The 57,671-nt window shown below is 50.0% G+C and carries 44 protein-coding genes, 1 tRNA gene and 1 riboswitch (2 of these 46 cut by a window edge); of the genes, 18 read left to right on the forward strand and 27 right to left on the reverse strand.

The window, feature by feature from the left end; all coding sequences use genetic code 11:
- The 3 genes from gcvP to dnaA all read left to right on the forward strand — a co-directional run.
- Nucleotides 1-834, forward strand: the 3' portion of a protein-coding gene (gene gcvP, locus VNQ80_RS00715; RefSeq protein ID WP_325635346.1) for an aminomethyl-transferring glycine dehydrogenase. It extends 2,046 nt beyond the left edge of the window; only the last 834 of its 2,880 coding nucleotides appear in the window; its start codon lies beyond the left edge, outside the window; its stop codon occupies nt 832-834.
- Nucleotides 835-907: 73 nt separating this feature from the next.
- A riboswitch (TPP riboswitch) is annotated at nt 908-1,004 on the reverse strand.
- A 200-nt stretch (nt 1,005-1,204) separates the two neighbouring features.
- Nucleotides 1,205-1,591: a transmembrane 220 family protein gene (locus VNQ80_RS00720; protein WP_325635348.1), complete on the forward strand. Its 387-nt coding sequence runs from the start codon at nt 1,205-1,207 to the stop codon at nt 1,589-1,591.
- A gap of 285 nt (nt 1,592-1,876) precedes the next feature.
- Nucleotides 1,877-3,304, forward strand: coding sequence for a chromosomal replication initiator protein DnaA (gene dnaA / locus VNQ80_RS00725; protein ID WP_325635350.1), 1,428 nt, complete (start codon nt 1,877-1,879; stop codon nt 3,302-3,304).
- A 65-nt stretch (nt 3,305-3,369) separates the two neighbouring features.
- Here the strand turns inward: dnaA and VNQ80_RS00730 are convergent, their stop codons facing one another.
- Nucleotides 3,370-3,759 carry a hypothetical protein gene (locus VNQ80_RS00730; protein WP_325635354.1) on the reverse strand — a complete coding sequence of 130 codons (390 nt, stop codon included), beginning with the start codon at nt 3,757-3,759 and terminating at the stop codon, nt 3,370-3,372.
- A gap of 246 nt (nt 3,760-4,005) precedes the next feature.
- On the opposite strand from VNQ80_RS00730, the gene dusB reads away from it, so the two are divergent.
- Complete coding sequence (dusB, locus tag VNQ80_RS00735; RefSeq protein WP_325635356.1) at nt 4,006-4,998, forward strand: tRNA dihydrouridine synthase DusB; 993 nt, start codon at nt 4,006-4,008, stop codon at nt 4,996-4,998.
- Nucleotide 4,999: 1 nt separating this feature from the next.
- Here the strand turns inward: dusB and VNQ80_RS00740 are convergent, their stop codons facing one another.
- The 4 genes from VNQ80_RS00740 to VNQ80_RS00755 form a co-directional block, all read right to left on the reverse strand.
- Nucleotides 5,000-6,493, reverse strand: a complete 1,494-nt coding sequence (locus VNQ80_RS00740) for a lipopolysaccharide biosynthesis protein (RefSeq protein WP_325635358.1) — start codon at nt 6,491-6,493, stop codon at nt 5,000-5,002.
- A 17-nt stretch (nt 6,494-6,510) separates the two neighbouring features.
- Nucleotides 6,511-6,813 (reverse strand): acylphosphatase, encoded by a 303-nt coding sequence (locus VNQ80_RS00745; protein ID WP_325635360.1) that lies wholly within the window; start codon nt 6,811-6,813, stop codon nt 6,511-6,513.
- Between the two features lie 84 nt (nt 6,814-6,897).
- Nucleotides 6,898-7,791, reverse strand: coding sequence for a PorP/SprF family type IX secretion system membrane protein (locus VNQ80_RS00750; RefSeq protein ID WP_325635362.1), 894 nt, complete (start codon nt 7,789-7,791; stop codon nt 6,898-6,900).
- 76 nt (nt 7,792-7,867) lie between these two features.
- Nucleotides 7,868-15,844, reverse strand: coding sequence for a gliding motility-associated C-terminal domain-containing protein (locus tag VNQ80_RS00755; protein ID WP_325635364.1), 7,977 nt, complete (start codon nt 15,842-15,844; stop codon nt 7,868-7,870).
- Between the two features lie 515 nt (nt 15,845-16,359).
- Between VNQ80_RS00755 and VNQ80_RS00760 the strand changes: the two genes are divergently transcribed.
- Nucleotides 16,360-17,721, forward strand: a complete 1,362-nt coding sequence (locus VNQ80_RS00760; RefSeq protein ID WP_325635366.1) for a methyltransferase RsmF C-terminal domain-like protein — start codon at nt 16,360-16,362, stop codon at nt 17,719-17,721.
- Nucleotides 17,722-17,766: 45 nt separating this feature from the next.
- Here the strand turns inward: VNQ80_RS00760 and VNQ80_RS00765 are convergent, their stop codons facing one another.
- Nucleotides 17,767-19,095: a PhoH family protein gene (locus VNQ80_RS00765; protein WP_325635368.1), complete on the reverse strand. Its 1,329-nt coding sequence runs from the start codon at nt 19,093-19,095 to the stop codon at nt 17,767-17,769.
- Between the two features lie 769 nt (nt 19,096-19,864).
- Here VNQ80_RS00765 and VNQ80_RS00770 point away from each other — a divergent pair.
- Nucleotides 19,865-21,628, forward strand: a complete 1,764-nt coding sequence (locus tag VNQ80_RS00770; RefSeq protein WP_325635370.1) for a hypothetical protein — start codon at nt 19,865-19,867, stop codon at nt 21,626-21,628.
- A 59-nt stretch (nt 21,629-21,687) separates the two neighbouring features.
- Here VNQ80_RS00770 and VNQ80_RS00775 read toward each other — a convergent pair whose 3' ends face one another.
- The 5 genes from VNQ80_RS00775 to VNQ80_RS00795 all read right to left on the reverse strand — a co-directional run bounded on the left by VNQ80_RS00775 (nt 21,688) and on the right by VNQ80_RS00795 (nt 26,377).
- Nucleotides 21,688-22,434 (reverse strand): peptidylprolyl isomerase, encoded by a 747-nt coding sequence (locus VNQ80_RS00775; RefSeq protein ID WP_325635372.1) that lies wholly within the window; start codon nt 22,432-22,434, stop codon nt 21,688-21,690.
- A gap of 51 nt (nt 22,435-22,485) precedes the next feature.
- Entirely contained in the window at nt 22,486-22,830 is a 345-nt protein-coding gene (locus VNQ80_RS00780) for a hypothetical protein (protein WP_325635374.1), read from the reverse strand.
- Between the two features lie 421 nt (nt 22,831-23,251).
- On the reverse strand, nt 23,252-23,698 hold the full coding sequence (locus tag VNQ80_RS00785; protein ID WP_325635376.1) for a low molecular weight protein-tyrosine-phosphatase: 447 nt from the start codon (nt 23,696-23,698) through the stop codon (nt 23,252-23,254).
- Nucleotides 23,699-23,706: 8 nt separating this feature from the next.
- Nucleotides 23,707-25,026, reverse strand: a complete 1,320-nt coding sequence (locus tag VNQ80_RS00790) for a sensor histidine kinase (RefSeq protein WP_325635378.1) — start codon at nt 25,024-25,026, stop codon at nt 23,707-23,709.
- A 1-nt stretch (nt 25,027) separates the two neighbouring features.
- On the reverse strand, nt 25,028-26,377 hold the full coding sequence (locus tag VNQ80_RS00795; RefSeq protein ID WP_325635380.1) for a sigma-54 dependent transcriptional regulator: 1,350 nt from the start codon (nt 26,375-26,377) through the stop codon (nt 25,028-25,030).
- A 115-nt stretch (nt 26,378-26,492) separates the two neighbouring features.
- Between VNQ80_RS00795 and VNQ80_RS00800 the strand changes: the two genes are divergently transcribed.
- The 4 genes from VNQ80_RS00800 (at nt 26,493) to VNQ80_RS00815 (ending at nt 32,212) form a co-directional block, all read left to right on the forward strand.
- Nucleotides 26,493-26,567 (forward strand) — tRNA-Val (locus VNQ80_RS00800).
- Between the two features lie 289 nt (nt 26,568-26,856).
- On the forward strand, nt 26,857-28,800 hold the full coding sequence (locus VNQ80_RS00805; RefSeq protein ID WP_325635382.1) for a tetratricopeptide repeat-containing sensor histidine kinase: 1,944 nt from the start codon (nt 26,857-26,859) through the stop codon (nt 28,798-28,800).
- A 98-nt stretch (nt 28,801-28,898) separates the two neighbouring features.
- The gene (locus VNQ80_RS00810; RefSeq protein ID WP_325635384.1) at nt 28,899-31,079 is read left to right on the forward strand and encodes a DUF4954 family protein; all 2,181 of its coding nucleotides are present in this window, start codon (nt 28,899-28,901) and stop codon (nt 31,077-31,079) included.
- A 164-nt stretch (nt 31,080-31,243) separates the two neighbouring features.
- Nucleotides 31,244-32,212 carry a hypothetical protein gene (locus VNQ80_RS00815; protein WP_325635386.1) on the forward strand — a complete coding sequence of 323 codons (969 nt, stop codon included), beginning with the start codon at nt 31,244-31,246 and terminating at the stop codon, nt 32,210-32,212.
- On the opposite strand, the gene VNQ80_RS00820 is transcribed toward VNQ80_RS00815, so the two are convergent.
- From VNQ80_RS00820 to VNQ80_RS00845, 6 genes are all read right to left on the reverse strand, one after another.
- Nucleotides 32,206-33,081, reverse strand: coding sequence for an N-acetylmuramoyl-L-alanine amidase (locus VNQ80_RS00820; protein WP_325635391.1), 876 nt, complete (start codon nt 33,079-33,081; stop codon nt 32,206-32,208). The genes VNQ80_RS00815 and VNQ80_RS00820 overlap by 7 nt on opposite strands.
- Nucleotides 33,082-33,093: 12 nt before the next feature.
- A complete protein-coding gene (locus VNQ80_RS00825) occupies nt 33,094-34,068 on the reverse strand; it encodes a DUF3078 domain-containing protein (RefSeq protein ID WP_325635393.1) in 975 nt (324 codons plus the stop codon).
- 48 nt (nt 34,069-34,116) lie between these two features.
- Nucleotides 34,117-34,863 carry a hypothetical protein gene (locus VNQ80_RS00830; RefSeq protein WP_325635395.1) on the reverse strand — a complete coding sequence of 249 codons (747 nt, stop codon included), beginning with the start codon at nt 34,861-34,863 and terminating at the stop codon, nt 34,117-34,119.
- Between the two features lie 67 nt (nt 34,864-34,930).
- Entirely contained in the window at nt 34,931-35,782 is an 852-nt protein-coding gene (locus VNQ80_RS00835; RefSeq protein ID WP_325635397.1) for a glucosaminidase domain-containing protein, read from the reverse strand.
- Nucleotides 35,782-36,468 carry a glucosaminidase domain and LysM peptidoglycan-binding domain-containing protein gene (locus tag VNQ80_RS00840; RefSeq protein WP_325635399.1) on the reverse strand — a complete coding sequence of 229 codons (687 nt, stop codon included), beginning with the start codon at nt 36,466-36,468 and terminating at the stop codon, nt 35,782-35,784. Before VNQ80_RS00840 ends, VNQ80_RS00835 begins: the two co-directional genes overlap by 1 nt.
- A gap of 19 nt (nt 36,469-36,487) precedes the next feature.
- A complete protein-coding gene (locus VNQ80_RS00845; protein ID WP_414692972.1) occupies nt 36,488-37,159 on the reverse strand; it encodes an O-methyltransferase in 672 nt (223 codons plus the stop codon).
- Nucleotides 37,160-37,311: 152 nt separating this feature from the next.
- Between VNQ80_RS00845 and VNQ80_RS00850 the strand changes: the two genes are divergently transcribed.
- The 4 genes from VNQ80_RS00850 (at nt 37,312) to VNQ80_RS00865 (ending at nt 42,153) form a co-directional block, all read left to right on the forward strand.
- Nucleotides 37,312-38,397 (forward strand): DUF4407 domain-containing protein, encoded by a 1,086-nt coding sequence (locus VNQ80_RS00850; RefSeq protein WP_325635401.1) that lies wholly within the window; start codon nt 37,312-37,314, stop codon nt 38,395-38,397.
- 99 nt (nt 38,398-38,496) lie between these two features.
- Nucleotides 38,497-39,915 carry a sensor histidine kinase gene (locus VNQ80_RS00855; RefSeq protein ID WP_325635403.1) on the forward strand — a complete coding sequence of 473 codons (1,419 nt, stop codon included), beginning with the start codon at nt 38,497-38,499 and terminating at the stop codon, nt 39,913-39,915.
- 58 nt (nt 39,916-39,973) lie between these two features.
- Nucleotides 39,974-40,657, forward strand: coding sequence for a LytTR family DNA-binding domain-containing protein (locus VNQ80_RS00860; RefSeq protein WP_325635405.1), 684 nt, complete (start codon nt 39,974-39,976; stop codon nt 40,655-40,657).
- A gap of 146 nt (nt 40,658-40,803) precedes the next feature.
- On the forward strand, nt 40,804-42,153 hold the full coding sequence (locus VNQ80_RS00865) for a TolC family protein (protein WP_325635407.1): 1,350 nt from the start codon (nt 40,804-40,806) through the stop codon (nt 42,151-42,153).
- Here the strand turns inward: VNQ80_RS00865 and VNQ80_RS00870 are convergent.
- The 10 genes from VNQ80_RS00870 to VNQ80_RS00915 all read right to left on the reverse strand — a co-directional run bounded on the left by VNQ80_RS00870 (nt 42,141) and on the right by VNQ80_RS00915 (nt 52,942).
- A complete protein-coding gene (locus tag VNQ80_RS00870; protein ID WP_325635409.1) occupies nt 42,141-43,205 on the reverse strand; it encodes an ABC transporter ATP-binding protein in 1,065 nt (354 codons plus the stop codon). The two genes, VNQ80_RS00865 and VNQ80_RS00870, sit on opposite strands and share 13 nt — an antisense overlap.
- Nucleotides 43,206-43,263: 58 nt before the next feature.
- Nucleotides 43,264-44,178, reverse strand: a complete 915-nt coding sequence (locus VNQ80_RS00875; protein WP_325635411.1) for an outer membrane beta-barrel protein — start codon at nt 44,176-44,178, stop codon at nt 43,264-43,266.
- Between the two features lie 23 nt (nt 44,179-44,201).
- Nucleotides 44,202-45,002, reverse strand: coding sequence for a hypothetical protein (locus tag VNQ80_RS00880; protein ID WP_325635413.1), 801 nt, complete (start codon nt 45,000-45,002; stop codon nt 44,202-44,204).
- Complete coding sequence (locus tag VNQ80_RS00885) at nt 44,989-45,639, reverse strand: RNA polymerase sigma factor (RefSeq protein ID WP_325635415.1); 651 nt, start codon at nt 45,637-45,639, stop codon at nt 44,989-44,991. Before VNQ80_RS00885 ends, VNQ80_RS00880 begins: the two co-directional genes overlap by 14 nt.
- The gene (locus VNQ80_RS00890; RefSeq protein ID WP_325635417.1) at nt 45,632-45,991 is read right to left on the reverse strand and encodes a nuclear transport factor 2 family protein; all 360 of its coding nucleotides are present in this window, start codon (nt 45,989-45,991) and stop codon (nt 45,632-45,634) included. Before VNQ80_RS00890 ends, VNQ80_RS00885 begins: the two co-directional genes overlap by 8 nt.
- Nucleotides 45,992-46,152: 161 nt before the next feature.
- Nucleotides 46,153-46,590, reverse strand: coding sequence for a DUF1801 domain-containing protein (locus tag VNQ80_RS00895; RefSeq protein ID WP_325635419.1), 438 nt, complete (start codon nt 46,588-46,590; stop codon nt 46,153-46,155).
- A gap of 174 nt (nt 46,591-46,764) precedes the next feature.
- A complete protein-coding gene (locus VNQ80_RS00900) occupies nt 46,765-48,408 on the reverse strand; it encodes a pyruvate dehydrogenase complex dihydrolipoamide acetyltransferase (protein ID WP_325635421.1) in 1,644 nt (547 codons plus the stop codon).
- A gap of 52 nt (nt 48,409-48,460) precedes the next feature.
- Nucleotides 48,461-49,456: a pyruvate dehydrogenase (acetyl-transferring) E1 component subunit alpha gene (gene pdhA / locus VNQ80_RS00905; protein WP_325635423.1), complete on the reverse strand. Its 996-nt coding sequence runs from the start codon at nt 49,454-49,456 to the stop codon at nt 48,461-48,463.
- Between the two features lie 77 nt (nt 49,457-49,533).
- Nucleotides 49,534-51,474, reverse strand: a complete 1,941-nt coding sequence (locus tag VNQ80_RS00910) for a KUP/HAK/KT family potassium transporter (protein ID WP_325635425.1) — start codon at nt 51,472-51,474, stop codon at nt 49,534-49,536.
- Nucleotides 51,475-51,562: 88 nt separating this feature from the next.
- Nucleotides 51,563-52,942, reverse strand: coding sequence for a nucleotide sugar dehydrogenase (locus VNQ80_RS00915; protein ID WP_325635427.1), 1,380 nt, complete (start codon nt 52,940-52,942; stop codon nt 51,563-51,565).
- A 212-nt stretch (nt 52,943-53,154) separates the two neighbouring features.
- On the opposite strand from VNQ80_RS00915, the gene dnaG reads away from it, so the two are divergent.
- The 4 genes in view from dnaG to VNQ80_RS00935 are tightly spaced (at most 45 nt apart) and all read left to right on the forward strand, a layout consistent with a single transcriptional unit that may run on beyond the window.
- The gene (dnaG, locus tag VNQ80_RS00920) at nt 53,155-55,092 is read left to right on the forward strand and encodes a DNA primase (RefSeq protein ID WP_325635429.1); all 1,938 of its coding nucleotides are present in this window, start codon (nt 53,155-53,157) and stop codon (nt 55,090-55,092) included.
- The gene (locus tag VNQ80_RS00925) at nt 55,093-55,455 is read left to right on the forward strand and encodes a YraN family protein (protein ID WP_325635431.1); all 363 of its coding nucleotides are present in this window, start codon (nt 55,093-55,095) and stop codon (nt 55,453-55,455) included.
- Nucleotides 55,456-55,500: 45 nt separating this feature from the next.
- Nucleotides 55,501-56,544, forward strand: coding sequence for a glutaminyl-peptide cyclotransferase (locus tag VNQ80_RS00930; protein ID WP_325635433.1), 1,044 nt, complete (start codon nt 55,501-55,503; stop codon nt 56,542-56,544).
- 9 nt (nt 56,545-56,553) lie between these two features.
- A protein-coding gene (locus VNQ80_RS00935; protein WP_325635435.1) for a TrkH family potassium uptake protein crosses the window boundary here: on the forward strand, nt 56,554-57,671 show its 5' portion. Its footprint extends 661 nt past the window's final position; only the first 1,118 of its 1,779 coding nucleotides appear in the window; it begins with the start codon at nt 56,554-56,556; its stop codon lies off the right edge, out of view.

Below are 57,671 nucleotides of genomic sequence, written 5' to 3' on the forward strand. Positions count from 1 at the left end.
AACGCACAGGTGGGTTTCACTAACCCCGGGCGCATCGGTGCCGATGTATGCCACCTTAACCTGCATAAAACATTCTGTATACCGCATGGCGGCGGTGGCCCGGGCATGGGCCCTATTGGCGTTGCTAAGCACCTGGTGCCATTCCTGCCCAACCATGAGGTGGTGTCGGTAAGCGGTGCCGATGGCATCAGCGCTGTATCTGCGGCACCGTGGGGGTCGGCGTCCATCCTGCTGATTTCGCATGCGTACATTGCAATGATGGGTGCCGAAGGGCTTGCCAACGCTACGCAGTACGCTATCCTCAATGCCAATTACATCAAAACCCGATTGGAGGGACACTACCCAGTGCTCTACGCGGGAGCTAATGGCCGGTGTGCGCACGAGCTGATATTGGATTGCCGGGGGTTCAAAGCGGTGGGAATCGAAGTGGGTGATATCGCCAAGCGGCTCATGGACTACGGTTTCCATGCACCCACGGTGTCCTTCCCCGTTGCAGGGACCTTGATGGTAGAACCTACTGAATCGGAGTCTCAGGCAGAGCTTGACCGCTTTTGCGACGCGATGATTGCCATCCGCGAAGAGATTGCTGCGGTCGAGCAAGGTTATGCCGATCGGGCGAACAACCTGTTGAAAGGCGCACCACATACCATCGCGATGGTATCTACCGATGCGTGGGATAAACCCTATGCCCGCTCACAGGCAGCCTTTCCGCTGCCGTTTGTACGCCGTCACAAATTCTGGCCGGCGGTGGGTCGCGTCAACGACTCACAGGGTGACCGCATGCTGATTTGTGCCTGCCCCCCGCTAAGTGCTTACGAAACCGCCGAGGTATAGTCCACGCCGGTGGGGCACCCACACACGAAAAACCCCATTCCAGCCATAGCCGGAATGGGGACTGTACGACTTTCGTCATACTGGTGTGCTTTTCCTTCGCTGGAATTATCCAGATCAGGTTCGGGGATGTAATCTCAGCCTGATAGACTCAAGCACTCCCGGCACATCGTTTACCAAGAAGACACATCAGTGTAAAAAAGGTTTTAAAAAAGATTATTTTTTTCCGCTATAAGGCGGTCTTTCAATGACAGCCGAGTAGGCTGGTAACCGTACAAGCGTTCATGAGCGCCGGTGAGAGCAGACGGGGGCGAATTAAGTTGCTTTTTTAAGCAGCTTTATCTAAGTTTGGTTCATTCAAACATGTATTTCCATGAAAGCTTTTAATATTATTTTTTGCATCCTGTTTTTAGTCAGTGCAGCATTGCAGTATAACGATGTGGACCCTCTCTTGTGGATAGCTTTGTACGGCTATGGTGCGTGGGCATGTTTTATGGCGGCACGCGGCCGTTACCTGGTGTGGAGCTATGCGTTAGGTATTGCAGTGTATCTCGCATTCGTGGCATACTTCCTCATATTCAAACACGGTGTGCTTGATTGGGTGCAGCACCATGAAGCAAAAGACCTGGTGCAGTCCATGAAAGCCGATAAACCGTGGATAGAGGAAACACGCGAAGTGTTGGGCCTTCTCATACTGATAACGGTATTGGGAGTTGACTGGATTGTGGCCGCCAAGCGCAAGCGGATTGGTACGGCCTGAATGGCTGCTTTTAATTGCTTTTTTACGATAAGTTTGCCTAAAGTTTACGTAACTTTAACACGTAACCCCAACGGTAATAGCTAATGTTGAGAAATTTTGAACACTTGGGCTTAACCAATATAATTTACGTAAAAAATACACCTAAGTTGTTGATGTTAAAATGATTAATTGATATTTCATTTTTTAATTTTTTAGGTGGTTTTTTTTTGCCACCTTCGTTTCACGGAGAAGTTATCAACATTTTTTCGATCATTTATTGGATATCAACTTTTTAAGATTTAACGAATGGAAAAAACGAGCACGAGTGTATGGGATAGTTGTCTGCAAATCATCAAAGATAATATTCCGGCACAAAGTTATAAGACCTGGTTTGAGCCCGTTAAGGCTGTACGGTTGGAAGGTAACGTTTTGACTATTCAAGTACCGAGTTTATTTTTTTACGAATGGCTGGAAGAGCACTATGTCGGCTTGCTGCGCAAAACGATAAAGAAGCATCTGGGTGAAAATGGACGATTGGAGTACAACATCGTTGTCGAAAAATCATCCACGAGCAACCCATATACCACCAATATCCCCTCAAGTGGTAATGGCGCCGAAGCTAAGAAACAATCGATCCCCATACCGGTAGCGCTTAATAAGGACATCAAGAACCCGTTCGTCATTCCGGGTCTTAAGAAACTACAGGTTGATCCACAGTTGAACCAACATTATACATTCGATAATTTCATCGAGGGCGAGTGCAATCGGTTAGCCCGTTCAGCGGGCTTCGCCGTCGCGAGCAAGCCGGGAGGCACTTCGTTCAACCCATTGATGATATACGGCGGGGTGGGGTTGGGTAAAACGCACCTGGCCCAGGCGATCGGCAATGAAATCAAACACACCCTACCCGACAAGCTGGTCATTTACGTATCGTGCGAAAAATTCTGCCAGCAGTTCGTCGATTCCCTGAAAAACAACACCATTAACGATTTTGTCAATTTCTATCAGGCGATGGACGTCATCATCATGGATGATGTACATAATTTTGCCGGTAAAGAACGTACGCAGGATATCTTTTTCCACATATTCAACCACCTCCATCAGTCGAGCAAGCAAATTATCCTCACGTCAGATAAGCCGCCAAAGGACCTTGCCGGTCTGGAAGAGCGTTTGTTGAGTCGGTTTAAATGGGGGCTTTCAGCCGATATGCAGGTGCCCGATTTGGAAACCCGCATGGCTATCCTCAAGAAGAAGATGTATTCGGACGGCATCGAGTTACCGGATAACGTCATCGAATACGTAGCAAACCAGATAGACAATAGCGTACGCGAGTTGGAGGGGGCAATGGTATCGTTGTTGGCACAGGCTACCCTCAACAAAAAGGAAATAGACCTCAACCTTGCCAAATCCATGCTGAAGAATTTTATCAAGAATTCGCATAAGGAGATATCAATGGATTATATCCAGAAATTGGTGTGTGATTATTTTGAGGTGCCTGTGGAGATGGTCAAGTCGAAATTGCGGAAGCGCGAAATCGTACAGGCTAGGCAGATTTCAATGTATTTGGCCAAGAACCACACAAAAACGTCATTGAAGTCTATTGGTGCATTCTTCGGTGGCAGGGACCATTCCACGGTAATCTATGCCTGCCAAACTGTTGAAGACCTGATTGAAACCGACAAGAAGTTCAAAGCTTACGTACAGGATATTCAGAAGAAGTTGAAGACCAGTTAATACCGGAAAAGGCGGGATGCTTGTAGACACCCCGCCTTTTCCGGCTGCTTTATTTATACCAACCGTTATCTGCCGCCACCACTCCGGCGACCGCCACCCTGCCTCATCCGATTGGCCCGTTCCTCAATCAGTTTGGTGTAGGCCTTTTTCTGGTCGTTGTCGAGTATGGAAAGGATTTTGGTATCGGTCTGCGTTCGTAGCTCCCGCATTTTTTCACCCATTTTTTGCCGATCTCCGTCCCGATTGTTTTGAAACGCTTGTTGCATCGCTTTGCTTTGCGCAAGCGAATAGGCGTAAACAGAGTCCTTTTGGGCGGCGGAGAGCTTAAGTTCTTTCTCCAATCGCTCACTCGCCCGTTTGGCATTTTCTTCGGGAGTACTACGGCCGCGCTGCTGTGCGAAAGACAACCCTACCATCATCAGTAACGCCGTCATCATTAAAATACGCTTTTTCATCTGTTTAAATTTTTCTTTAGTGGTGATGAAGCTGTCATGGCTTGATTATTTCCCTGTGTAGTTTTTGAAAACCATGACGGTTTCACGATTCTTAAATTAATTGATATGTTGGGTAAGACTCGGTGAAGGCAACAATGGTTTAGCTGCTTGTAGCGTAACAATTTAGCTACTTTCTCCCGGTGGCGTATCCAAGAGCCATTCTCCCGATTTTCCTTATCTTTGCATCCGGTTTATCGGGTAGAATGCATGGCTATTACCATTGGAAATATCAATTTAGGGGCATTCCCGTTGCTTTTGGCACCCATGGAAGACGTGAGTGACCCGCCGTTCCGTTTTGTTTGCAAGCAAAACGGTGTGGATATGATGTATACCGAGTTTATTTCCTCCGAGGGGCTTATCCGCGATGCGGCTAAAAGCCGCCAGAAGTTGGATATCTTCGAATATGAACGTCCCATCGGCATCCAGATTTTCGGTAGCGACATCGATACGATGCGCGAAGCCACCGAAATCGCATCGCAGGCGGGCCCCGACCTGATCGACATCAATTACGGCTGTCCTGTAAAAAATGTAGCTTGCCGTGGTGCGGGAGCTAGTCTGCTGCAAGATATCGATAAGATGACGGCGATGACCAAAGCCGTGGTGGAGGCTACCCACCTACCTGTTACGGTAAAAACGCGCCTTGGGTGGGATGACAATACCAAGAATGTTTATGAAGTCGCCGAGCGCCTACAGGATGTGGGCATCCAGGCGTTGAGCATCCATGGCCGCACCCGTTCGCAAATGTACAAGGGCCAGGCCGATTGGCACCTCATCCGTGAAATCAAACGCAATCCACGCATCCGTATTCCCATTTTTGGGAATGGCGATGTAGACAGTGTGGAAAAGGCCGCTGCTTGGCGTATGGAGTACGAAGTGGACGGCATTATGATTGGCCGTGCCTCTATCGGTTATCCGTGGATATTCCGCGAGATCAAGCATTTCTTCCAAACCGGCGAGCACCTGCCTGGCCCAACCCTCGCCGAACGGGTTGCTGTATGCCGCACCCACCTCCGGAAATCGCTCGAATGGAAAGGCGAAAAGACGGGTATTTTCGAGATGCGCCGGCATTATGCGAACTACTTTAAAGGCATCCCCCATTTCAAGGAATATCGCATGAAGCTGGTGTCGTTGATGGAGATTGACGATATCGAGGCGGTGCTCGACGAAATCAATGAGCAATTTGAGCCGGAAGTTGTTTAGGCTATTTTTTCAGTAGTGCAAATAGCGTCTTGCGCTCCAAGAGGAATGTTATTCCAACAAATACCACGAAAAACAGGTTCCCGATGATCATATGGCGATCAAATACATTAAATGTGAGCCAGCAAACCCCCAGGCCCACTAAGATGTAAGCGATGTTTTTGCTCACGCGGTAAGGGATGGGGTATCGTTGCTGCCCCCAAAAGTACGAGAGCATCACCATGATGCCATAAGCAAGGGTTGTCACCCAAACGGCTGCGAAATAGCTGTAGTGGGGAATCAGGATCACATTGAGTACAATGGTTACGATGGCGCCTATACCAGAGATATATAGCCCAAACCGTGTCTGGTCGGTTAATTTGTACCATATCGACAGATTCATGTAAATACCCAGCAGGACGTAGTTGAGTAATAGAATAGGTACAATGGGCAAACCCGACCAGTACAGTTCCTGTTGTTCGGTGTCCTTACCTTCGATGAAATATTTAAGCCATTCGATGTTGGCTGAGATACCGACCATCACCAATACCATAGCAATAATGAAGTAATCCATGATGAGTGCATAAACACGCCGGGCATTTTCGTTTTTAGCGTAACTGAAGAAAAACGGCTCAGCACCCAGCCGGAAGGCTTGGATAGCAATGCTCAAAAACACGGCAATCTTTGATACAGCCCCGTAGATACCGTTGTCGGAGATACCCTTTTCGCCCGGAATCAGCTTGGGGATCATGAGTTTGTCGAGGTACTCGTTGATAATGAATGAGATGTTAGCAATGAGTATGGGGAAGCTGTATGCAAACATCTCACGCAGCAATGCACGGTCGGGCCGTAGTCGGATTTTTATCAGCTCCGGCAGGAGGAGCAGCAGCACCAGCAGGCTGGCACTAAGGTTGGCGATAAATACGTAGCCCAGCCAGCCCGGCCGATACCACCCCTCGATACAGGGTATGGTCTGCGGAACGTGGACCAAAAGCCAGGGAATGCAAAAGATGAAAAACAGGTTGAGTACAATGAATGTGACCACGTTGGTCAGTTTGAGCCAGGCAAACCGCATGGCCCGCCCCTGTGCGCGTAGTTGAGCAAAAGGGATGACGGCCAATGCATCGGCAACCAGAAAAAGTGTAAATAACTGAACATAAGTCACATAATCGCTGTCGTGTTGACCATTGTTCAACCACGTGGCAATACCTTTGGCACCGGAGAAGATCGCACCCATGAATAAGGTGGAGATGACAAGTACAACAAAAAAGCTGTTGTTCAATACCCGGGCTTTATCTTCGTGCTTTTGAAGGAAGCGGAAAAAGGTGGTTTCCATGCCGAAGGCAAGAATGGCCTGTATCATGGCTGCCCAGCTGTATAACAGGGTGAAAATACCGTATACAGCCGTTGAAAACTGCTTCACAAAAAGGGGTGTGAGCAGGAAGTTAATCAGCCGGGGCACGATGGTACCCAGCCCATAGATAGCGGTTTGCCCGGCGAATTTTCTAAGTACAGACAACGTTCAACGCATTAAGGTCAGCCACGTGATTTCCTGATGACCTCAAAGTTACGATAGTTTTTCATTTCGCCTTCAATGGCCACTACTTTTTCCACCACGGCCCTTTCCGGTCCTTCGTGGCACCATTCCAGAAAAGCGTCAAGGGCAATAGCATCGCCTTCCGCCTCGATAGCTACCGTGCCATCAGGCTTGTTCTGTGCGGTGCCCTTCACCCCTAACTGGTCGGCAACGGCTTTCGTGGTGAACCGGAAATAGACGCCCTGTACTTTGCCGGATACGACGATGTCGAGGTGTTTGTAGTTGTCCGTGTTGGTGTCCATGTTCTTTTCTGATGGTGCAAAAATACACGCAAATTGGCACACCGTCAAATCTGCAATCAATACATCGTCAGGTTAGCACGTCTTTTAAAGCAGCTCCAGGGCCCTATCGAACCGGTAGCTGAGGCCGATTTCGTGGGTGGTGTTGCTAATGCGGCGATTGAGCGGCTCGCTGCCCGGATTGAACTGGTAGCTGTAGCCCAGCCCGATGCCCGCGAAGTTGAACTGCGCCATGCCTGCCAGCTCGCCGTAGCTGCGGACGTTGAGCCCAATCCCGAATACCCTTTTCACAAAGAACAGCGCGGAGGCTTCCGCCTGCGGTCGTAGGCTCTCGGAATAAGTTACCAGCACCGACGGGCGGAACTGGAAGTCGGCCCCTAGGTTGAACAGTGCCCCGGCCGTGAGGTGATACAAGTTACGGAAGTTGTATCGGCTCTCTCCGCCCACACCGAGGTTGCCTAGCATCAGCCGTGGCAGCGACAGTCCCACATAGTACCGCTCCGGGCGGTACAGCATCACCCCAAAGCCGACCAATGCATCGGTTTCTTGCACGTCCTCCCGGAAAGCAGGGTCCATCGGGTCCAGTTGCGAGAAGCGGCCGTCCATGTAGCTGAAGCCCGCGTTGAGCGAAAGCCCCAAATATTCGGTTTCCGATATGCGCACACTTTTGGCAAAGAATGCCGATGCCTCAGTGAGTTTCTCCACGGCCATGCTTTCGTGGCGGATGCTGATGCCGGTGGTGGCGCTGAAGTTTTCGAAACCTATATGCCCGCTGCCCCAGAACACCGTTGGGGCACCGTCCATGCCCACCCACTGCCGTCGGCCGATTACCGATACCTCCCCGTCTATGCGCATCAGGCTGGCTGCCGGGTTGATCACTGTGCGCAGCTGCCCATGCTGGGTGTGCGTGAGTGGCTGTTGGGCATGCAGCGACGTAACCGCCGCGAGCATCCCTATGAATATAAGTTGTATCCGTTTCATCTTCGTCTATTGTCTTTTCTCTGATCGTTATTATCTGATGTCTCTTGTCTCAAATCTCATGTCTGACATCTCCAATCTAATACCTGAGCACGAACCATCCCTTCTCGTATTTCCATTCGCTGCCTACCTTGATCTCGGCGATATAGAAGTAAGTCCCCGCCGGCACCCTATTCTGCCCGGTGCCGATACCGCGGAAGGCCACCGTGCCATTGTTGTAGCCCGAAGCCTCCCACACCACCGTGCCATTGCGGTTGACGATGCGTACCCTGTTTTCGGGGTAGTCCTTGATGGCCTCGATGATCAAGTACTCGTTGATCCCGTCGCCGTTGGGCGATACGGCCTTGTGTACTCGGATGGGCAGGTCCAGCGTCGGATCGGCGACCCGCACGGCCACTTTGACCGGTTCGGCCGGTTCGTGGTTGGCATCGCCGGCCTGCGTGGCCGTGATGTGCACGGTACCCAACCGCAAGATGTTGAGCGCCGTACCACTGAGGGTAGCCACCTCTTCATCGTCGATGCTGAGCGTTACAGGGAGTCCACTGCTCGCCGATACGTGCAGTTGGATGGTGCCCGCACCGCGGTCCACCTCCGCCGGGGCAGTGAAGGTGATGGTCTGGCTGGCCTTGCGCACAACCAGCGTTTGGCTCGCTTGCGGGCGGTTGCTGTAATTGCTGTTTTCCGGAACGGTGGCCGTAATGGTGGCCTCACCGACACCGGTGATGTGGAGTTGCCCATCTGTGGTTATTTCAACCACCGATGCATCGCTGCTTGTGTAGGTGGTGGCTTCGCCGCTGCTGGCTGTGGCCCCGGCAGCGAAATCTGCATCGCCGTATGCTTTCTCCGGCAATGCTGGGAAACTGATGGTTCGCGCGGCCGGGGTAACAGTGAGGTTGGCTGTCAGCACGAGGTCGTCGTAGTTATCACCGCTGACGGTGGCCGTCACCTCCTGTGTGCCCGCGTCGGTACGGCTATTATCAGCGTAACTCACCGATGTGCCTTCGGGCAGGGTGCCATCGATGGTGAGTGACCTAGCTGTACCGTCATACACAAAACTGCTATCTTTCAATGTGATGCCGGTGATGGTAGCCGGTGTGATGGTGAGGTCAGCTGTCAGTACAAGTGTTTCATAATTATCACCGCTGATAGTTGCCGTCACTTCCTGCGTGCCCACATCGGTACGGCTGTTATCAGTGTAACTCACCGTGGTTCCTTCAGGCAGGGTGCCATCGATGGTGAGTGACCTGGCCGTACCGTCATAGACAAAGCTGCTATCTTTCAATGTGATGCCGGTAACGTTGGCCGGTGTGACGGTCAGGTCAGCTGTCAGTACAAGTGTTTCATAATTATCACCGCTGATAGTTGCCGTCACTTCCTGCGTGCCCACATCGGTACGGCTGTTATCAGTGTAACTCACTGTGGTTCCTTCAGACAGGGTGCCATCGATGGTGAGCGACCTGGCCGTACCGTCATAGACAAAGCTGCTATCTTTCAATGTGATGCCAGTGATGGTAGCTGGTGTGATGGTCAGGTCAGCTGTCAGTACAAGTGTTTCATAATTATCACCGCTGACAGTGGCCGTCACTTCCTGCGTGCCCACATCGGTGCGGCTGTTATCAGTGTAACTCACCGTGGTTCCTTCAGGCAGGGTGCCATCGATGGTGAGTGACTTGGCTGTACCGTCATACACAAAACTGCTATCTTTCAATGTGATGCCGGTAACGTTGGCCGGTGTGATGGTGAGGTCGGCTGTCAGCACGAGTGTTTCATAGTTATCACCGCTGACGGTGGCCGTGAATTCCTGCGTACCCACATCGGTGCGGCTGTTATCGGCGTAACTCACCGTGGCTCCTCCGGGCAGGGTACCATCGATGGTGAGTGACTTGGCTGTACCGTCATACACAAAACTGCTATCTTTCAATGTGATGCCGGTAACGTTGGCCGGTGTGATGGTGAGGTCGGCTGTCAGCACGAGTGTTTCATAATTATCACCGCTGACAGTGGCCGTCACTTCCTGCGTGCCCACATCGGTGCGGCTGTTATCAGTGTAACTCACCGTGGTTCCTTCAGGCAGGGCGCCTTCCACTTCCAGCGCCTTGGCTGTACCATCATACACAAAACTGCTATCTTTCAGCACGATTCCGGTGATAATTTCATTGAACTGAATGCTCAATGTATTCGATGCATCGTTTCCGTTATCTGCAATATTAACCACCACATCGGCCGCTATAAAAAGCTCCACGTTTCCACCTTCGGCGGGCGTGACCTGAAACGTATAAACAATATTGTCGCTTGTCTCCAGATCACTTAATGTACCATTGGAAGCCGTAATGTCTGCAAGTGTAAACCCAGCCACTGCTTCACTGAATGTTGCCATAACGGTAAATGGTGCATTCACGGGCGTTGCGGCTTCAGTAGACAAGGCAACAGACGGTCTCCTTGAATATACAAAGACATGATCCGTCGGTGCCACCCCATTCAATATAAGCATCGCCTCATTGCCAGCATTGTCATGGAGCGTGCCACCACTCAGGACAATATCGCTGCCAAGGGCAATGCCATCTAAGTCCTCATCTTCAGCCTGAACAGTATAGCCAAAGGTGAGCATTGCTGTTCCCGAACCACCGGTATAGTTTGCCTCGACGTCGGTTGTTCCGACAGTCACTTCCAGATAAGGCGCTCCACCGACGCCGTTCACGATCACCTCATCGTCCATGTGCACTGTAAACGTCAGCACATCCCCGTCCCGGTAATAGTCGTTGGCCGGTACATCCACCGAGGTTACGGCAGGTGCCACACCATCGATAACGAGGTCGTGTTGTCCGGCAATCGAGTTGACTCCTAAGATAGGCAGGTCGAGCACGGCATCGTTGCCCGAAGTGTTTTGTATGGTAGCACCGTTGAGCACTAGCGCGGCTGTCGACGTATAATCCAAATCTGCGCTCACATCGCTTGCTTGCACCGTGTAGTTAAACGTAAGCGTATTGCTGCCTGACCCTAATGTATAAGCGGCTTCGCGGTCAGTATCTCCTGTCTCCATCAGTAGACCGGGCGAGCCGCCCGCTTCGTCTACCATTACCGACTGATCGAAGGTCACTGTCAGGGAAATCACATCGCCTATTTTGTATAGACCATCCGGTGTAGCCGAACCTACCGCAGTCACGACCGGTTCAATTGGATTTACGGTGATGTTAATCAAATCAGTATCGGTTTTCGGCCCATCAGACCCGGTTAATCCCAGGTCATCCGTGGTAATCTGTAAGCTAGCTGGGCCATTGTACCCACTTGTTGGGACGAATAGCAAACCATTTAATGCCTGATTGATATCGGCAAGCGTACCATCGAAGGTCACCGTGCCGTCGTCTGTTCCGTCGCCGGCGAGAAAATTCAGCCCTGTAATGCCCGACAGCGTAAGCAGTCCGTTCGTAGCCGCCAAAGAGACCCGTATCGTACCGCCGCCGGCATCCACATCGGAGACCGATATCGCATTCCCATTGCTTGGACTGAATACCAATGATCCGTTCTGGTCAACCGTCTGGCTAACGGGGACGGTATTCACCGGCGCGTCGTTCAGCGCGGTTACTACCAACGTAATGGTGGCCGTAGCCGCCTCCGAATCGTCCGTACCCGAACTACCCGGGTCGGACCCCGTATTGCCGTCGTCGTCGATGGTTACGGTAAGGGTTACATCGCTCGTTGCATGAAGTGCGGTGGTGAAATGAAGTGCATCCGCAGCAATGAAAGCGTTGAGATCCGTAATTGACCCGACCAATGTCAACGTTTCTGTTTCCGACCCGCTGACAATCACCCCACCGCCTGATGTGGCGGAAAGCGTGCCACTCGCTACCTCAACCGTTACCATTACATCCGCACCGCCCGCATCTACGTCGGCAAAGCTAATTCCGGTGAGCGGGGTCCGTATATCTTCATCTGCCGCTAGGGTCGCCGGAGCAGTGATTGTGGGGGCATCATTTACCGCCTCCACATTAAAGTATACCCATGCCGTATCACACCGGGTTGGCATTCCATTGTCGCATGCCTGATATTGCAAGCTATCCAAACCGTTGTAGTTGCTGTTGGGGGTATAGGTAAGGCTGCCATCAGCATTCAATACCACCGTGCCGTTAACCGGTGCGATGGTGAGGGAAGCCGTCAATGCATTTCCTTCCACATCCGAATCATTGGTCAATGCATTGCCGGTTGCGGGTATGTCCTCGGTGACGGGTATTTCATCGTCCATCGCCACCGGGGCCGTGTTTACCGCTACGATATTGATATCCCTGGTCGCCGGACTGCTGTCAGTGGTACCGTCATTTGCGACAAAGCTAATCGTCCGAACTGCGGTACTTGGGTCATGTGAACTGTTGCTATAGGTGACCGCACGCAGCGCCGCCTCCCATTCCGCCCGCGTTGCCGTGGCACCCGCAGAAGTGAGTGTGAGTATACCCGTGCCAGCATCATAGCTGCCGGAAATATTGTCCATGCTACCATCGTTCACGAAGGCAAGCAGATCTTCGCCGGATTCGAAACTACCGGTAATATGCACGGTCGCCGAAGCCAGTGTCGCATTATCCGGATCGGTCACCGTTAGCCCCGGATCGATCGTTACCGGCTCGGGATCACCATCCTCCGGTTCAGTAAACGTAACCGTTCCGCCACTGGTGGTGAGGACCGGTGCATCGTTCACCAGGGTGATATTTACCGTAACTTCCTGGAATGCACTTGTAGCACCATCACCATCATACAGGGTCACATGGATCGTGCGTGGATCCGGCGAGGGATTTGCGGTGTTAAAATTGCCATAGGTCAGGTTTCTGATCAGCGCCTGCGCGACAGCGGGCGTTGAAGACGGGAGGAACGTCACCACAAGATCGATCCCGCCCGTACCCCCGGTCAGCAAACCGATAGGGGTTCCGCCGTAATACACGTCACCCCCTGACACACCGATTTCGCCAGCGGCAAACCCCTCGTCCCGGATGCCCAACCCATCTTCTCCGGCAGCGCCATTCGCTGCGATGGACACCGTCAGGTTACCCCCATTGAAATCAGGGCTATCCGAATCACTGACCGTGGCATTTCCGCCGGCGTCCAGTAAGATTGCGGGGCCTTTTTCGGTAAATGTAATCTCGTCCCCGTCTAAGTTGTCAATGACGGGTGCATTGTTTACCGCTTGTACAACCACGACCTTCGTCGTGGCGGCACCATCATCCGTTCCGTCGTTTGCGACGAAGCTTATGGTCCGATTAGCCGTATTGGGCGTCGTCGATGTGTTGCTGTACGTTACACTACGCAGTGCGGTCTGCCATTCCGCCAGTGTAGCCGTGGCGCTTGGTGAGGTGAGTGTCAGTACGCCTGAAGCATAGTTGCCATCGATATCGCCCGTGTTACCGCCATCGTTTACGAAGTCCAGTACATCCTCGCCGCTTTGGAAATTACCCGTGATAGTCACCGTAGCTGAAACCAGCGTACCGTTGTCTACATCACTAACCGTCAGCGCTGGATCAATGATCTCCGGCTCGGGATCGCCGGTAACCGACTCCGTAAAGGTGGTTACGCCGCCGCTGGTAGTGATGACCGGCGGATGATTGACTGCTTTGGTCACATTGTCCGTTGCAGGAATTCCCGCATTGCCTATGTTGTCTGTGAGGGTAGCATTCAGCGTGAGTGTACCGTTGGGCAAACCGGACACATCGATGCCGGAAACCTGTTGATTAGCGGTGCTAACCGATCCGCTGCCCGTCACCGGTGTACCACCGCCGCTGCTGGTAATTGTATAACCAAAAGTGGCTCCCACTTCCGCCCCACTAAAGGTAAAACTTAGGGCCGTCTGGTTGGCCAGTGTGATTTCCGCTTGATCAATGGACACCGTATAACCCGATGGGGCTGTTACGTCGGTTACAGTAAATGCCCACGTGGTATTGTCATTGATGCCCAAATAGGCATTGCCAACCAGGTCATGGATCGCGTCATTCCCGATATGCACGTAATAATCGGTCAGTTCCAGTAGGTCAGCAGTCGGATTGATGGTCAACACCTCATCCGCAATGCTGAGCTGCCCACCATGGTTTTGCACGTTGATAGTAGCTATGGGTGTAGCTGCGTCATCGTATATAACGATATTGCCCGTGCCAAAGGCAATGCGCTCGCTGAACGTGACCAGCAGGTTGGCATCGGGTTCCATATCCGCGGATCCATTTGCTGGGCTAAATGTCGACACAGTTGGCGCCACACCGTCTACGCGTACATCGTTTGTGGCACCAATCGCATTCAACGTCAGCGCAGCGGCATTGCCGGCTACGTCCTGGATAGCCCCCCCATTAAGTTCTATGTGCGTTCCTACGGAGATACCATCGGTATCATTGTCGCCGGCGACTACCGTATAAGTAAACAGCAGTGCGTCGGACACTGGGTTATTTACATAGGTTGCATAACGCGTGTTGGTGCCGATGGTCAACGGGATACGGGGATTGCCTCCGGTAGTATTTACAACCATATTTTCGTTAAAATTAACGGTAAAACTAAGGGGTTCGCCAAGGGCATACGCGTCGTCCCCGGGTACATCTACCCCGGTCACCGAGGGAGCTACCCCGTCTACCAGTACGCCAGTAGTACTCCCTACACTGTTTAGTGTAAGCGTAAGTGGCAAATCAGCACCATCGGTAATCGTTCCGCCGTTCAAGTCGATGGAAGCACCGACGGTGATGCCATCCGTGTCGGTTGCACCCGATTGGACCATGTAACGAAATACCAATCCCGTTGCGGTGGATCCCCCTGCATGGTAGATGGCGTTAACCGACGTACTTCCGATGGTCAATGCTATCCGGGGTGTGCCGGTGACTGCTACGGCTTCCGACACGTTTACCGTAAAATCCAGATTTTGCCCGGTAGGATAGGTACCGTTTGCCGGTACGGCTACGTTGTTGACTGTCGGGGCAATATCATCCACTACCGTAATGCCAAAGGCTTCTTGATATGTGCCCCCGTTGTTATCATCGGTTTGGATACGAACGCTGTAGATTCCAGCCACGAGCGCAGCAGCATTATTGGCCCTTAGTGTCCAAACCCCGCTATTAACGTCGAGATTAAAACTTCCATTATGATCATCACCCGCTCCGGTCGCCAAGGTATAGCTATGTGTATCGCTTGCGTCCGGATCGGTAGAAGTGAGTGTACCCACTACTGCGTTAACGCCCGTGCTTTGGTCTACGGAAGTATTGCTGAGGGCGATGTCTGTAGGCGGATTGTTTGGTGGCGCAATGTCCACGATTGGTTCAGGAGCATTGGTAATTGGATTCTCGAGATCTTCTTCGTCGTCATCCGTTCCATCCCAATTGGCAATATCGGTGATACGGGCTAACCACGTATTCCTGTCGGTGGTCGTTGTTGGTCCGGTGTATTGCACATTGTCTTCCTGGTTAGCAGCCGTGCGCAGGCCGATGGCATTGACGCCATTGGTAAGGGCATTTTGGCTACCGGTGCCATTGGGCAAATTTGAGTCTCTAAGGGCAAAAAGCGGGTCATTATTATTCCAGTTATTTGCATCTACCGGACCACTAGAATTATTCATCCCAAATATGAAAAAGGGATTGCCATCTGCCCCTTGGTAAATGAAAATCTGGTCTCCTGTACCGAGCATCGCATCGTTTACGAAAAAGCCCGAAACCACTATATCTAGAGTCAAATTGGTCGATGTCGTCAAGTCGGTTAATGTTGTGCCCCCATCAGCTCCCCCTAAAAACAACTCCAACACGGTGCCCGCAGGCATCGCACCGGATAACGTCCAAGTAACAACGCCATCACTAGAGGTTGGTGGGTTTGGAGGAACAGTGAATGCATTGATACTCTGATCCCAACCCTTATCCGTGATCTTAATCTCCGTACCAGCCGGAATATCCACTAAGGTGACGATGTGCACTTCATCCGTAAGCGCATTCCAACCAATGACTGCCAAATCACCCTCATTGAGGGTCTGCGCCTTTATATCAGTAAAACTTAGCAATAAAGAAACTGAAAAAAGAACGGTAACTTTTTTCAGGAATGGTAGCTGTCTGTTCATAACAATAGGTGTAAATCGAGTGATTTGGCAGGATGGTAAAAAGCGGCAAAACACATTCATGGAGAGTCTATTCATAAAGGGTTTATCTATTTCCTTCGTATGCATCGTGATAATCCACGGTCTCTAATGGCAACCGATGAACAACAAAAACTACGGCAACGATCCAATCATCAGTAACATTGGCTTCAGTTCCATCGGATAATTATACACAACGATTATAGTAGACAGTAGACGTTATCGTTAGTCAAAGGTAGGATTTCATCTTCATAAAAGTCCTATACTTTAGCAGAAGGTTTAAAAAAATAGTTGTTTTTATTTCGGACTAATTAATGGTGTGCCTATTGGTTTCTGGTTGACTAATTTCATAATTTAATAATTCAACTAAGGGGATGACTTTTTTAGGATCTATTTACCTTCGTACGCTCACCGGCGGCGTATACGAACATTATATGCGCATTATAATTTCCAAGCCCATCTGTCCGCATTTTTTTTTCGAATCCGTAACTTTACTGCCCATGAGCAACATCCTCCCACCCGCCCTGGTACGCCGATTGGGCAATTCAGCAGGGTTTGACACGGCGGCTTTTGAAGCCGTGCATGAGCAGGAAGGTGGCTTTACGGCCATCCGGGCTAATACGGCCAAGTGGAAAGCCCCTACCGGGATAACCGCCGATCCGGTGCCGTGGTGTGATACCGGCTATTACCTTACAAACAGACCTATATTTACGCTCGATCCGTTGTTTCATGCAGGATGTTATTATGTGCAGGAGGCTTCATCCATGTTTGTGGCCCACGCCATCAGGGCCTTGGGGCTGGATAAGCAACCATTGATTGCGCTGGATCTCTGTGCCGCGCCGGGGGGAAAGAGCACGCTATTGAACAGTTATCTCCATGTCGACAGCCTGCTTATTGCCAATGAACTTATCAAGACCCGGGCAACCGCATTGACAGACAATCTTGTGCGCTGGGGACAGTCAAATACCATCGTGTCCAACAATGACCCTTCGGCCTTCGGCAACCTGCCGGGATATGTGGACCTCCTGCTGGTCGATGCGCCATGTTCAGGTTCGGGCATGTTCCATAAAGACCACGAAGCGGTAAACGCATGGTCGGAAGCAGCTGTTCAGCTTTGTCGTGAGCGCCAGCAACGCATTCTGGCAACCAGTTTGCCCGCCCTTAAGGAGGGAGGCGTGTTGCTGTACTCGACCTGTTCTTACTCCACTGAAGAAAATGAACAGATAGCGGACTGGCTATGCGACACGCAGGGACTGGAGCCGATATATGTGCCCGTTGCTGCCGAGTGGGGAATTGAGCAGACACAGTCTGATAAACACGCTTGCCCTGGCTATCGATTTTACCCGCATAAATTGCGTGGGGAGGGGTTTTTTCTGGCGGCTTTCCGGAAGGTGATCAAACAGCCAACGTTTGACCGCCGAAAACCGAAATCGGAACGTGCAGCCGTTCCAGCATTGGGCAAATGGGTTGCAAATGCCGATGATTACTTCACATTTACCATTGGCGAAGACATTCATATACTCCCCAAGAAGTGGGAGGCCGACCTGTATACCCTCCGCAATATGCTGTATCTCCGCAATGCGGGCACCTACGTAGGATGGATAGCCAACGGTGACCTAATCCCTGCGCATGACCTCGCACTGAGCCTTGCACGCCGAATGGATCTTCCTATGCTAACGCTGACCAAGGACGACGCATTGGAATACTTGCGCAAGGGTAACCTGGCACCTGTTATCAACGCACAAGGATTACGGGGATGGGTACTTGCCGGATATGAGGATGTGGCGCTGGGCTGGATGAAAGTACTCTCCAACCGTATCAATAACTACTATCCAAAAGCGTGGCGGATTGCAACGATGTAGTAGTGATCACTTGTCTCGGCTCAGGCAAAATTCGTGTTCACAAAATTACAACAGATCATTGGCAAGGTTGGCCAATTCACTGCGCTCACCCTTTTGCAGGGTGATATGTGCATACAGTGGATGATCCTTAACATGTTCGATGAGGTAGGAAAGGCCGTTGCTCTCCGCATCGAGGTATGGGGTATCTATCTGGTAGATGTCGCCGGTGAAAACGATCTTGGTATGCTCGCCAGCACGTGAAATGATGGTTTTTATTTCGTGTGGCGTAAGGTTTTGTGCTTCATCCACGATAAAGAAAATCTTGGTCAACGTGCGGCCCCGGATGAACGCGAGCGGGGCGATAGCAATTTTTTCGTTGGCAATGAGTTCATCGATTTTGTCACTCATCTTAGGGTCATCGGCAAATTGCTCTTTGATAAATCGGATATTGTCCCAGATAGGGGCTAAAAAAGGATCGGTTTTCGACTTCGCATCGCCCGGGAGGAAGCCGATTTCCCTGTTGCTAAGGGGTATGACGGGCCGCGTGATGTAAATCTGCCGATAATGTTTCCGTTGCTCCAATGCGCTGGCGAGGGCGAGTAGTGTTTTTCCCGTACCGGCATTGCCTTGGATACTAACTAAGCGGATGGTAGGGTCTAAAAGCGCATGGAGTGCGAAAGCTTGCTCCTGATTCCGGGGCTTGATACGAAATACCGCGGAACCCGACACGGGAACGAATGTATTGGTGATCTTGTGGTAAAATGCAGGGACGGTTTTGCGCTGGTGCTTGAGTACATAGAATTGATTGGCGCCTATATGGCCAACCGTAAGACCTTCGACCGCGGTGGGCGTTTTTTGCCGCAGGGCGTCCATCAGGGCCGTAGGTGCGCCACGAAGTATGGTCTTGCCGGTAAAGAGGGCCTCCACATTTTTAATCTTACCGGTTTCGTAATCTTCTGCGTGTAGGTTTAATGCCTTCGCCTTGAGTCGTAGGCAGATATCTTTGGATACTAATACCACCTTTTTATCGGGATGTTCTTCCATTAGGATGAGTGCGGCGTTGATGATCTGGTGATCGTATTTGTCGTTGCCGAAAATCTCAACGGCATCGACAGCCTGCCGGGTGCCCGGGAGGACAATTCGAAATCGCCCCTTGGTTTTGCCGTTTAGGTATACCCATTGGTTAATTAGTTTCTTACCCGAAAGTTCGTCGATAAGGCGGATGAAACCCCTCGCTTCAAAGTTCCGTGTCTCATTACCACCCTTCATGTTGTCTAGTTCCTCGAGCACTTGTATCGGTATGGCTACATCATGTTCCTGGAAATTATTGAGGGCGTTGTGGTCATACAGGATCACAGACGTATCTAAAACGAAAATTTTTTGGGTTATCGCCATGGGATAAAAATACTATTTTTCGCGCAGCGAAGCAGGGCGTACCGTATTTTTGCGCAGAAAATTATGCAGCCGATGCCTGTGAGTCTCATGCTGCGTGTGGATAACCTTTGGCAAGAAATTGTGGATAGCGGAACACGGTGTGGTGCTATAGGGCCAGCGAGTGCATTATTGACTATATGTGGTTGTTGATAAACTGGCTTTTCCAAGTGGAAAACGTGTTAATAAAATAAATCACTTTTTTCTTGCATTGTGAGGCTTTTGTTGTTACCTTAGTACTATCAAGAACGGAGTTCTTTAACATATGCCCGAATGAAGCATCACAAAGGTGGCGTATAGCCGAGAGGCCGATACCATCTGATGACTTTAGCAAGGGATTGGTTCCCGGAGGTTTTATGCCGAACGGAGCAAGTCAACTACCCACGGTACGCGACACAATCACCATATGCATCGGGAGTTTGCCCACACGTGGAACTCTACGGAGAGAAGCGGCACATGGCAAGCTGCAAATGACGGATTGCAATTGCTTTCATTAGCAATCGCATGAGACAAATGCCAGTGAAGACACTCAACTTGATACCTATTTACAGCTACGGTTGTAATTAAGGTTAAAAACGGAGAATTCAAATCGAAAGAGGCGGTTCTCCGTTTTTTTAATATATCAGCCACAATCCCTATCTTTACGAAAACATTCATAACCAATTGTTGTTCTTCGGTCAATGCGATTAAAGTAGGAAACTGAAGCGAGTATAGGAACTAACGTTTACTTTTTATGAAGCCTCTCTGGAAATGGATAATCGGTATTATTGCTGCCTTGTTGATTATCGTCACGATTGGTGCGTGGTATCTAAGTCGCCATTGGAAGCCGATATTGGATGCACAGCTCAAGGAGGCAATCATAAGCTCCACAGATAGCCTGTATCTTATTGCTTACGATGGACTGGATTTTAACCTGATTACCGGAAATGCCTCCATTAAAAACCTGCGGCTCACCGCCGACACCAACCGGTATGCGCAGATGGAGCTCCTGCAGCAGGCGCCCGATAACATTTACCACATCAATATTGCGAACTTAAGGATCCGACAATTCCACCCCCGCCGCATCCTGACGGAACGCAAGCTACATATCGACGACATCATCATCGATACGCCGAGCATCCACGTAGTCAACAAATACCATGTGTATAACGATACGGTAGCGGCCGATCGGGATGAACGAACCCTCTACCAACGGATATCAAATATCTTACGGGAATTGAGCGTGTCGCGGATTGCATTCAATGAGATCCAATTTAAATTTTCGAAAAGAACAGACTCTACACGTAACGAAACCGAATTGCATAACCTAAACTTGCTGGTGAGTGATATCCTCATCGACTCTTTGTCGCAATTTGATACTACACGGTTCTACCATACCCGTGCAATCGATATTGATATGCCCGGCCTCCGGTATGAAACGCCCGACAGCTTTTATTATGTGAGCTTCGATCGGCTGCAGATAGCGACGCTGTACAGACAGGTGACGCTTTCAGGGCTCAAATATGCGCCGCGTATGGACAAGGCGGAATACTTTAAACGGAAACAACAGGCGAAGGATATGGTCCTACTCGCTTTCCCAACCATCAGGCTTGAAGACATCGATCTGCACCGGTTTGTCCGCAGTCAGAAACTTTATGCCGGAAGCTTACACATCGATAGTGGTACGGTGGCGATAGCTAACGACCTGCGGTATCCGAAGAAACCGACAAACAAGATCGGCAAGTCGCCGCACCAATTGCTGCTAAAGTTGAAGCAGCCGATAAAAATCGATTCGGTGTTAATGAATAATGTGGATATCAGCTACGCGGAGGTGAGCAAAAAGTATATGAAGGAGGGGCAAATCACATTTAACCGCACGAGCGGTGTGTTCCACAACGTTACAAACGACTCCGTAGCGCTGCTGCAGGACAAAACGATGGTGGCCAATCTGAGTACATATATGATGAATACGGGCAGGTTGGATGTAGAATTTACCTTCGATATGCTCGACAAGCGTGGTGCGCATTCCTATAAAGGGAAGCTTGGCCCGATGAATGGGAAACCGCTCAACCGCATTATTACACCGCTGCTGAATGCCGAGGTAGCGAGCGCCAACATCAAAGGGCTAAGTTTTGATGTGAAGGCGGATGACTATCGCTCGCGCGGGTCGCTCCGTTTCGATTACAACAATATGCGACTCAACCTGTTGGCCAATGACCAACATGGAGAGAAGTCGTCGAAGAAAGTCATTTCTTTTCTCGCTAACAGCTTCATCATCAACGACAGTAACCCCGATGCAAATGGAAAATACCATACGGGGCGTATTAATTTTGTGCGTCCGGAAGACTTTTCGTTCTTCAAAGCGCTTTGGCAGAGCCTGCTTCAGGGAATCAAAGAATGTGCGGGCATCAGTCCGGAGCGCGAAAGACGGCTGATGAACGCTGCTGAAGAGGCCAAAAAAGCATCTGAAAAAACTGGAAGCTTCTTTAAACGCGTGTTTGGCAAGAAGGAACAGTGATTTCCGGTCGGTCTTCCGAGAGACCGGTATTCGGCGACGGATGAACTTCGGTCAAACGGTCAGTATTTGGGTTTGAATAAATCGAAGAACTTCGTGAAGATATTATTACGGGGTTCCAACCCGGCCTGCTGGCGTTCCAAGTTGATGGCTTCGCGTCGTGTGAGCAGCACGATTTCCATACGCTGATCTTGCAACGGACGGTCGTATGGATCTGTTGGCACGGCTGCAATGCTATCGATAACGGCGATTCCGGAAATAAGTTCACCGAAAACGGTATAGCTCTGGTCGAGGTGCGGCGTGCCGCCCAGCGTTTTGTAAACCTCGCGCTGGTAGGACGGGATTTTCCGGCCTCCGAGCCGGTCCAGTTCGAGGCTGTCGAGCCCACGGTCACTGAATGTACGTCCTTGCACCAGATAGAATTGGGAGCCGCTGGATGCCTTTTCTGGGTTATCATCGCGCGCAGCGCCAATGACGCCCTTCTTATGAAATAGGCTGTCGTTAAACTCTGCCGGAATCGTATAATCCGGTCCGCCCTCGCCTAACTGCTGTTTTTCTGCCGCGTACCGCGAATTGGGGTCGCCACCCTGGATCATGAAATGGTTGATGACACGGTGAAACAGCAGGTCGTTGTAATAACCCTCACGCACCAGCTTCACAAAGTTGTCCCGGTGCAGTGGGGTCTCATCGTATAGCTTTAACAAGCATTCCCCCTGGGAGGTAATGATGCGTACATATTTGTGGGGTGGTGCGGCGAGAAGTAATGTGTGGAAAGCTACCAGTGCAGCAATGAGGAGTGTTTTTTTCATTCGTTATATGCTATAAGCGCTACGCTGTGCCTATGTTTAGGCATAGATCCGTTAAGAAAGTGTTTCGTCAAAATAATCAATGATCAGCGACTTGATAACCATCTCCTGTTCGAGAAGTGTGTAGTTGGGAATAGGTTTGACGAGCCGCCAATGGGGCCATCCATCTTGGTCGAGGCCTTCGAGCTCATAAAACCCCATAGCACTGAAAAGACGGCAGGTAGCGATATGCATCAATTCTTCTTTCTGTCTTTTGTTGAACTTCAAAGGCCCTTTTCCAAGTTCCTGTACGCCGATGAGGAAAAGCATGACCTTTATATCGGGCTTTTCCATTTCAAACTGCGTTGCTGTGCTCGTTTGCAGTTCGTTCCACTTCTTATTTACCAATGCCGCATTCACCTCGCAAACTTAGCTAACTTACCGTTTATATGCAAGCAGCAAAGATGCTGGCGGCATGGTAAATACTTGATATTCGATATCCAATGGGCATATTGGGGAATTATTCTACATATTGTGGTTTCGTTAGCCGGAGGGATTGGCTAGGAGCCGAGGAGGATACCTGTTGATGGACTCGAGTGTATTGATAAGACATTGATAGCCTGTTAGATGTGTTTATTTCTTGCGTACGGCATAGCCGAATGTTCAAATTGGCACAGTATTGTTGCTAATGAGGCAACCGCGATGGGAGGTAATTGGCAAAAGCAATTGACGATAGTAGCCGTACCGATATGGAGCGGCTTAAAGAGAACGGTAAATTACTTAGAAAGTATGAACTGTTTGTTTTAGTATCTGGAAAGGCGTCGCTTCGGTGGCGCTTTTTTTATTGCTTATCCTTGCGCCATTCGGTCACCAGCTCTTCGCATCGGTTTGCCACCAGTTGATAGACGGGGTCGAACAGGCTATCGTTGAAATATGGATCGGGTACCTCGTTATCAGGCAGGAACAGTTGTACCCGCGCGCGTTGCTCGTCGGTTTTGGCTTGGGCAAGCACATTACGTAGGTTTTCGCGGTCCATCACCAGAATATGGTCATATTCGTAAAAATGTGAGTAATCGAACTGTTGGGCGCGCTGCCTACTGATGTCTATGCCATACCGCTTGGCTATCGCGATAGATCGGCGGTCGGGCGGATCACCCACGTGCCAGTTGCCGGTGCCGGCCGAATCGACGGTCCATGTCAATCCCTTTTTAGTTACTAGATGTTGCAGCACACCGTGTGCGAGTGGCGATCGGCAGATATTGCCCAAACATACCATCAATATCTTCATATCAACTCTTAAAACTGTAGCGTAAACACACTCCCATTGCCTTCTTCGCTGTCTACTAGGATATTTCCGCCGTGCAGCAACATGATCTGCTTGCTTAGGGTAAGGCCTACTCCGCTACCAGATTTGCGGGTGGTAAAGAACGGAATAAAAATGTTTTCTAGCAAATCAGCGGGAATGCCTTTACCGTTATCGCTTACCTGTATCCTTGGTTTGCCATCGGTCGCCGACGCCGAGAGGGCAATGTGGGGTTCGGAAACTTCCCTCACAGCTTCCATGGCATTTAGGAGTAAGTTAATTAATACTTGCTCGATGAGATTAATGTCCAATTCCAAGACCAATTGGGTGTCTTTTAGAATGATATCCAGCTCGATATTTTTTTGGAGGATAGACGGTTCCATAAGCTGGTACAGGTTTTCGAACAGATCAGTAGCCCGCACCATGCTCAGGTTTGGCCGTTCGATTTTATTCAGGGACCGGTATGTGCCGGCAAATTTCAACAGCCCTTCACTGCGTCGTTTAATCGTTTCCGCACCCAATCGGATATCTTCAAGATTCTCATTGTTGGCCATGGTATCCAACCGGCTCTTCAGCGTATCGGCAAGGGATGATATCGGCGCTATAGAATTCATAATTTCATGGGTAAGCACGCTAAGCAGTTTTTGCCAAGCTTTGGCTTCTGTCTCGTCAATAGCCTCATTGACATTTTGATACACGATAAGCTGGAACTTGCCTTCGGGTGTCTGGAAGTGGCTGGCCGTGAGCAATAGCTTGATATTGCCTTTTGCCGAGTTCACACTGAGCAACGTTTGTTCACCAGGGACCAGCTGCGTGGTTTTCAGATAAAGGTCCTCGTTTTTCTTTTGTAAGCCCTTAAACCAGTGTAAATAAGGAATGCCGAACAGCTTCTTGAACGCTTCGTTCATCCACATCACTTTATGCGTTTCGGTATTGTAAGAGAGGATCGCGGTATCTACGATTTCCAAGATCTGATGCAAGTATTGGTACTGCGTTTCGCGCTCACCGCTTATTTTCTTAAAAACAGCATTGATTTCGTTAAATGCGCTTCGGAGGGGGAGCAACTCCGCCCGGGCGTGGCTGAGGGGGAAATGGCGTGTGAAATCACGGTATCGTGCCGCTTCGGCAAACTCTTCCAGTTCGCGATAAGCGCGCAACTGCGAACGGAAATTAAGGGTCAATAACCAAATACAAAAGGGAGCAAGCAGTGCTGCATAGCTGTATTGGGCTTTGAACAATAAATAGGCAAGGCCGGTTAGGGCAATCACGAGTAATATCGCCCGGAAAAAAATCAACCGCCTGAACCGCCGCATACTAGATGTCGTATTTACTTAGCCGCCGGTATAGCGCCGTACGGGTAATACCCAGTTCTTTCGCCGCCTTGCTGATATTACCGCCATGTTTTTCAACGACATTCGCAATAGTAATGCGTTCGAGCTCCACCAGATTGTGCTGACTGGCAGCCCCGTTATCTCGATTGGCGGACGGCGTTTGCTCGATAGGGGAAAAAATAAGATCTTCAGCACCTAAGACTTCAGTCTCCGCCATGATAACAGCTCGTTCAATACTGTATTGGAGTTCGCGGACATTCCCGGGGTATTGGTAACCAAGAAGCTTCTGCTCTGCCCGCTTGTCGAAATCGGCAGCGGGTTTCATGTATTTCTGGGCATATTTGCGGAGAAAGTGCCGGGCAATGAGAAGCGTGTCATCCCCCCGCGCCCGAAGCGGCGGCACCTGTAGATCTACCGTATTGACGCGATAGATTAGGTCCTTCCGGAAGCGATTTTCATTAGCGAGATCGGCCAGTGGAACGTTGGTTGCGCAGACCAGGCGGATGTCCACGGGAACAGGGGTATTACTGCCGAGTGGAATGACCTGTCGATTCTGGAGTACGCTCAACAGTTTGGCCTGTTGTTGGAGTGAGATGTTGCCAATCTCATCAAGGAACAGCGTACCTCCATTGGCGGCCTCGAACCGTCCGGTGCGATCTTCGCGGGCGTCGGTAAATGCACCTTTCTTATGTCCGAAGAGTTCGCTTTCAAATAAACTTTCCGTTAGCGAGCCGACGTCCACTTTGATGAAAGGCTTATCTGCCCGTTTTGATTGCTTGTGAATCGCCGTGGCGATAAGGTCCTTTCCCGTCCCATTTTCACCGAGTATGAGTATGTTCGCATCGGTAGGGGCTATTTTGCCAATTTTATACCGCAAATCTTGCATAACCGGTGAATCACCGATAAATTCCGGGTCGGTCCCCGCCATATTTCTGTCAACATTGGTGCGTTTGTTTGTTGATAATAAGTCGGCGATGACACCAATTAATTGCTCATTTTGCCAAGGCTTGACCACAAAATCTGCTGCCCCTTGCTTGAGTGATGTAACGGCTAGGTCGATCGCACCGTAAGCAGTTATCATCACGACCGGGAGGTCAGGCTTGGTCGATTTGATTCGGCTTAACCAGTAAAGTCCTTCATTGCCCGTATTGATCGTGCTTTTGAAGTTCATGTCCAGCAATACCAGGTCTGGTTTCTCTTTTGAGAGCACGGCAGGGATTAGTTCCGGATTGTGCTCGGTAATGACTGTTGCGACGTGCTGTTTGAGCAATAGGCGTACAGCGGTTAATACATCGGGGTCATCATCAACGATTAATATGCGCGCATGCTTCATGTTGGCTGTCTGAATTTAAACCGTAAAACTACGACTATATGTATGGGCTGGCAAAAAAATGAAAAAAATAATTTTGTATATCGTTAAACTGCGCTATATTTGCAGACCCAAATGAGGGAGCATAGCTCAGCTGGTTCAGAGCATCTGCCTTACAAGCAGAGGGTCACAGGTTCGAATCCTGTTGCTCCCACAGAAACACCCGCTACACGGCGGGTGTTTTTAATTTATAAGCCATGTTTTTTATTGCCTTTATATCACCTGCTTGGCAGAAATCGATAGGTATTAGAGCCCTAAGCGTAAATCTTTGAGACCGCGCCGAGGAGCGGGCGGCATTGGTCGGGTTTTTGCTCCAATCGAACTAAATTTCTTAAAAATCTAATCCCCCCGGACACGGGTTTGGTTCATTTTTCTAAGGAAGTGCTGTAAAATCAATGTCATTGTTGCTTGTTTTAAACTATTTTTTATATTTGACGCTGTAAATGAAACGCTTAGCGCTAAAGTTGGCGTGTACTGTGCCCATGATGATCGTATTGAGCACCCCGTTGGTTGCCCAAATCAAAGACATCAGTGCACTGAAGGCACGCATCCCTGCCCTACGTGATAGTACGGAGCGAGTAGCAATCTACGCGCGATTGGGAATGCTGTATGCCAATCGATCCTTGGATTCGTGCTATTACTTTGGAGCCCGGGCACTTGACCTTGCTAAGCGTATCAACGATAAAGCGGGTGAAGCAGAAGCACTCAACGTACTTGCATTTTATTACCAAGAGAAAGCCAACCCCTACCTTGCCTATAAGTACGTTAATGAATCCCTGACGATTTTCGAGCGATTGAAAAATGAACCGAAAGTCTGTGAGGTAACTATGAATATCGGCGTTTTGTTGAGTTTTGAAGGTAAGTTGGACCAGTCGCTCACGCAATACCGAAAGGCATACGAATTGAGTGAGCATCTTTTACAAGACTCCATCAGACCACTGGTGATGCTTAATTTCGCGCTGGCACAATCTTTCATGCCACAGCCGCCAGACGTGACTCAATTAATCGATGAAGCAGAGCGTCTGGCGGAAAAACAGGGAAATCAGCGATTTCTGCTCATAGCACGGTTAACACGTAATACCACCCGCTTCCGAAGTGGGGTAGCCCCCAAAGAGATTATCCCGCTGCAACATGCCCTTATCGAGGAAACGAAAGCATCCGGTTACGAGTACTTCACGGCACTGGCATACATGGAACTTGGCAATATGTTCCTGCCTGTAGCGATAGACAGCGCCATCCATTATTTCGATCGGGCCATCGCTTTAGCCGACAAGACGGGTTACGAGGGGCTTCACTTCCAAACGATGGCTCAAGCGTATCAGGCATTGTCGCAGATACAACCGGTGCCACGCCGGGCCAATGCATATGGTCGAAAGTTATTAGCGCTTAGCCGCGAAAGGGAGCTGGAGAGCCAGAAGACAGGAATGGATTTTCTCCAGCTAGCCCTCAAGGAACAACAGGTAGCCGCAGATGAGGCACGGCTGCGATCGCGCAGAATGCTGGGCATATCATTGGGTGTCATCTGCCTGCTGGCCATTGGGTTCTCATTGCTCGTATTCTATTTGTACCGCAATAAGCGCCGATTGGCCACCCGTCAAAAGGAAGTCAATGCCCGATTAGAAGAGCAGTATAAGCAGCTTGAAGATAATAACGAGTTTCATCAAAAGCTGATTTCCATCATCTCCCACGATCTGCGGCAGCCGCTGTCATCGATGTTAATGCTGGGCGAGGGAGGTATGGTAGACCGGATGAGCGACTCGCAGCGGCAATATGTATTCGATCAGGTCAGCCAAAATGCCCGGACCAGTTTGCAAGCGATGGATGGCCTAGTTCATTGGATGAAATTGAACACGGTAGGGCTGGCTTATACACCATCAACCGTAAACCTCAAGGAAGCTATTCTAGCTGCCCTTGCATACAATCAAATGGTGGCCGACCAGAAAGGTATCGTAGTGATGGACTTTATTCCCGCTACAATAGGCGTACTAGCCCAAAGCGAAATGCTCCTATTCGTCAACCGCAATATCCTCAGCAATGCACTGCGCCATACGCCGAATGGAGGGCGGATCGTGATTTCCGTCGTCGAAGACGAGGAGGGCAATAACGCGGTGATACGTGTTGCCGATTCCGGCAGCGGAATCCCACCGAATTTGTTGCCCCATCTATTTGATAAAGAACGGTCGGATAGGGCAAGCGGTGGCTCCGGTCTAGCGCTGATTATCTGCCACGAGATGATTGAAAAGATGAACGGCCGGATTTGGGCAAACAACAATCCCGACGGCGGCGCGTCGGTTTGTTACAGCTTACCGCTTGCTATACCGATGAGAGACAACATGCCCCCGTATCGCCCCTCATTGGAAGAAACCCAAACGCAATCGATTGATTAACGTTAAAAATGCTATTTTTGCGGCGGCGCGTCGCCAAAGGTTGCGTCTATTCCGTGCTACACCATGTAGGCGGATCGTAGTATAACAAGTTGCCGACAATGACACCAAAACGGAAACCACTGGATACCTTAGGGTATAATTTTATCCCCGCCGAATACTTACCGGACGGAAAAGACGAATACGATTTACGCAATAGCCAACAGTTGACAGACTACGCTTACCGGCAGCTTCACGCCGACGAAATCGACATTCTTATCGATAATGGGAACTATTCACCCAACTGGGCAGACGTACTGGTAACCGACCGATTTTTTCCGGAGCAAATACAACGATCCAAATTTTACGGGCGTGTGCGTATCGGCGACATGGAAGCCAGTTTCTTAGATTACCGCGATTTGCATCTTCCCGTCGGCATCTATAACAGTGTGGTGGTGAGCTGCGATATCGGCGGTTACAATGCCATCCACAATGTGCATTACATGGCCCACTTTATTCTGGGTGACGAGGTCGTACTATTCAACATCAATGAGATGGAGACAAGTAGCAATGCGAAATTCGGCAACGGCATCCTCAAAGATGGCGACCCTGAAAGCAATCTCATTGCTCTTGAACTCTGCAATGAGAATGGCGGCCGAGCGGTGCTCCCTTTCGATGGGATGCAGGCTTCTGATGTGTATCTCTGGACGCGCAACCGGCATGATAGGCACCTCCAAAGCCGGTTCCGTGAAATGACACTCGCCCGATTCGATACCCGCAGAGGGTACTACAGTACGATCAGCCACCGAACGGTGGTCAAGAATTCGGATACCCTTAAGGATGTCAGGATCGGCACGGACGCTTACATCAAGGGTGTCAATAAGTTGAAGAATGTCACGGTCAATTCCATCGCGGGGGCCTATACCCAAATTGGTGAAGGGTGCGAGCTGGTAAACGGTATCGTGGGCCACGGGTGCCGTATCTTCTATGGCGTCAAGGCGGTACGGTTTATCCTTTCCGCATTTTCACAGCTGAAGTACGGTGCACGCCTGATCAACTCATTCTTGGGCGACAACAGTACCATTTCATGCTGTGAGGTGCTCAACTCACTCATTTTTCCGGCACACGAGCAGCACCATAACAATTCGTTTCTTTGCGCGGCGTTGATCATGGGACAAAGTAACATGGCCGCAGGAGCCACCGTGGGGTCGAACCACAACTCGCGGGCAGCAGATGGTGAAATCGTCGCCGGCCGTGGCTTCTGGCCGGGGCTCTGTGTGAGCCTCAAACATAATTCACGATTCGCTTCCTACACGCTTATCGCTAAAGGCGATTTTATGTACGAGCTGGATATCCGGTTGCCTTTCGCCATGGTGAGCAACGATGTGGCAAACGACCGGCTGGTTGTCCTTCCGGGCTACTGGTTTTTATATAATATGTACGCGTTGATGCGTAACAACACCAAATTCCTCGACCGCGATCGCCGCTCGCTGAAAAACCAGTATTTCGAATATGCGGTGTTGGCGCCTGATACGGTCAATGAGATGTTTGCCGCACTGCGCGAAATAGAAATCGCCGTCGGCAATGCATTCTTCCCGGATATGGCTGATAAGGATGAGTGCGCCCAACGGGGCCGCGAAATCCTTACTGATAATGAAATCGATTTGAGTACCCAGGAAATTACCTTAGCAGGGGTAGAAAATTCCAAACGTCGGGTAGTGGTTATCAAGGTACGCGAGGGCTATCGTATTTATCAGCGAATGATTGCCTATTACGGGGCTACGCAACTGAAGCGGTATTTTGATACGCACTCGCTTGACCAGTTCGCCGAGGAATACCCGGTGGGCCAAGTTTCCTACCAGCGGGAGCTGTTTGAGGACGTTGGGGGCCAGCTCTTCCGAAAGCAGGACCTGAATACGTTGCTCAATGATATCCGAGACGGTAAACTCGACGACTGGAGCGCCGTACATCAATGTTACCATCGGCTAAGTAGCAATTACCCGGTACACAAGCTCGGGCACGCATTGTCATCGCTACTTGAGATAAACGGCATGCAACGAAGTGAGTTGACAGCCGCATTTATCCAGCAAGTAATTGATGAGAGTGTCTTGACAAAGCAGTGGATCTGCCAGGAAATCCATAAAACTCGCGCGAAGGATTATCAAAATCGGTTCCGTCAAATGGTCTATGAAAATGAAGCGGCGCGGGACGCCGTGGTCGGCTCGTTGACAGACAACGCCTTCATCCAACAACAGCAGGCGGAATACGAACGCTACGTTTCTTCCATTCCGGAAATAAAATAGACGATACGTTGTTCGACTGCGTATTATTGTCTTTTTTGCGTTCCTTTGCGATGATGAATGTTATACATGTACGTTGCCTGATTATATTTCCTGTTGGTTTAAGTTTGTTGTTTTTTTTCGGGGCTTGCCAGTCCACGAACGGTGGCGGGCGTATAACTGAAGGAATGAGCCAAGAATCTTCGGACGTATTCGAGGATGACTCAATAGCGGTAGTGCGTGACGATACATCTGCTGTGAAGCAGAAAATAATTGACGATGCAACGACTTATCAAGCGAAGCTCCAGGCACTGGCTAATGGGGATACCACGGGACGTTGGCCGGTGCCCAACCAGCCGCAACCGTTACCGGGCGCCATTCTACCGTATAAGCGGATTGTCGCCTTCTATGGCAACCTATATTCGGCGCGCATGGGTATCCTAGGCGAGCTGCCGCCGAATGAAATGCTGGCGAAGCTCGACGAAGAGGTGGCCAACTGGAATGCTGTCGATACGGCTACCGAAGCAATTCCAGCATTGCACTATATCGCGGTGACTGCGCAGGGAAGTGCCGGCCGTGATGGGAAATACCGTGCACGGATGCCGTTCAGCCAAATCGACTCCGTGCTCCGAATTGCAGAAAAGCGAGATGCCCTTGTGTTCCTCGATATACAGGTTGGGTTTAGCGATTTACAGGCAGAACTTCCCCGCTTAGACACATTCCTACGCATGCCACATGTGCACTTAGGTATCGATCCGGAGTTTTCCATGAAAGATGACTTGCCTCCGGGAAAGCGTATCGGTCATTTCACTGCAAAAGACATTAACTTCGCAGTGAACCACCTCGCCGAACTCGTTCGGGCAACCAACCTACCACCAAAGGTGCTGGTAGTGCATCGCTTCACCCAGGGAATGGTAAAGGACTACCAGCAAATTAAGCTGCATCCCGAGGTTCAGGTGGTCATCGACATGGACGGATGGGGCGCGCCGGCATTGAAGAAAAACACCTATCATACCTACGTTTTCCGCGAGCCAGTTCAGTTTACAGGGTTTAAGTTTTTCTACAAAAACGATTTGAAGCCTGCGCCCCACCGCATGATGACGCTAGAGGAAGTGCTTGCACTCACCCCCAAACCGGTATATATCCAATATCAATAGTTGAGGTAAAGATCATACAACACACAGATATCATCTTCGGTCAGTACCGCACTCACGTCGTGTTGGATGTAATGTAGCTTAAATGCCCGTATTGCTGCTTCTAGATTACTCGTGTCATAGCCGATAATCCGCAGTGCATCTACGGGATTGAAGTGTTCGGGTGGGTTGGCCAATGAATCCCCAGGCCAATAGCCAAATCCGCTTTCCGCCAGCCGTTTCCAAGGAAAAAAGGCGCTCGGGTCTACTTTCCTGGTTGGTGCGATATCCGAGTGTGCAATGAAATTGGCTGTAGGGATGTTATACTTTGTCTTTAATGTGTCGAGCACGTTGAGCAGACTATGGATTTGGGCTTCGGAAAACGGCTCACTTCCGTTGTTGTCGAGCTCGATACCCAACGATACCGAGTTGAGATCCGTCACACTACCCCACTTTCCGGCCCCCGCATGCCATCCCCTTACGTAATCGTTGAGCATCTGAACAATCTCTCCGTCGCGGCCGATAACATAGTGGGAACTTACCTGCGTATGTGGCACCGTGAATGTATGCAAGGTTTGTTGAAGGCTATCCTGAGCGGTGTGGTGAATAACGACATAATTGGGCTTACGTAAATTGAAGTGAATAGCCCCAACCCAATGCTCCGGGTTTTTTGCTTGCGGATCTTCTGAAACGACTGCCACCCCCGACGTGTCATAGGTGGTGATAAGTCGCGGGGTAATGTAGGGTAATGGTTGCCGAATCTGCTCGGTGAGCGCGTTGATTTGCTTCTTATAGACACGATTAGTCTTCGCATAGCGGTTAGCGTTGCATGCCGATAGCATGAACGCCGCTCCGGTTAGCAGCACGGCTACTTTTATTCGGTGCGTGCGCATAAGGTGCAAGGATTATCTCGGGAGCTTATAGAGCAACCCCAAGGCCAGCGTCTGGCTCGTTTGGATATCCTCATGCAGGCGACTGTCGTACAACAGTATGCCACTGAGTGTCACATTGATTAACCGGGTAACAGAGGCAGTAAGGGTAGCATCCAACCGATGTGACGGATCGCCGAGCTCTTCGTAGTTAGCAAACATGTTGTAGCGGCTTTTGAGATTGAGGTTCCGAGCAATGTTTCGGTCCAGATTGGCCGTAATCTGAAAGGCGAGGTCATTGCGGAAGCGCTTATCCGATTCAACGCCAAACCGGGTGCCGCCATTGCGTGGCACGAGTCGTTCATCCAATATAAAGGTTTGGCGGGCGGTGCCTGTGCCGATACGTAGAGAGAACGTGTTATCCGGTTTGTATTCGATACCTAATGACTCTGTTAAGTAACCGGGAGCCATGAAATTAGAAATCGTATCGGCGGGAGTCCCGTCAGAATTATACGTTACGCCCATGTCAAACTGACTTTCGAACGTAAGCGAGGTAAACAATGACCAATGGTTAGAAACTTTAAGCGAAAGTTTATTATCCCAGAATATCCGGTCGTTGTTTTTTCGGGGTTGTTGATCTTTGTTTTTCTGCTTTCCGTATTGCAGCATGAGTTCCGTGACGAAGTTAGTGTTGTCGCGCGTATAATCAGACTTGTGGTTGAGCAGGAGGCCAACGGAAATGGAATTGACACCCCCACCGGTCCAGTTATCGCTAAACGACGACTGGTTGGCATTGATGCCAAATGATGACCAATGCCGCCAATAGATAACCCTTAGGTCCAGCGCAGACACGGGTAACGTGACCGGACGGATATCAAGGCTGGGCCTTTCGACCTTCAAGCTATTGGAATCGGGCCTACGTCGCAGCTCATCGATATCATACGTTTGGGCGCTGGCCAGTGACGTCCAACCTAATAGGACAATCAGTGAAAAGTAAAACGGTTGTTTCATATCTGCCGCTAAATTAACAAATATCGTGCTGTTTTTGTGCAACTGCGTTTATTTCTCGATAGTAGGAAGCGGCGGAAGCCGGCGGGCAGCAGGATTTTGCCGATAGCGGGCCAGCGAAGAACGGATATAGAAAGCCAAGTTATAGTCGTTTGCACTGAGTATAAAGAAATACGAAGGACGGTATTGCCGCATGAAATCGATTAAAGTTTCTCCCCGGAGTCCGGTTACACCACTTACCAATTCGGGAGTGAATCGATAATCGATAACTGACTCCCGATAGTCACGCTCTATAATTTCCTGAAGTCTGCGGGAGTTTTTACCCTCGCGGCTGATGAGTTTATACAACGCGTCGATGCTCAGTCCCGACCCGGTTGGGCCTGTAGAGAAAATAGAGCCAGCATTGCCCTTGGCGTATGCCGTACTGTATTCACGCTTGTTTTGCTCAAGTCGCTCTTCGGGGCTACGGCGTGCGATAACTGACACTTCCTCAAGCCATATTGTGGACCTCGCCATGTTGAAGAGTACAACCCGCTTGTCGGATACAACCAACGTGTCTGGGTAATACCCCTTGGCAGCAGCTATGAGTATATCGCCGGGCGACGCATCGATCATGAATTCCCCGCGCGTGTTATTATAACCGCCATCATCGTTTGCCGTATTATATACATATACTTGCGAAATGCGCTGCTTGGTGTGGGTATCAAACACAATGCCCTGAACGGTAGTCTGTGCGGTTGCAAAATGGCACCCGATACCTAGTAACAGTCCACAAAATATGATACCCGCATGTTTCACTGTCGTAAAACTACGGCTAAGTTTGCAGTCGGCGAAAAAATTAACATCATTTAGCAATTAGGAAACGTTATTGTGACACCAGAATCAGTTGGCCAATGAAGACCGATTCGGTCTTTAACCCGTTGAGATCCATCAGCTCTGCGGTTCCCATTCCGTATTTCCGGGCGATGGCAGCTAATGTGTCACCCTGTTTTACCTCGTGGATGTCGATGCGCACCGGAGCCTTGGTTTCGGCCACCAGCGTTTCTTCGGTCTTGTTCTCCACGATTTCGGTTTGCACGATGGCCTCCCGCTGGTTTTTTTCATCCCGTGTTTCGGGGCGATCGTATTGATACAGTTGATACCGCTCGATGAGGCTGATTAGTAGGTCGGCATACTTCGGATTGGTGGCATAGCCAGCCGCCTTGAGACCTCGGGCCCACCCTTTGTAGTCGTCTTTATCGAGTTCAAACAATGAGGCGTAGCGTTTGCGCAGGAGAAACTGGGAATGGTCATGGAAAGAATCTTCCACCCGTTGGTAAACACGGAAGCAATCATCGCGCCGGTCGTCGTCGTGATAGGTTTTTCCTCCGTTCCACTCCGGCGTACATTTGATACCGAAATGGTTATTGGCTTCGCGGGCAAGCGTGCTATTGCCGTTACCCGATTCGAGCAGTGCTTGTGCGAGCTTGATGCTTGCCGGTATACCATATTGTTCCATCTCGGTGATGGCGATGTTTTTATATTGCTCGATATATGCCAAACCCGATAGGCTGGTCGTCGGTTTGGCAGAAGGAGAAGTTTGTTGCGGTTTGTGCGGATGTGGACGGGGAACTGGCTGGCCCCGCTCGGTTACACGTGGGTTTTGGAGCACATCCTGCTTAGAAAGACATGATGCGAGCGACAGTACGGCAAGCAACGCATACAAGAACCTTCTCATTATAGTATCAATTGTTGGCCAATGCGCAACCGTGATCCGGTAAGTCCATTTTCTTGTTGGATGGCTCGCACTGTCGTTCCGTGCTCACGGGCGAGGTCATACAGGGTGTCCCCACTTTTTACCGTATACCATGTAGCATCATCCGGAGCGTCGGTAGTAGCTACCAAGGCGTCCCCTTCGGGTTTCTTATCCAACTCGTCAAGGCCATACTTACGGATCATGCCGACTACCGTTGATGACCAAGTGGGGCTTTGTGCATAACCCGACCGGGCAATGCCCTGTGCCCACTTCCGGTATTCATGGGGCCGATATAAATCGAATAATTTTTTGGTGCTTTTGCGACGCTGGAGGAAATCGATAAAATCCCCATACGATTCCGCTACCGATTCATAACCTTTGTAAGCTGATCGGATTTCCTTACTATTATTAGGGCCTTTGATGCCAAAATGGTTATTTAGATACCGGGCTATTTTGCTGTTTCCGTGTGCACTTTCGTGCATAGCAACGGCAAGTATAATGCTGGCAGGGCATCCGTACTCTTCCATATACTGGATCGCAGCGTCTTTATACTGCTCGATATAGGCCTCGGGGGTAATCTGCTGGGCGACGGCTTCGACGGTCGAAACCGCGACTAATAAAGAGGTAAGGCATAAGGTGATTACGGCAGTCTTGATTGGTACGTTCATTCCTCATGGTTTTTGTCCCTCATCGTTTCCGCAACAGGAAAAGCCCGTCGCGAACAGGGAGAATTAATTTGTCTATGCGTTCATCGTTGGCAAGTTGATCATTTAGCGCGGTAATCTGTTGGGTTTGGTTATCACTGGCTCCCTTAACCGCTTTTCCTTTCCAAAGCACGTTGTCTATCAAGATCAGTCCTCCGGTGCGGCTTTTCTCAAGGGCAAGTTCATAGTAAATGCCGTTGTTTTTTTTATCGGCATCGATAAAAACCAAGTCGAGCGGTCCGGCGATCGTGGGGATGATCGCGGCTGCATCGCCGAGGTGGTAATGGATGTTTTCGTTGAAATCGGACTGGGCGAAGTAGTCGCGTACGCGGTCCTCCAATTCTACGTTATTATCGATAGTGTGGATTTCGCCCCCTGCTGCGAGGCCTTCTGCCAAACACAACGTGGCGTATCCCGTAAATGTGCCCACTTCGAGAATCTGTGTCGGCGATACCAGCTTGCTAAGGAACGCCAACAGCCGACCCTGGTAGTGACCCGAGAGCATATGCGGAGCGGTTTCCCTTAAGTAAGTCTCCCTGTTGATACGCTGCAGGAGCGCCGGCTCCATGTCGCATGTTCTCTCCAGGTAGGACGTCAATAGGTCGTCGAACATATCCATCGGCGACAAAAGTACGGAAGATGCGCGAAAGTGCAAAGTTTCCTATTTCGTCCCGCGACTTGCCACTTTCGTCCCTAATCATCCTTACCTTATCCCATATCTCATATTTTTGATGGTAGGGCAAGGGAAAGTGTAACATTTTGGCTTTCAAGTTGTCTTAACGTTACTGGCGATTATTGGGTGAGCAAATGGAGAAACTGACGCGATTTTTCTGGTGGTGCAGCGGTGCCCATCAATCTACATTGGCCAACTATCCCGCAGAGCATAATAAATATGTGGGCATTGGGGCAACGATTTTTTTCACGGGGCTTTTTGCATCCTTATCGGGCGGCTACGCGCTATATTTTGTGTTCAGCGGCGATGGCGGCGCCATCGGATATGCGGTGCTCTTCGGGTTGTTGTGGGGATTGGCTATCTTCAATATGGATCGATATATCGTATCGAGTATTCATAAAAACACATCTGGTTCCAAACAATTCCTACAAGCTACGCCGCGAATCTTATTGGCGGTGCTGATAGGTATTGTGATTGCTCGACCGTTGGAAATTAAGGTATTCGATAAGGAAATCCGTGACCAGTTGCGAATTACCTTCATCGACCGGCAGCGTGCAAGCATCGATACGCTCAACCGTGCGTTCGATAGCAAATACGCTATTGAACTGGCCAAAGTTGCCGAGTTGAAAACGGAGCGCGATTCGCTTGAGGCAACGATCAAGGCCGACCGGACCAAACTCAAGATGGAGACTTTCGGTGAGAAGAGTGTGGAAACTTCGGGTATCGTAGGGTATGGCCCTTATGCCAAGCAACGGCAGGCCGATCTGGAAAAACAAGAACAATACTTGGATACGTTGCGGTCAGCCATAGCGAGGCAAGAGACCTTCATCCAGCAACGCAAACAATTCGAAGGGTTGATGAATGCGCAATTGTTGACTGGCACACAGATGGATAGCGTGGTGAATCAGGCCGGGTTTGCGGACCGTAATACGGCATTGGGCGACTTGAAATACAATCCCGATGGTACCGTAAACAGTACCAACTACTGGTCGATCACTTTCATTATGTTGCTTTTCATTTTCTTCGAATGCTTACCTGTGTTTGTCAAGCTGATGAGCACACGAGATGCCTACGATATCGCGCTTAAAGATCAGCAAATTGTGGATATCCATCGTTCTGGGAAAGACCGTGATTCGAAGATAGCCATCGTGGACGGTGTATATGATACCAAGGTGCAGCAGGGTATCGAACAGCAAAAGGCACAACTTTGGGGCGATTAAAACTAAAACCCTTTGTTCATCCCGACTTAACCCTTATTCATCCCAATTTATTGTGCTACAACGGCCTTTTGACGTTCTTTGTCGGAAAAGTGTTAAACTATGAAGCTGAATCGTATTGAAATCATCTTAGCCACGGGAATTTATTTGTTTGCAATCGTGCTCATCATTAGCAATCAAGGGCGGGCGGGGGTTACACGCAATGTCGTGTCATTGGTGGGCTATGCCACTGTTATTTACGGGGCATATCTAGGATTTACCCAATGGATTTCGCCGGTATTTTTCAGATACCGTAAAACTGATCTGGGCATAGCATTTACCCTATTGCTCTTCTTTTTGGTTTGGCTGGGTCTCACGACGTGCGTCAGGGTACGCGACTACCATTGGGACGATGGGCAGTTTGTTGTCCATCTTACGCGCGGTGAGTCGCTTGGCGGTGCATCGCTTGTGTTTCTACTGCTTTTCGCCTACGAAGGCATCAAACGTCTCATTCGGTACCTGCAAGAAAATCACCGTACGCTCGGTACGCGTATTACGAAGGAAAGTTTGGTAGTGCTGGTTGGTGGAGCACTGGTTTTTTTTGTGTTGTTGGCAAACAAAGCAGAAAGTTTGGCCGTATTCTGGGCCACGGTGGTGTCTTATGCCTATCTGCTGTTCGCGCTGAATATTTACTGGCTGTTACCTCTTCAGGAGCGGCGGCGGTATGCCATCCAGCTTTATGGGCTAATGGTCTTTGTCGTGTCGCTCATTACTTTCATTCCCTTCGGCTTGCTTTTTATAGGTGCCAACGGGTTTAACGGTTTCGCATACTTTGCGTTATGGATATGCCTTAACCTCATCATGATTCCGTTGGCTATATTTGTGTATCGCCGCCAAAAAGAGCGTATCACGCAGCTCGTGAACCTCCGGATGGAGTTGGGCCAGACATCGGCTGGCCTGAGTTTCCTACGGTCGCAGATTAACCCCCATTTCCTGTTCAACATCCTCAATACACTATACGGTACAGCACTCCAAGAGGATGCCGAGCGTACATCCGCCGGCATCCAAAAAATGGGGGATATGATGCGTTTCATGCTTCATGAGAATAACCAAGACCGGATCTTATTGGCCCGCGAAATTGAGTACCTCCGCAACTACATCGATTTGCAGCTACTGCGTACCGCCACATCTCCCGTGATTACCGTAGAATGCGACATCAATGACGCGCTGGAAAGCACGTATGTTGCCCCGATGTTGCTTATCCCATTTGTAGAGAATGCGTTCAAGCATGGAATCAGTTTGAACGAAAAGTCGTGGATAAAAGTTAGCCTCTACGAATCGAAAGACAAATTGTATTTCGATGTACACAATAGCATCCACCGCAAACCGGAGTCCGACCCCGAGCTGCGGCACTCGGGTGTAGGGTTGGAGAATGTGAAGCAACGCCTTGCGATGCTCTATCCGGGCCGGCATGAGCTGGTAATCCGCGAAACAACCCAAGAGTATTTTGTGCATTTAACTATTGCATTGTCAGCAGGGTAAAACGCGTTATGCGCCAATGATTTGACCGTTTCTTATAAACTTAGTACCTTGGCACCTGATGATGACCGCCATTGCCGTAGACGATGAACCCATAGCGCTTGATGTAGTGCGAAGCCATGCCGCTAAAGTGCCATTTTTGGACCTCCGGGCTACGTTTACCAATGCGTTTGACGCGATGGATCATCTGCGGCGGTATCCGGTCGACTTGCTTTTTCTTGATATCAAGATGCCCGATATTTCTGGTATCGAGTTTTTTAAGAGCCTCAGTAGAAAACCACTGGTTATCTTCACCACCGCTTATTCCGAGCACGCGGTTTCCGGCTTTGAATTGGATGCCGTGGATTACTTGCTCAAACCATTCTCGTTGCCACGGTTCCTCAAGGCCTGCAACAAAGCCCAAGAGTGGGTGGAACTACGTGGTAAGAATACCAAACAGGCTTATGTCTTTGTCAAAACAGGATATGACCAAGTCAAGGTGGATTTCGATGCCATCGACTACCTCGAAGCAACCGGCAATTACGTCAACTTCGTTCTCTGCGATCGTCAAGTGTTGAGCCGGATGACGATTACCGAATGTGAGGCGTTGTTGCCTGCTGACCGTTTTGTGCGCATCCACCGGTCATTTATCACTGCTATCGACAAGGTGCAGAAAATCGAGCGTCACCAGCTCACCGTCAACGGGAGCATATTACCAATCGGTGCGTCGTATATGGCAGCAGTGAAACAATTCACGCCGAAATAGCCGATTTGACAAACTGTCCGTTTTCGTACACTTACTGCCCGATATCGAACAACGATTGAAGCGTGTTTTTTTTCAACAGATTTATAATCATATGATTATGGTTTTGGCGTAAACTGTGTTTGCAATTACGCCAAATGAAATACGACATGTTTTTATCGATACGCTTTATCGTCTGTTTGTTTGTGGTCGTTGGCCCGATTTCCTTGCCGGTTATTGCCCAGGAAACCGTTACCCCGGATACACTTACCTTGGAGCACAGCATCACGCTTGCCCTCAAACATAACCGCGATGTGCAGCAAAGCCGTATCCGGACGCGGGGAGAGGCCATCAACTTACGGCAGGCAAAGCAGAACCTATTGCCGTCGCTGGACGCGAGTATGAGCCACAGCTACAGCCAAGGGCGGTTCATTAATCCCACGACCAACCAATATGTGGAAGAGAATTTCACATCAGGCAATCAGCACCTCAGCAGTTCCTTGATTTTATTTGATGGGTTGCGGATGTTCCGCAACATTACGCAACAGGCCCATGCCTACCGTGCCACCCAATTGGAAGAACAATTGATGGCAGAACAAATTGCATTGGATGTAACTGCGGCATACATCAACGTGCTTACCGCGCGAGATATGGTGGCACAGATCGATAGCCAAGCGGCGGTAACCCAAAGGCGGGTTGAGCGTAGTACAGTGCTTTTCAATGAAGGGGCTATGGCACCGGGCGATTACTACGACCTCAAAGGACAATATGCAAGCGATTTAAATAGCCTGAACACGGCGGAGAACAGCCTTAGCGAGAACTTGCTGAGCTTATTCCGCTTATTGAATTTGCCGTACGACCCAGATGTATTCCTTGCACCGCTTCAAGCCCTGCCTCTGCCGATGGCACCCGTGTCGGAAGCTAGTGCACTATATCAGACGGCCGCTAACCGGCTGGGTGTCATCAAAGCTGCGGATCATCGGGAAAAGCAAGCTGAGTTTTCACTTAAGGCTGTCCGGTCGTCGTATTTTCCAACATTGTCTTTAGGAGCCGGTCTGTCTAGTAATTATTCGAAAGATGGATTGGGCAGCTATTACGACCAGGTGCAGAACAACTTGGGGCGGTCGCTCGCGTTTTCACTTTCGATACCTATTTTTTCGCGATTTCAGGTGAGGAATAACGTGGCCCGGGCGAAGCTTGATGTACTGAACGCCGAGCAGGCTGCCGAGACACGCCGAAACGAATTGCAACAGACCACCCATCAAGTGTTATTCAACCTGGATGCGGCGAAAGAACGTTATAAAAACTTGGTGGAACAGGTTGCCTACTATACCGAATCATTCCGCATCGCTGAAGTGCGTTTCGATGCCGGTGCCATCAATTCGGTGGAATTCCTGATTGCAAAGAATAAAATGGACAACGCAAATGCCAACCTCGTTATCGCACGCTACCAATGGCATCTTCGCCAACGGATCGTAGATTATTACAACGGTGAATTGCTGCTTGGTCAGACAGATTGACCGGGGAGTGGGTGGAAATGGTCAACGCGGATGTCCACGTGTATGCCGTCTTCGAGGTGGTCCGTGGCGTTTGTTATTACATATAACGTGACGGATTCATGCTGTACCGCGACCAGCTGATAGAAACCTTTGAACTGGATGTCTTGTACAAGAAAACTACCCTGTTCGTTCGTTGTAATGGATAGCCACTCGGGGTGGATGGCCACCGCTGTATGGGCTTCAAGACTCAAGAGCTGGGCCTCGTCTGTGCTCAGGATGTTGCTTTTGGCCAGCAACCGTGCAGTATACGCATTCGGTGGCTGGTGATACAATTGTGCGGGATGGCCTGAGGCCATCAACTGGCCGTCTTTTAGTACAATCAATTCGTCGGCCATCGCGAGCACTTCCGCGGGGTCGTGCGATACGAGTACCACGGTAAGTCCCGTCTCTTCTACGATGGAACGGATATCCCGTTGTAGGGTATCCCGGAACGATGCATCCACTTGGTTGAAGGGTTCATCCATCAGTAAAACTTCGGGGTTGTTCACGAGGGCACGGGCCAAAGCTACGCGCTGCTTTTCGCCGCCACTCAGGTCGGCAATGCGTTGCTTGGCCAAGTGGGTGATACGCAGGCGGCGCAGGCTGGCCTCCGTTTCGCTGAATTTACCTTCCAAATCAGTATTGGAGAGTTGCGATGCCACATTGTCCCACACGTTGGCATAGGTGTTGAGGTCGTCAAACCCCTGCGATACCATGCGCATGGCATCATGGCCAGGGATAAGTTTTTCACGGGGATTCGGTACCCGCCAACCCCGGTAGCGGACTTCACCACTGTCGGCCTCCAGCAATCCGTAAATGAGTTTCAATAAGGTGCTCTTTCCGCTACCGCTTTCGCCGATAATGGCGGTGATTTTCCTCTCGGAGATGTCGAAAGATAGGCCACTGATCGCCACGATCGGTTCCTTACCGGCAAACGTGCGGCTTACGTTCTCACCATGGATCAATGGCAGGCCAATGCGCTGTACGTCATCCCGTACCGAACAGGAAGGGGGATTTGTGGTGGATATCGCCATAAATAGAGCCGCCCCGATTATCGGGGCGGTACAAAATTACAAAATATAACGCAATGATTTAAAACCCGAGCATCAGGCCAAAGGCCATGTTTTGCAAGCCGGCTTGGTTCGGGCTGTTCTCAAATAGATCATTGAAATAGTATTTGGCATAGATACCGAATGAACCCACACCAAAACGGGCGAAGGCCCCATAGCGGAATTGGGTGAAGTTATAATCGTCTTTGAACTTCTGCTTGCCAAGCTCGTCGCTCTTGAACCGTTGTGTCCCTTTAAGCAGGAAGCCTCCCTCGGGTCCGAACGCAAACTTTAGCCGGCCTAGCCCGCTGTAATGCTTGCTCCGAAGTTCGAAGGTGAGTGGCAACCGGAGGTAGGTAGATGTGAGCCGGTTTTTGGAGTAATTAATCTCATCTCGATCAATATAATCCCACTCCAGCGGTGTGGTATTTTCCTTGAAATCGATGTTCTCCCGCAGACGGACGTAGGTCCAGTCAAACCCAGCTGAAAGGAACAGGCGGAAATTGTCATTGAAGCGGTAGCCCGCCTGCAGCAGGTCGAACCCGAAGTTCACCGTTTTGCCAGGACGGTACTTAAAATCGCGGTTATCGTCCGACAGGGTGAAGCTACCGTTATCGATCAGTTTAACCAAGCCGAGGTCGATCCGCGAAAAGGTGATGCCATAGATGGGATGCGATTGCCGGGGGCGCTCAACAGTTATTTTTACGTCATCGCTGTCTTGGTTGTCTTTTTCATACGCATGGGTCTTCTCCGATTTTTCGATGGTGATGACCCCGTCATCTTTGCCCGGGATGGTGATGCGTACCTTCCGCCGTTCACCAGTTTCTACATCTTCCATAATGACCGTATCCATGGCAGTCCGATTGTTTTGGCGGAGGGTGTCCGACTTCTTTTTCTCCTGTGCAGTCGCCGCCAGCAGGGTTGCGCAGTATAATAGTGTGAGGCTAATGTATTTCATGTCGATTTATATAAAAGGGTGATTTACTTTATTCGCTTCTTCTTGTTTTTTGCCAGGCTGAAGTTAAAATCGAGCTTCAGCGAACCCTCGCTATCGTTGGAGAACGTAACCAGCTTCTCATCGCGTTGGTCGACTGCGCCCACTACATAGTTTAAGATGTTGCTTACACCGAAGGGCTGTTTCGATTCTTCCGTGGCGGCCAGTAGGGTTTCTTCCTCTTCCTCCAATACCACGGGTGGCTGAATATCCGGTACGGTGGCCGCTATTGCTTCTTCCCTTATTGGCCGGCCGGCGGGTGGAGATACAGGTGGCTCGTCGTTTTTCGCTAATGCTTGCGTAGTCGGAACAGCTTCTTCGGCGATCAGTAGCTGGTTATCGGTGGTTCCGGTAGACCGATCGACCTGCTGCATTTCGGCTACCTGCATTTCTGCTTCGTTTTCGTTTTTAGCCTGACGGTTCCGCTTGGCGAACAGTTGCTTCAGTCGGTCAATATCCAATGGTTCTACCGCCGGAGCAGGCTCGGCCGGTTCCTCAACCACCGGCATGTCTTCTTCCGCATGCACTACCGGATTCTGGAGGTAAGTTACCATTACGGGGCGGTTATACCAATACACAATACCACACACCATCAGTACGCCCGCGGCTATCGATATCCACCAGCTGGGAAACCGGAGCCGCTGTTTTATGGGGACAGCGGTGCCTTGCTCCTGTTCGTCAAGCTTGGACGCTATCTTATCCCATAGGTCATTCGGCACCTTGGGGCGGAAGTCGTCGAACTTACCCGCTAACTGCCTGTCAAATTCGTTTCTCTTATCTGGATTCATGAATCCCTCCTTCTAGTTGTTTTATCCGTTGTTTTAGCCACGCACGCGCTCTAGACAATTGCGATTTAGACGCCCCCTCGCTGATTTGCAGTGACTCGGCAATTTCCTTATGGGAGAACCCTTCTACCGCATACATGTTGAATACCACACGGTAGCCATCGGGGAGCGACTGTATCAGCCGCAGCAAATCCTCGCATTCCAAGTTATCCATTGCGAACGTCTGCTGTGCATCATCGCACGCTTCGTCTATCTCGACCTGTTGTCCGCTGCGCCTGTTCCGGCGGTACGTTTCGATAGCTGTGTTGACGATGATACGTCGTATCCACCCTTCAAAAGAGCCGTCGCCGCGGTAGCTACCCAGGTTGTTGAAGACTTTGATGAAACCGGCCTGTAGCATATCTTCTGCCTCAAAGGTGCTGCTCGCGTAGCGCATACATACCCCCAGTAGTTTTGATGCCAAGGCATTGTATAGCTGCCCCTGTGCGTGACGGCTACCGCCTTTGCAGCCTTCATACAAACTTTCTATCGTAACCGTTCGCTCCAATTCGGGTGTGTTTATTACTATGATGATAAGATAGGTAAAAAGGTTGCACGGCAGGTGCGTTTTTTTGACCGTCGACTTTTGTGGCTTATTCAAGGTTGTTTATCAACATTAAATAAGAAGTCAGTTTGCTTATTCTTCCGTCTGTAAAGTGAAATACATCACAGAAGACAGCGTCAATTTTACTGCCGTCTTGCATTTTTGCTTTTACGGCTCCTTCGGCAATTACGACATTTCCCTCTTCCACAAGCCGGGTTACTGTAATATCAGGATGCCCGTCTGCGTTGGGATGTTCAATTTCTTTGTCAAATGCAGCCTTGCCACGATGAAGATAAAAACCCGGCATTTCCCAAACGACGTCGTCCGTTAAGCACGATAATATTTTTTCGTGGTCAGAAGCACGGAACCCATCCATGTATTTTTCTACGATTTGCTTTTGTTCACTCATTGCCGTTACTTTTTTTATTGTCACAAACCAAAATAGTTGTAACCAAGTAGCTATTTAATCAACACTTACGCTTTTTCCTTATAAAATCATTGCAATCGCGTTGTTACCAAAACGAAAACAAACGCAAAAATAATTGAGTTGGACATGTGATGCGTACGCTGTTATTTTATGCTACACGAACATGCGTGATGTTCAGTAATGTATTGAATGGACTCGTTGCAGAGTTCTTGTAAAGCCGGGATATTGATGTCGGAGAGTTTTTTCACATAAATGCATGCTTTACCCATTTTAAATTTTCCGAGACTGGCCAACGCTAATTTACTTTTTTCGGTATCGGAATACACATAGAGTGAAAACGCAGATTTTCTTGGAGAAAATCCGAGAACGGGTGCATCGCCCTCGTGTCCGCTTTTGTATTTGTAATGGTAATTACCAAAGCCGATAATGGACGGCCCCCACATTTTGGGTTCACAGCCTGTGATATCCTGCATGATTTTCAGGAGTTCAAAACTGTCTTGCCGCTTTTGGTCCGTGTCTGCAAAGGAATTGATGAATTCGTGGACATTAGCCGCTGTATAGTTCGTTTTGGTTTTTGCCATGAATAGTTAATTTTTTACGCTTGCCGGGTAAGCTGCTATACAAACTTAGATAAAATTGTTCGTATACAACTATTATAATCGTCGCGTTGGGTAAAAAACAATAGCTATGCTCCCAACAAAAAAGCCGTCTCGTTTCAAACGAGACGGCTTTCAACGATTATTTGCTGTCGTTCCTTACGCCAGTAGACGTACCGGTTCTTCGAGCAGTGATTTCAATGTTTGCAGGAAAGCAGCACCCGTTGCACCGTCAACCACGCGGTGGTCGCATGTGAGCGTTACCTTCATGATGTTGCCCGGAACGATTTGCCCGTTTTTGACCACAGGTACCTGGTCGATGCCGCCGATGGCGAGGATGCAGGAATCCGGAGCGTTGATGATAGCAGTGAACTCATCGATGCCGAACATGCCCAGGTTGGAAACGGTAAAGGTAGAACCTTCCCAGTCTGCTGGCTGCAATTTCTTGGCTTTGGCGCGTTGCGCAAACTCTTTAACTTCCGCAGAAATGTGCGATAGTGATTTACCGTCCGCAAAACGTACCACAGGCACCAACAGTCCTTCGTCGACCGCGACCGCGACGCCGATGTTCACATGCTCGTTGTAGCGGATGGTGTCGCCCTGCCACGACGCATTGATTGCAGGGTGTTGCTTCAATGCGACGGCTGCTGCTTTGATAACCAAATCATTGAAGGATACCTTTACGGGTGCCACTTCGTTAATTTTGGCGCGGGCCGGGATCACATTATCCATGTTGATCTTGATGGTGAGGTAGAAATGCGGTACGAGGAAGGACTCGGAGAGCCTCCTGCTAATGGTTTTCCGCATTTGGGTAACCGGCTTTTCGGTATAACGCTCTTCGCCCACGTATTGCGGGATACTTACGGTCGTTGTTGCTCCTTCGCTTGCGGGCGCCGCGGCAGCAGGCGCTGTAGGCTGCGCGGACGGTGTATATGACTCTACGTCTTTCTTGATGATGCGTCCGCCGTCGCCCGTGCCCTTCACGTCGGTGAGGCTTATCCCTTTATCTTTGGCTATTTTGCGTGCCAGTGGTGATGCTTTCAAGCGTGAATCATCGTCGTCGCCTGCCGGTTTTTCGGCTTCTGTCGCGTTCGATGGCTCAGACGCTGCCGGCTTATCATCCTTTTCTTTCGTTTTTGCTGCCGGTTCCGTTTTTTTGCCGGTTTTTTGCTTAAGCAAGGGAGTCACGTCGGTGCCTTCCTCGCCTATGATGGCAATGATATCGTTCACCTTAGCGGCTTGTCCTTTTTCCACACCGATATACAGCAATGTGCCTTCAGCATAGGCGGTCACTTCCATCGTGGCCTTATCGGTCTCCACATCGGCAAGCACATCATCACTTTTGATGGTGTCGCCCACTTTGAAATGCCATTCAGCGATGACCCCTTCGGTCATGGTGTCGCTAAGCAAAGGCATCGTGATAACCTCAGCATTGATATCTTCTGTGCTGACCTCCCCGTCGTCGCTTTCCGAAGGTTCCGTTGCTGGTTCAGCTTCGTCTTTACCTGAATCCGTATCGGGTTTGCTGCTACCACTTTCGTTGAGTAGCGCTTGATAGTCTTCTCCTTCTTCACCCAGCACCGCAATAACCGCATCTACGGGAACAGCTTCACCCTCTTTTGGGCCGATATACAATAACGTTCCATCTTGGTACGATTCGAAGTCCATCGTGGCTTTGTCAGTTTCGACTTCCGCTATCAAATCGCCGGAACTGACTTTGTCGCCTACTTTTTTGTGCCATTTTGCGATTACCCCTTCGGTCATGGTATCGCTCATTTTCGGCATTTTAACTACTTCAGCCATGTTATATTGCGGTTAATCCTTACTTAAACGTTAGTTAGCTATCTCAAATACTTCAATCCATGATGTACGGGTAGTCGTCCTGTACATACACGTCCTTGTACAGTTCGTCTACTTCGGGGTACGGTGATTCCTCAGCGAATTTGACACATGCTTCAATGGTCTTTTTTACATCAGCTTCCACTTGAGCAAACCACGCTTCATCCGCATATTTTTTTTCGGAGATGGTCGCTTTGGTCACGATCAGCGGATCTCGCCCTTTGTATTCCTCCAATTCTTCCTTGGTGCGATATTTAGCCGGGTCGGACATGGAGTGCCCTTTGTACCGATAGGTCCGCATTTCAAGAAACGTGGGTCCGTCGCCGCTCCGTGCGCGCTGCACAGCTTCGTCCATCGCATTGTGTACGGCTACTACGTCCATGCCGTCTACAGGTGCGCTTGGCATATCGAAACCGAGGCCCATCTTATAGATGTCGCTCATGTTGGTCGTGCGGCCCACCGAGGTACCCATAGCGTAGCCGTTGTTTTCGCAGACGAATATAACCGGGAGCTTCCATAGCATCGCCATGTTGAGGGTTTCGTTGAACGCACCTTGTCTTACAGCGCCATCACCCATGTAACACACGTTGACATTGTCGATGCCATTATACTTTTCCGCAAACGCGACACCTGCGCCCAATGCAATCTGGCCACCTACGATACCGTGCCCACCCATGAATTTATGTTCTTTGCTAAAGAAGTGCATGGAGCCACCCTTGCCTTTAGAGCATCCGGTCGCTTTTCCGAAAAGCTCAGCCATAGCTGCATCGGGAGATACGCCCTTGGCAATGGCATGTGCATGGCAACGGTATGCCGTGATCATCGAGTCTTCCGGGCGCAACACCGACATGGCACCCGCTACCACAGCCTCTTGGCCGATGTAAAGGTGGCAAAAGCCACGGATTTTTTGTTGTCCGTACAGTTGACCGGCCTTCTCTTCAAATTTGCGCATGAGCAGCATCGATTTATACCACTCCAAATACGTTTCTTTTTTTATCGGTGTCGAACTCATTTCAACGTCTGTTTGCTTATTGAATTTTTGGAAGGCAAACTTAGACAAAAATGTTGTGATATGCAATTGACTATGCGTCACTTTGTCCTTTTCAGCCTCTTTTTCTGAGAAGACGGCGGGCCCATCAGCGGAACCCGTTCAACGGTAACGAAACTGGAATCGAGACCAAACCCACGTTCTTCGGAAAGGCTGTATGTCTTCAGCAGGTTGTAAATGTCTAATACGATACGCTCTGCGAAACGGAATACCGATGTATTGAATAAGACACGTTCAAGCACGATGAACCGGAAGTCGCCATCCATGTTGTATTTGCGAAGGGTATCAAAGTTACTTTTAATATCCACCTCATCATTGGCAACGAGGGTTTCCACAATTTCTCGAAACAGGATACTGATGCGTTGCTCATCGCGGAATCCGAGCCGGAAATCGACCCGGATTAACCGGCCAGGCACCAACTGGGTTATTTCATATTCGCCTGTATGGGGCGAATCGGTCACGTCCACGTGTACCAACCAGTATACATCGGCCCTTTTTGGTTTTTTCTTGATGATGGAATAGATGATGCTTTCTTCGATTTCGGAGTCGAAATTTGCACTGGTGAGGTAGACCAGTTGCGATGCGTATAACGGGATGGATTTATCCCGACTGATTTCCGAAATGATGGGAATATACTTTCCGATTTCTACAAACCGGGTGAGCCTGTTTTTTATTTTCCGCGCCCACCACCAGCAAAACATCATGGAAAAAATAATGGCAGTTATCAACAGCGTAAGCCATCCGCCGTGTGCGAATTTAGAAACGTTGCCAATGAAAAAAGTGGATTCGATAATGAGGTATATGACCAAAAAACCGATGGCCAATGCCTTTGGAACCCGCTTCTGCAAAAGAAAGACAGTCATCAGCATCGTCGTGACGATAAAACTGATGTTTATCGCTAGACCATATGCGGCTTCCATTTTAGCGGATTCGCGGAAAACCAGGATGACAACGATGCAGCCGATGAATAAAATCCAGTTGGCCGAAGGCACATAAAGCTGCCCTTTAAGCAAGTTGGGGTGTATGATACGCACTTTAGGCCATAAGTTGAGCCGCACGGCTTCGGCAACGAGGGTGAAGGCGCCGGAAATCATCGCCTGACTAGCAATCACCGCAGCCAACGTGGCAATGGAAATGCCGTACGGAACAAACCAGGTTGGCATCACCATGTAAAACGGATTGCTGCCGGCGAGCAACGCGCCGTCGTTAGCAAGCAGCCACGCTCCCTGCCCGAAATAATTGAATAACAAACAGGCTTTCACGAAAATCCATGAGATTCGGATATTCCTAAGTCCGCAGTGGCCCAGATCGGAGTATAGTGCTTCGGCCCCTGTTGTGCAGAGAAAGACTGCACCGATTATCAAAAGCGCATTGGGATGGCTAATAATCGTTTGGATGGCGTAGTGGGGGCTCACTGCCTTAAGTATAGCTGGGTGGCCGATTAGGTGGGCAAAACCCAATATCGCTAACATGGAAAACCAAATGAGCATGACCGGCCCGAATAGCCGGCCGACAACGGCGGTGCCGAATCGTTGAAGAGAAAAAAGTACGGCAACGATAACCAAAACAATCGGGACGGTTTGCAATTGCGGATAAAAGATTCCCAACCCCTCTATTGCGGAAGAGATGGTGATCGCAGGCGTAATCATGCCATCAGCCAATAGTGCTGCACCACCGAGCATCGCCGGGAATACGATCCACTTACCGTTCTTCCGTACCAATGAAAAAAGAGAAAGAATACCGCCCTCTCCCTTATTATCCGCTCGTAAGGTGATAATGACGTATTTTATGGTCGTTTGTAGGGTAAGTGTCCAGAAAATACACGACACGCCACCATATACGAGTGCTGGATTAATGGCGCTCGGCCCGATAATGGCTTTAAAAACGTATAAAGGAGACGTGCCGATATCGCCATAAATGATACCCAAGGCGATAAGGATACCGGCCGCGGTAAGCGGGTGTTTAGACAATTGCTGGCGCATTGATCTCAGCGTTATTCGCCTGCAAACATACTGTTTATCGAATTAAGAATGCTAAGAAAATATCAAGATGCCAACTTGTTGTGTTGATTTATTCCCCGATGGCATAATACTGGAAACCGATGGCTGGCAGGTCGTTTGCTCCAAGCAGCTTCCTGCCGTCGAACACGAAGGCCGGCTTCATCATGTGTTCCTTGATGCTTCGCCAGTCGTATGCCTTGAACTCATCCCACTCGGTGAGCACGGCGATGGCGTGTGCCCGGTCGGCAGCCTCATAGGGATCTGCCACCACCTCCACCAGCCTGCGGTTCTCCCCGGGGCTGCGCGTGCCGAGGTAGTCCAGGTCGGCATACACCTGCTCGGCATCGACCTTCGGGTCGTACACCACGATCTGCGCCTCCTCGTTCAGCAGCGCGTCGGCCACGTAGATGGCCGCCGACTCGCGCGTGTCGTTGGTGTCCTTCTTGAAAGCCCATCCCAGAAACGCGATCTTCTTGCCCGATACGGTGTTGTACATCGCCTGCACGATGTTGTCGGCGAAGCGGCGTTTCTGGTGGTCGTTCATCGCGATGACCTGCTCCCAGTAGTGGGCCACCTCGTGCAGCCCGTAGCTGCGGGCGATGTATACCAGGTTGAGGATGTCCTTCTGGAAGCACGAACCCCCGAAGCCCACCGAGGCCTTCAGGAACTTCGGGCCGATACGGCTGTCGGTGCCGATGGCACGGGCCACCTCGTCCACGTTGGCGCCCGTCTTCTCGCAGAGCTCCGAGATGGCGTTGATGGAGGATACCCGCTGGGCCAGGAACGCATTGGCCGTCAGCTTGGACAGCTCCGAGGACCACAGGTTGGTGGTGAGTATCCGCTCGCGCGGCACCCATGTGGCGTAAACGTCCACCAACGCCTGCACGGCCTCGGCGTCCTCCCCGCCGATGAGCACACGGTCGGGACTATGCAGGTCGGCGATGGCCGTGCCCTCGGCCAGGAATTCCGGGTTGGACAGGATGTGGAACCCCACCCCGTTGCCCGTGTTGTGCAGGATGCTCTTGAGCGTCTCGGCCGTACGAACGGGCAGGGTCGATTTCTCCACCACGATCTTGTCATCCTTGGCCACCGCGGCGATCTGCCGGGCGCAAAGCTCGATGTATTTCAGGTCGGCCGCCATGCCCTTGCCCTTGCCGTAGGTCTTGGTCGGCGTGTTCACCGAGATGAAGATCATGTCGGCCGCGGCGATGGCTCCCTCCACGTCGGTGGAGAAGAACAGGTTGCGGCCCCGTGCCTCGGCCACCACCGCATCCAGCCCCGGCTCGTACACCGGCAGCCTGGAGAGGTCCTCGTCATTCCATGCCGCAATGCGGGCGGAGTTGATGTCAACAATCGTCACGGTGATGTCCGGGCATTGCTGCGCAATCACCGACATGGTGGGGCCACCTACGTAACCCGCACCGATACAGCATATGTTTTTTATCTTCATCTGTTTGTTTTTACCTACACCTCAGTTTCATCGCATTTGCCGATTGGTCTTCATCGGGAAAACGATTCTTGCGTGTTGCGTGGCAAAAATAGGAAATAAACTAAGTAACGGGTTGCTTTGATGTGGCCTGATAGCTACAAATCGCAATATTTTCAGGTTATCCTTGGTAGTTCTTCGTTATTCGTTAATTTTACCCTACCAAACAGTGGCGTGTGATTAAGCAAGAAGTTGTCGACAAAATACTGGATATTGCCCGGATTGAAGAGGTGGTGGGCGATTTCGTGGACCTCAAAAAGCGGGGTACGTCGTTGATTGGTTTATGTCCGTTCCACAATGAGAAGACACCGTCGTTCAACGTCTCGGTAAGTAAGGGGATTTACAAATGTTTCGGGTGCGGGGCCGGTGGCGATTCGGTGCGTTTCGTCATGGAGCACGAGAAGTACTCCTATCCCGAAGCGCTTAAATACCTAGCCCAGAAATACCATATTGAAATTGAGGAAACCGAGCGAACGCCGGAACAGCTTGCCGCGCAGGACAAGCGCGAGAGCCTCTTTATTGTAACGAATTGGGCGGGAAAATTCTTCAAGGAGACGCTCTGGGATACAGACGATGGCCGAACCATCGGGCTCAATTATTTCCGCGAGCGTGGTTACCGCGATGACATCATCCAAAAATTTGAACTGGGTTATTCACCGGAGGGGTGGACCGCCCTATACGATCGGGCGAAAGCAGAAGGCTATAAGGATGAGTTCCTGGAGGCCACCGGGTTAATCATTCGTAAAGATGATGGCAGTGTGTACGACCGGTTCAGGGGGCGCGTCATGTTCCCCATACACAACCTCACCGGGCGTATACTGGGCTTCGGCGGGCGTACGCTGAAAACAGATAAGAAAACCCCCAAATACGTCAACTCACCGGAAAGTGAAGTTTACCACAAGTCGGATGTACTATACGGCCTTTATCTCGCCAAAAAACCCATCCTCGACGCCGACAATTGCTACCTCGTGGAAGGATATGCCGACGTTTTATCCATGCACCAGGCGGGTGTAGAAAACGTGGTTTCTTCATCGGGCACGTCACTTACCAGTGGGCAGGTGCGGCTGATCTCGCGGTACACCAAGAATGTAACCATTCTCTATGATGGTGATGAAGCAGGGATCAAGGCATCGCTCCGCGGAACGGACATGCTATTGGAAGAGGGGCTTAATGTAAAGGTGCTGCTTTTTCCCGATGGCAATGATCCCGACTCATATGTACAGAAGTTCGGGTCGACGGCATTCAGACAATACATCGCGGAGCATCAGCAGGATTTCATTTTCTATAAGACCCATGTATTATTGCGTGATGCCGGGAACGATCCGATTAGACGTGCAAGCGTTATCCACGATGTGGTGGAGAGCATCGCGCTGATTCCGGATGCGATCAAAGCGTCGGTATTTGTGCGCGAATGTAGTGTATTATTAGACATCGAGGAACGTCTGCTCATCGCGGAGCTCAATAAGCTCCGGATTGGCCGGGCGAAAAAAGCCGACCGTAAAACGGAGCCGTTGCCCGAGCAACCAGTGGAAAACGGAGCTATTGAAACGAGCACTCAAATGGCTCAGCCTGTTGAAACCGTTTCGTCTGATGTACTGCATGAACGGGAAATCGTCCGGATATTGCTGCATTACGGTAGCCAACCCGCCACGTGGGAAGAAGACGATGTGCCGATTGCCCCGCTCCTGCTGAGTGGATTGAGCGACGTGTCGTTCGATGATCCGGCCTGCCTTGCCATCATTGGTGTTTACCGCGAATTCATCAATCGTGGTGAGCTTCCGGAAGAACGGACATTTATCGCCCATCGCGACCGTGCCATTGCTGACTTGGCGATAGACCTGCTCGCCACCAAATACAGCCTGAGCCCCAATTGGAATGATGAGAAGCGTAAAATATATGTCTCTCATGAATCGGAACGGCTGGAGGACCTCGTTTACAGCGCGATTTATCGCATCAAGAAGCGGAAGGTGGAACAGCAGATCTTAAAGGTAAGGGAGGCGATAAAGGATGAAACTGATACAGCCAATATGGAAATCATGCTTGCGAACTACCAGAAGTTAAAAGACGTATCGAAGATAATAGCCGAAAAATTGGGTACCATCGTTGTGAAATAGATGAATACACTTCAAAAAGGTAAACAGGGGGAAGATGCGGCAGCACGGTTGCTGCAGCAGCACGGTTATCGGATAAGACACCAAAACTGGCGCTATAAAAATCTGGAAGTAGATATCATCGCAGATGATGGCGATATACTGGTTTTCGTTGAGGTGAAAACCCGGGCCAGCCACGCGTATGGGATGCCTTACGAGTTTGTCGATTACGCGAAACAAGCCAAGCTTACGCGCGCGGCCAACCAATACATTGCTGCAACAAAGCATGGTGGGGAAATCCGTTTTGATATCGTTTCCATTTTATATTCAGAAAAAAACAGCACGTATAATATGCGGTTGATACGTGATGCGTTTTGGCCGGGTTGATTCGCGCAAAAATCCTTACGAAGAAAAATAATTAAGTTTGTCCGTATGAACAGATTAATCTACATACCGGTTGTTTTGCTTGTTTTCATAACATCGTGCAATACGCAAAAGAAGGCGTCCAAATTCCGATTTGATACACCGGCGGCAGGCACGTTGGTGCAGCTTGGCGAATCCGTGCCACTGAAGCTGGTGTTTCCCGAAGACGTGTCGGCGTTTGATTCAGTGGTGTACAGTATGGATGGCGAAGTGCTGGAACGCAAGATGGACAGCACAGTGGTAAGCCTCAATACGGAAAACGCCGCGTTTGGCAGCCGGACACTTAGTGCCAAGCTTTATTACAATGGCGAAGAACGCGTGGCATATAGCAACATTGTGGTGGTGCCACCGACCCCGAAACGTTATGGCTTCAACGTCGTTGCAGAGTATCCGCATGATCCTGAGGCGTATACACAGGGACTGGAGTTTGATTCGCAAGGTGTACTATATGAAAGCACCGGCCAGCGTAGCAAATCGTCGATTCGCAAGGTTAATTACCAAAACGGTAACATATTGCAGAAAATCGACTTGGATGACGAATATTTTGGTGAAGGGCTGACCCTCGTCCATGATAAAGTGATTCAACTGACTTGGCGCAATAACGTTGGCTTTATATACAATAAAGGCTCGCTTGCCAAGATTGGGGATTTTCCATATGGATCGTTTAAAGAAGGTTGGGGGCTGTGCTTCGATGGCGACCGACTGATCCTTTCCGACGGCACCAGCCGGCTCTATTTCCTAAACAAAGACACTTATGCCGAGGAAGGATTTATCGAAGTATACGACAGTAAAGGACCACTGGACAGCCTCAACGAGTTGGAATACATCGACGGAAAAGTGTATGCTAACGTGTATACGAAAGATATCATCGTGATTATTGACCCGAAGACCGGTGCTGTGGAAGGAGAAATCAACCTAATCGGTATCTATCCGGATAAAGCGGATTATGACAACGAGCTTAACGGAATCGCTTACGACCATGGCGGCGACAGGCTGTTTGTAACCGGCAAGCTTTGGAGTAAGCTGTACCATATCGAGCTCATCGAGCGATAAAACGCCGCCATGCTGAGCGACATCAAGTATATTTTTAAATACCGGGAGAGCACCGTTGACCGGGTGATGCTTTATGTGAGCTTGGTCTGTGCCTTGGTTGTACTCTTCCATCTCGGGTATAATACGGATAAAGCGACGGCACGGCAGTTTGCAGCCATTATCAAATGGTTGTTTTATGGTTTGTTTTTCCTGGGAGCCCTCCGTATCGGTTTTTCCATGCTAGCGGTCCGGAAGGTGGGTGTTGCCCATTACGGGGGCTTGGTGCTGTCCCTGTATTTCCTTACGGTTATTCTAGCCCGTGTCACAGAGGAACCGCACCTCGCATTCTTACAGAATGATGAATGGCTTTATCTTGGCATATTCGCGGTGTTTCTTACAGAATTGTCCAAAAGCAGTCTTTTCTTCGATAATTTCTATTTTAACCCGACCATTCTATTTGTCATCAGCTTTTTGGTGCTGATACTCGTGGGTACGTTGCTGCTGATGCTGCCCAAGACTACTGCAGGCGCCCCACTACCCTTTGTCGATGCGCTGTTTATGGCTACCAGCGCCGTTTGCATCACGGGATTGGCTACGGTTGATATCGCAACCCAATTCACTGAATTCGGCCATACGGTAATCCTTATCCTTATCCAGTTGGGTGGTTTGGGGATCATGACGTTTACTGGGTTTTTCGGTTATTTCTTCAGTGGTGGCTTTTCTTATAAAAATCAGCTGATGTACAGCGAGTTTTTGGGGCAAAATAAAGTTGCATCGGTTATCAGTACGCTGTTGAAGATTATTTTCGTCACCCTTTTCTTTGAGGTGGTGGGTGCCGTTTTTATCTTTTTCAGTACCGAGGCCGCCGATTTCGAGACATACGGCGACCGGGCGTTCTTCTCGGTTTTTCATGCCGTTTCTGCGTTTTGTAATGCAGGCTTCACCACGGCAGCAGGTGGGCTTAACCAAGCGGCGTTCCGTTTCAACTATGAAATGCAGGTGGTTCTTTCGTTGCTGTTTATTCTTGGTGGACTGGGTTTTGGAATTGTTTTTAATACCTATACGTTTATTAAGCGATGGGCCGTCAACGTTTTCTTGCGCGTATTCCACAGCAGACCCTACATCTACCGAGCGTGGGTCATCAGTTT

The sequence above is a fragment of the Parapedobacter sp. genome, assembly GCF_035556095.1.
Taxonomy (GTDB): Bacteria; Bacteroidota; Bacteroidia; order Sphingobacteriales; family Sphingobacteriaceae; genus Parapedobacter.

Bases quoted from the DNA above. Each gene is read 5' to 3' on its own strand.
- VNQ80_RS00720 (WP_325635348.1), top strand. From the start codon at position 1,205: ATGAAAGCTTTTAATATTATTTTTTGCATCCTGTTTTTAGTCAGTGCA.
- dnaA (WP_325635350.1), top strand. From the start codon at position 1,877: ATGGAAAAAACGAGCACGAGTGTATGGGATAGTTGTCTGCAAATCATC.
- VNQ80_RS00730 (WP_325635354.1), bottom strand. From the start codon at position 3,759: ATGAAAAAGCGTATTTTAATGATGACGGCGTTACTGATGATGGTAGGG.
- dusB (WP_325635356.1), top strand. From the start codon at position 4,006: ATGGCTATTACCATTGGAAATATCAATTTAGGGGCATTCCCGTTGCTT.
- VNQ80_RS00745 (WP_325635360.1), bottom strand. From the start codon at position 6,813: ATGGACACCAACACGGACAACTACAAACACCTCGACATCGTCGTATCC.
- VNQ80_RS00750 (WP_325635362.1), bottom strand. From the start codon at position 7,791: ATGAAACGGATACAACTTATATTCATAGGGATGCTCGCGGCGGTTACG.
- VNQ80_RS00755 (WP_325635364.1), bottom strand. From the start codon at position 15,844: ATGAACAGACAGCTACCATTCCTGAAAAAAGTTACCGTTCTTTTTTCA.
- VNQ80_RS00760 (WP_325635366.1), top strand. From the start codon at position 16,360: ATGAGCAACATCCTCCCACCCGCCCTGGTACGCCGATTGGGCAATTCA.
- VNQ80_RS00765 (WP_325635368.1), bottom strand. From the start codon at position 19,095: ATGGCGATAACCCAAAAAATTTTCGTTTTAGATACGTCTGTGATCCTG.
- VNQ80_RS00770 (WP_325635370.1), top strand. From the start codon at position 19,865: ATGAAGCCTCTCTGGAAATGGATAATCGGTATTATTGCTGCCTTGTTG.
- VNQ80_RS00775 (WP_325635372.1), bottom strand. From the start codon at position 22,434: ATGAAAAAAACACTCCTCATTGCTGCACTGGTAGCTTTCCACACATTA.
- VNQ80_RS00785 (WP_325635376.1), bottom strand. From the start codon at position 23,698: ATGAAGATATTGATGGTATGTTTGGGCAATATCTGCCGATCGCCACTC.
- VNQ80_RS00790 (WP_325635378.1), bottom strand. From the start codon at position 25,026: ATGCGGCGGTTCAGGCGGTTGATTTTTTTCCGGGCGATATTACTCGTG.
- VNQ80_RS00795 (WP_325635380.1), bottom strand. From the start codon at position 26,377: ATGAAGCATGCGCGCATATTAATCGTTGATGATGACCCCGATGTATTA.
- VNQ80_RS00805 (WP_325635382.1), top strand. From the start codon at position 26,857: ATGAAACGCTTAGCGCTAAAGTTGGCGTGTACTGTGCCCATGATGATC.
- VNQ80_RS00810 (WP_325635384.1), top strand. From the start codon at position 28,899: ATGACACCAAAACGGAAACCACTGGATACCTTAGGGTATAATTTTATC.
- VNQ80_RS00815 (WP_325635386.1), top strand. From the start codon at position 31,244: ATGAGCCAAGAATCTTCGGACGTATTCGAGGATGACTCAATAGCGGTA.
- VNQ80_RS00820 (WP_325635391.1), bottom strand. From the start codon at position 33,081: ATGCGCACGCACCGAATAAAAGTAGCCGTGCTGCTAACCGGAGCGGCG.
- VNQ80_RS00825 (WP_325635393.1), bottom strand. From the start codon at position 34,068: ATGAAACAACCGTTTTACTTTTCACTGATTGTCCTATTAGGTTGGACG.
- VNQ80_RS00835 (WP_325635397.1), bottom strand. From the start codon at position 35,782: ATGAGAAGGTTCTTGTATGCGTTGCTTGCCGTACTGTCGCTCGCATCA.
- VNQ80_RS00840 (WP_325635399.1), bottom strand. From the start codon at position 36,468: ATGAACGTACCAATCAAGACTGCCGTAATCACCTTATGCCTTACCTCT.
- VNQ80_RS00850 (WP_325635401.1), top strand. From the start codon at position 37,312: ATGGAGAAACTGACGCGATTTTTCTGGTGGTGCAGCGGTGCCCATCAA.
- VNQ80_RS00855 (WP_325635403.1), top strand. From the start codon at position 38,497: ATGAAGCTGAATCGTATTGAAATCATCTTAGCCACGGGAATTTATTTG.
- VNQ80_RS00860 (WP_325635405.1), top strand. From the start codon at position 39,974: ATGATGACCGCCATTGCCGTAGACGATGAACCCATAGCGCTTGATGTA.
- VNQ80_RS00865 (WP_325635407.1), top strand. From the start codon at position 40,804: ATGTTTTTATCGATACGCTTTATCGTCTGTTTGTTTGTGGTCGTTGGC.
- VNQ80_RS00870 (WP_325635409.1), bottom strand. From the start codon at position 43,205: ATGGCGATATCCACCACAAATCCCCCTTCCTGTTCGGTACGGGATGAC.
- VNQ80_RS00875 (WP_325635411.1), bottom strand. From the start codon at position 44,178: ATGAAATACATTAGCCTCACACTATTATACTGCGCAACCCTGCTGGCG.
- VNQ80_RS00880 (WP_325635413.1), bottom strand. From the start codon at position 45,002: ATGAATCCAGATAAGAGAAACGAATTTGACAGGCAGTTAGCGGGTAAG.
- VNQ80_RS00890 (WP_325635417.1), bottom strand. From the start codon at position 45,991: ATGAGTGAACAAAAGCAAATCGTAGAAAAATACATGGATGGGTTCCGT.
- VNQ80_RS00895 (WP_325635419.1), bottom strand. From the start codon at position 46,590: ATGGCAAAAACCAAAACGAACTATACAGCGGCTAATGTCCACGAATTC.
- VNQ80_RS00900 (WP_325635421.1), bottom strand. From the start codon at position 48,408: ATGGCTGAAGTAGTTAAAATGCCGAAAATGAGCGATACCATGACCGAA.
- pdhA (WP_325635423.1), bottom strand. From the start codon at position 49,456: ATGAGTTCGACACCGATAAAAAAAGAAACGTATTTGGAGTGGTATAAA.
- VNQ80_RS00910 (WP_325635425.1), bottom strand. From the start codon at position 51,474: ATGCGCCAGCAATTGTCTAAACACCCGCTTACCGCGGCCGGTATCCTT.
- VNQ80_RS00915 (WP_325635427.1), bottom strand. From the start codon at position 52,942: ATGAAGATAAAAAACATATGCTGTATCGGTGCGGGTTACGTAGGTGGC.
- VNQ80_RS00925 (WP_325635431.1), top strand. From the start codon at position 55,093: ATGAATACACTTCAAAAAGGTAAACAGGGGGAAGATGCGGCAGCACGG.
- VNQ80_RS00930 (WP_325635433.1), top strand. From the start codon at position 55,501: ATGAACAGATTAATCTACATACCGGTTGTTTTGCTTGTTTTCATAACA.